General features: G+C 45.9%; 50 protein-coding genes and 1 other RNA gene (1 of these 51 cut by a window edge). 10 read left to right on the forward strand and 41 right to left on the reverse strand.

Annotated elements, in window-relative coordinates; translation table 11 throughout:
• Nucleotides 1–173 precede the first annotated feature (173 nt).
• Nucleotides 174–1058, reverse strand: coding sequence for a deoxyribonuclease IV (gene nfo / locus QMA41_RS14290; RefSeq protein WP_281630005.1), 885 nt, complete (start codon nucleotides 1056–1058; stop codon nucleotides 174–176).
• A 318-nt stretch (nucleotides 1059–1376) separates the two neighbouring features.
• Between nfo and grcA the strand changes: the two genes are divergently transcribed.
• Complete coding sequence (gene grcA, locus QMA41_RS14295; RefSeq protein ID WP_006957983.1) at nucleotides 1377–1754, forward strand: autonomous glycyl radical cofactor GrcA; 378 nt, start codon at nucleotides 1377–1379, stop codon at nucleotides 1752–1754.
• 132 nt (nucleotides 1755–1886) lie between these two features.
• A complete protein-coding gene (locus QMA41_RS14300; RefSeq protein WP_281630006.1) occupies nucleotides 1887–2732 on the forward strand; it encodes a LysR family transcriptional regulator in 846 nt (281 codons plus the stop codon).
• Here QMA41_RS14300 and QMA41_RS14305 read toward each other — a convergent pair.
• The 22 genes from QMA41_RS14305 to rsmI all read right to left on the reverse strand — a co-directional run bounded on the left by QMA41_RS14305 (nucleotide 2683) and on the right by rsmI (nucleotide 31223).
• Complete coding sequence (locus tag QMA41_RS14305; protein ID WP_281630007.1) at nucleotides 2683–3462, reverse strand: TSUP family transporter; 780 nt, start codon at nucleotides 3460–3462, stop codon at nucleotides 2683–2685. The genes QMA41_RS14300 and QMA41_RS14305 overlap by 50 nt on opposite strands.
• 188 nt (nucleotides 3463–3650) lie before the next feature.
• Nucleotides 3651–6881, reverse strand: coding sequence for a carbamoyl-phosphate synthase large subunit (gene carB, locus QMA41_RS14310; RefSeq protein WP_281630008.1), 3231 nt, complete (start codon nucleotides 6879–6881; stop codon nucleotides 3651–3653).
• Nucleotides 6882–6897: 16 nt separating this feature from the next.
• Nucleotides 6898–8037, reverse strand: a complete 1140-nt coding sequence (gene carA, locus QMA41_RS14315) for a glutamine-hydrolyzing carbamoyl-phosphate synthase small subunit (RefSeq protein WP_019274504.1) — start codon at nucleotides 8035–8037, stop codon at nucleotides 6898–6900.
• A 536-nt stretch (nucleotides 8038–8573) separates the two neighbouring features.
• Nucleotides 8574–9383, reverse strand: a complete 810-nt coding sequence (gene dapB, locus QMA41_RS14320; protein WP_006957988.1) for a 4-hydroxy-tetrahydrodipicolinate reductase — start codon at nucleotides 9381–9383, stop codon at nucleotides 8574–8576.
• Nucleotides 9384–9512: 129 nt separating this feature from the next.
• Nucleotides 9513–9911, reverse strand: coding sequence for an 8-oxo-dGTP diphosphatase MutT (gene mutT, locus QMA41_RS14325; RefSeq protein WP_065741243.1), 399 nt, complete (start codon nucleotides 9909–9911; stop codon nucleotides 9513–9515).
• Between the two features lie 63 nt (nucleotides 9912–9974).
• Entirely contained in the window at nucleotides 9975–12704 is a 2730-nt protein-coding gene (gene secA / locus QMA41_RS14330; protein ID WP_281630010.1) for a preprotein translocase subunit SecA, read from the reverse strand.
• 412 nt (nucleotides 12705–13116) lie between these two features.
• Nucleotides 13117–14034, reverse strand: a complete 918-nt coding sequence (lpxC, locus tag QMA41_RS14335; RefSeq protein WP_006957991.1) for a UDP-3-O-acyl-N-acetylglucosamine deacetylase — start codon at nucleotides 14032–14034, stop codon at nucleotides 13117–13119.
• Between the two features lie 100 nt (nucleotides 14035–14134).
• Entirely contained in the window at nucleotides 14135–15370 is a 1236-nt protein-coding gene (gene ftsZ, locus QMA41_RS14340) for a cell division protein FtsZ (protein ID WP_043009099.1), read from the reverse strand.
• 30 nt (nucleotides 15371–15400) lie between these two features.
• On the reverse strand, nucleotides 15401–16663 hold the full coding sequence (gene ftsA / locus QMA41_RS14345; protein WP_006957993.1) for a cell division protein FtsA: 1263 nt from the start codon (nucleotides 16661–16663) through the stop codon (nucleotides 15401–15403).
• Entirely contained in the window at nucleotides 16656–17438 is a 783-nt protein-coding gene (locus tag QMA41_RS14350; protein WP_043009100.1) for a cell division protein FtsQ/DivIB, read from the reverse strand. The genes ftsA and QMA41_RS14350 overlap by 8 nt, the downstream gene beginning before the upstream one ends.
• Nucleotides 17439–17622: 184 nt before the next feature.
• On the reverse strand, nucleotides 17623–19083 hold the full coding sequence (gene murC / locus QMA41_RS14355; protein ID WP_229630193.1) for a UDP-N-acetylmuramate--L-alanine ligase: 1461 nt from the start codon (nucleotides 19081–19083) through the stop codon (nucleotides 17623–17625).
• Nucleotides 19084–19095: 12 nt separating this feature from the next.
• Nucleotides 19096–20157, reverse strand: coding sequence for an undecaprenyldiphospho-muramoylpentapeptide beta-N-acetylglucosaminyltransferase (murG, locus tag QMA41_RS14360; RefSeq protein ID WP_281630011.1), 1062 nt, complete (start codon nucleotides 20155–20157; stop codon nucleotides 19096–19098).
• Nucleotides 20144–21343, reverse strand: coding sequence for a cell division protein FtsW (ftsW, locus tag QMA41_RS14365; protein ID WP_029235986.1), 1200 nt, complete (start codon nucleotides 21341–21343; stop codon nucleotides 20144–20146). The genes murG and ftsW overlap by 14 nt, the downstream gene beginning before the upstream one ends.
• 14 nt (nucleotides 21344–21357) lie before the next feature.
• Entirely contained in the window at nucleotides 21358–22677 is a 1320-nt protein-coding gene (murD, locus tag QMA41_RS14370; RefSeq protein ID WP_281630012.1) for a UDP-N-acetylmuramoyl-L-alanine--D-glutamate ligase, read from the reverse strand.
• An 18-nt stretch (nucleotides 22678–22695) separates the two neighbouring features.
• Nucleotides 22696–23778 carry a phospho-N-acetylmuramoyl-pentapeptide-transferase gene (gene mraY, locus QMA41_RS14375; RefSeq protein ID WP_006958000.1) on the reverse strand — a complete coding sequence of 361 codons (1083 nt, stop codon included), beginning with the start codon at nucleotides 23776–23778 and terminating at the stop codon, nucleotides 22696–22698.
• Nucleotides 23775–25133 (reverse strand): UDP-N-acetylmuramoyl-tripeptide--D-alanyl-D-alanine ligase, encoded by a 1359-nt coding sequence (gene murF, locus QMA41_RS14380; protein ID WP_281630013.1) that lies wholly within the window; start codon nucleotides 25131–25133, stop codon nucleotides 23775–23777. Before murF ends, mraY begins: the two co-directional genes overlap by 4 nt.
• The gene (gene murE / locus QMA41_RS14385; protein WP_281630014.1) at nucleotides 25130–26614 is read right to left on the reverse strand and encodes a UDP-N-acetylmuramoyl-L-alanyl-D-glutamate--2,6-diaminopimelate ligase; all 1485 of its coding nucleotides are present in this window, start codon (nucleotides 26612–26614) and stop codon (nucleotides 25130–25132) included. The genes murF and murE overlap by 4 nt, the downstream gene beginning before the upstream one ends.
• A gap of 12 nt (nucleotides 26615–26626) precedes the next feature.
• The gene (locus tag QMA41_RS14390; protein ID WP_038509808.1) at nucleotides 26627–28357 is read right to left on the reverse strand and encodes a penicillin-binding transpeptidase domain-containing protein; all 1731 of its coding nucleotides are present in this window, start codon (nucleotides 28355–28357) and stop codon (nucleotides 26627–26629) included.
• Nucleotides 28354–28671, reverse strand: coding sequence for a cell division protein FtsL (ftsL, locus tag QMA41_RS14395; RefSeq protein ID WP_006958010.1), 318 nt, complete (start codon nucleotides 28669–28671; stop codon nucleotides 28354–28356). Before ftsL ends, QMA41_RS14390 begins: the two co-directional genes overlap by 4 nt.
• A gap of 5 nt (nucleotides 28672–28676) precedes the next feature.
• A complete protein-coding gene (gene rsmH, locus QMA41_RS14400; protein WP_095664471.1) occupies nucleotides 28677–29627 on the reverse strand; it encodes a 16S rRNA (cytosine(1402)-N(4))-methyltransferase RsmH in 951 nt (316 codons plus the stop codon).
• A 185-nt stretch (nucleotides 29628–29812) separates the two neighbouring features.
• An RNA gene (gene rnpB / locus QMA41_RS14405) (RNase P RNA component class A) lies at nucleotides 29813–30206 on the reverse strand.
• 153 nt (nucleotides 30207–30359) lie between these two features.
• Nucleotides 30360–31223, reverse strand: a complete 864-nt coding sequence (gene rsmI / locus QMA41_RS14410; RefSeq protein WP_019274492.1) for a 16S rRNA (cytidine(1402)-2'-O)-methyltransferase — start codon at nucleotides 31221–31223, stop codon at nucleotides 30360–30362.
• A gap of 63 nt (nucleotides 31224–31286) precedes the next feature.
• Here rsmI and QMA41_RS14415 point away from each other — a divergent pair, with 63 nt between their 5' ends.
• From QMA41_RS14415 to QMA41_RS14430, 4 genes are read left to right on the forward strand one after another with little or no spacing between them, the layout of a single operon-like run.
• Nucleotides 31287–33101, forward strand: coding sequence for a penicillin-binding protein activator (locus QMA41_RS14415; RefSeq protein WP_281630015.1), 1815 nt, complete (start codon nucleotides 31287–31289; stop codon nucleotides 33099–33101).
• Nucleotides 33085–33453, forward strand: a complete 369-nt coding sequence (locus tag QMA41_RS14420; RefSeq protein WP_281630016.1) for a YraN family protein — start codon at nucleotides 33085–33087, stop codon at nucleotides 33451–33453. Before QMA41_RS14415 ends, QMA41_RS14420 begins: the two co-directional genes overlap by 17 nt.
• A gap of 3 nt (nucleotides 33454–33456) precedes the next feature.
• Nucleotides 33457–34047 (forward strand): phosphoheptose isomerase, encoded by a 591-nt coding sequence (locus tag QMA41_RS14425; RefSeq protein WP_006958019.1) that lies wholly within the window; start codon nucleotides 33457–33459, stop codon nucleotides 34045–34047.
• 3 nt (nucleotides 34048–34050) lie between these two features.
• A complete protein-coding gene (locus QMA41_RS14430; RefSeq protein WP_281630017.1) occupies nucleotides 34051–34620 on the forward strand; it encodes a BON domain-containing protein in 570 nt (189 codons plus the stop codon).
• 46 nt (nucleotides 34621–34666) lie between these two features.
• Here QMA41_RS14430 and sspB read toward each other — a convergent pair whose 3' ends face one another.
• From sspB to zapE, 8 genes are all read right to left on the reverse strand, one after another.
• The gene (gene sspB / locus QMA41_RS14435; protein WP_043009115.1) at nucleotides 34667–35155 is read right to left on the reverse strand and encodes a ClpXP protease specificity-enhancing factor; all 489 of its coding nucleotides are present in this window, start codon (nucleotides 35153–35155) and stop codon (nucleotides 34667–34669) included.
• 11 nt (nucleotides 35156–35166) lie between these two features.
• The gene (gene sspA / locus QMA41_RS14440) at nucleotides 35167–35802 is read right to left on the reverse strand and encodes a stringent starvation protein SspA (protein WP_006958022.1); all 636 of its coding nucleotides are present in this window, start codon (nucleotides 35800–35802) and stop codon (nucleotides 35167–35169) included.
• A 97-nt stretch (nucleotides 35803–35899) separates the two neighbouring features.
• Entirely contained in the window at nucleotides 35900–36637 is a 738-nt protein-coding gene (locus tag QMA41_RS14445) for a cytochrome c1 (RefSeq protein WP_006958023.1), read from the reverse strand.
• Nucleotides 36634–37899, reverse strand: coding sequence for a cytochrome bc complex cytochrome b subunit (locus tag QMA41_RS14450; RefSeq protein WP_006958024.1), 1266 nt, complete (start codon nucleotides 37897–37899; stop codon nucleotides 36634–36636). Before QMA41_RS14450 ends, QMA41_RS14445 begins: the two co-directional genes overlap by 4 nt.
• Nucleotides 37899–38492 carry a ubiquinol-cytochrome c reductase iron-sulfur subunit gene (gene petA, locus QMA41_RS14455; protein ID WP_006958025.1) on the reverse strand — a complete coding sequence of 198 codons (594 nt, stop codon included), beginning with the start codon at nucleotides 38490–38492 and terminating at the stop codon, nucleotides 37899–37901. The genes QMA41_RS14450 and petA overlap by 1 nt, the downstream gene beginning before the upstream one ends.
• 328 nt (nucleotides 38493–38820) lie before the next feature.
• Nucleotides 38821–39213: a 30S ribosomal protein S9 gene (gene rpsI, locus QMA41_RS14460; protein ID WP_005436094.1), complete on the reverse strand. Its 393-nt coding sequence runs from the start codon at nucleotides 39211–39213 to the stop codon at nucleotides 38821–38823.
• A 15-nt stretch (nucleotides 39214–39228) separates the two neighbouring features.
• On the reverse strand, nucleotides 39229–39657 hold the full coding sequence (rplM, locus tag QMA41_RS14465) for a 50S ribosomal protein L13 (protein ID WP_006877363.1): 429 nt from the start codon (nucleotides 39655–39657) through the stop codon (nucleotides 39229–39231).
• A 232-nt stretch (nucleotides 39658–39889) separates the two neighbouring features.
• The gene (gene zapE / locus QMA41_RS14470) at nucleotides 39890–40993 is read right to left on the reverse strand and encodes a cell division protein ZapE (protein ID WP_039951263.1); all 1104 of its coding nucleotides are present in this window, start codon (nucleotides 40991–40993) and stop codon (nucleotides 39890–39892) included.
• Nucleotides 40994–41145: 152 nt separating this feature from the next.
• Between zapE and zapG the strand changes: the two genes are divergently transcribed.
• The 3 genes from zapG to degS all read left to right on the forward strand — a co-directional run bounded on the left by zapG (nucleotide 41146) and on the right by degS (nucleotide 44279).
• Entirely contained in the window at nucleotides 41146–41604 is a 459-nt protein-coding gene (zapG, locus tag QMA41_RS14475) for a Z-ring associated protein ZapG (protein ID WP_281630018.1), read from the forward strand.
• A 126-nt stretch (nucleotides 41605–41730) separates the two neighbouring features.
• Nucleotides 41731–43098, forward strand: a complete 1368-nt coding sequence (locus QMA41_RS14480) for a DegQ family serine endoprotease (RefSeq protein ID WP_281630019.1) — start codon at nucleotides 41731–41733, stop codon at nucleotides 43096–43098.
• Between the two features lie 113 nt (nucleotides 43099–43211).
• Nucleotides 43212–44279 (forward strand): outer membrane-stress sensor serine endopeptidase DegS, encoded by a 1068-nt coding sequence (gene degS / locus QMA41_RS14485; RefSeq protein WP_281630020.1) that lies wholly within the window; start codon nucleotides 43212–43214, stop codon nucleotides 44277–44279.
• A gap of 49 nt (nucleotides 44280–44328) precedes the next feature.
• Here degS and parC read toward each other — a convergent pair whose 3' ends face one another.
• The 6 genes from parC to nudF all read right to left on the reverse strand — a co-directional run bounded on the left by parC (nucleotide 44329) and on the right by nudF (nucleotide 51196).
• Nucleotides 44329–46599, reverse strand: coding sequence for a DNA topoisomerase IV subunit A (gene parC, locus QMA41_RS14490; RefSeq protein WP_099607630.1), 2271 nt, complete (start codon nucleotides 46597–46599; stop codon nucleotides 44329–44331).
• A 3-nt stretch (nucleotides 46600–46602) separates the two neighbouring features.
• Nucleotides 46603–48483, reverse strand: coding sequence for a DNA topoisomerase IV subunit B (parE, locus tag QMA41_RS14495; RefSeq protein ID WP_082314389.1), 1881 nt, complete (start codon nucleotides 48481–48483; stop codon nucleotides 46603–46605).
• 214 nt (nucleotides 48484–48697) lie between these two features.
• Complete coding sequence (gene yqiA, locus QMA41_RS14500) at nucleotides 48698–49279, reverse strand: esterase YqiA (protein ID WP_281630021.1); 582 nt, start codon at nucleotides 49277–49279, stop codon at nucleotides 48698–48700.
• Between the two features lie 29 nt (nucleotides 49280–49308).
• The gene (gene cpdA, locus QMA41_RS14505; RefSeq protein WP_281630022.1) at nucleotides 49309–50127 is read right to left on the reverse strand and encodes a 3',5'-cyclic-AMP phosphodiesterase; all 819 of its coding nucleotides are present in this window, start codon (nucleotides 50125–50127) and stop codon (nucleotides 49309–49311) included.
• A gap of 11 nt (nucleotides 50128–50138) precedes the next feature.
• Complete coding sequence (locus QMA41_RS14510; RefSeq protein WP_281630023.1) at nucleotides 50139–50579, reverse strand: DUF1249 family protein; 441 nt, start codon at nucleotides 50577–50579, stop codon at nucleotides 50139–50141.
• A complete protein-coding gene (gene nudF, locus QMA41_RS14515; RefSeq protein WP_281630024.1) occupies nucleotides 50567–51196 on the reverse strand; it encodes an ADP-ribose diphosphatase in 630 nt (209 codons plus the stop codon). The genes QMA41_RS14510 and nudF overlap by 13 nt, the downstream gene beginning before the upstream one ends.
• A 233-nt stretch (nucleotides 51197–51429) precedes the next feature.
• Here nudF and tolC point away from each other — a divergent pair, with 233 nt between their 5' ends.
• Entirely contained in the window at nucleotides 51430–52755 is a 1326-nt protein-coding gene (tolC, locus tag QMA41_RS14520) for an outer membrane channel protein TolC (RefSeq protein ID WP_019274478.1), read from the forward strand.
• Between the two features lie 100 nt (nucleotides 52756–52855).
• Here tolC and QMA41_RS14525 read toward each other — a convergent pair whose 3' ends face one another.
• The 4 genes from QMA41_RS14525 to QMA41_RS14540 all read right to left on the reverse strand — a co-directional run.
• Nucleotides 52856–53302, reverse strand: coding sequence for a hypothetical protein (locus QMA41_RS14525; protein WP_038509788.1), 447 nt, complete (start codon nucleotides 53300–53302; stop codon nucleotides 52856–52858).
• 5 nt (nucleotides 53303–53307) lie between these two features.
• Nucleotides 53308–55647 (reverse strand): aerobic respiration two-component sensor histidine kinase ArcB, encoded by a 2340-nt coding sequence (arcB, locus tag QMA41_RS14530; RefSeq protein WP_281630025.1) that lies wholly within the window; start codon nucleotides 55645–55647, stop codon nucleotides 53308–53310.
• Between the two features lie 81 nt (nucleotides 55648–55728).
• The gene (locus QMA41_RS14535) at nucleotides 55729–57477 is read right to left on the reverse strand and encodes a GGDEF domain-containing protein (RefSeq protein ID WP_281630026.1); all 1749 of its coding nucleotides are present in this window, start codon (nucleotides 57475–57477) and stop codon (nucleotides 55729–55731) included.
• 47 nt (nucleotides 57478–57524) lie between these two features.
• Nucleotides 57525–57671, reverse strand: partial view of a TIGR01212 family radical SAM protein gene (locus QMA41_RS14540; RefSeq protein WP_281630027.1) — the 3' portion only. Its footprint extends 813 nt past the window's final position; the window shows 147 of its 960 coding nt (coding positions 814–960); the start codon falls outside the window, past its right edge; it ends in the stop codon at nucleotides 57525–57527.

Raw genomic sequence — 57671 nt, forward strand, 5'->3', positions numbered from 1 at the left:
GAACTAGCTTTTTTGTGGGATCCGATAATGCCCCTGCCCCGTCACATGGCGATTAGGAACAGGAAGGCGTGTCGAACGTGCGGTAGTATAAAAAGAAGTGTAAGGCATAATGGCATCCTTATTTGTCTGTGTACCTAAACTCACTATGAAAAATTAATGCCACTTTTAAATAGTTAGACCATTTCCTTGAGCTGAGTAACATGATGCTGACGTATAAACTCAATTTCGTCAGGCCAACTTTCCGGTTCTATTGTTTCTAGAATCAATGGGATATGGTCAAATCGAGGATCTTTGGCGATATACTCAAAACACGACCAACCAATTTCTCCTTTGCCTAATGCGTGGTGACGGTCGACCTTCCCACCTAGGGCGATCTTTGAATCATTAATGTGCATTGCCCTTAAGTAAGGCATACCAACAACACGCTCAAATTCAGAAAAAGTAGCCTCACAAGCATCAAAGCTGCTCAAGTCATACCCTGCTGCGAAGGTATGGCAGGTATCAATGCACACACCAACTCGAGATTTATCCTTAACTTGTTGAATGATTTCAGCTAAATGTTCAAATCGCCAACCTAGATTGGTACCCTGACCCGCGGTGTTTTCGATCACTGCGATCACGTTTGGTACCGCTTGGTGGGCAATATTGATCGATTCCGCGATTCGAGCTAAGCACTCCTTCTCAGAAATTTTCTTTAAATGACTCCCAGGATGAAAATTGAGCAAGATTAGTCCAAGCTGATGGCAACGATGCATTTCATCTATAAATGCAGCGCGAGATTTCTCAAGCTTTTCTTCTTCCGGAGCGCCAAGATTAATCAAATAGGAATCGTGAGGGAGTATTTTATCAGCGGTGAAGCCGTGCTTTATACAATTAGACTTAAATGCGGCGATGGTTGTTTCATCAAGCGGTTTGGCACTCCACTGGCGCTGATTTTTAGTAAATAGGGCAAACGCATTTGCTCCTATCTCTTTTGCCCTCAATGGTGCCTGATCAACACCACCTGCTGCGGAAACATGAGCACCGATAAACTTGTTACCGTACGACTTTTCTAACATGTTACTTTATCACTTTTTACTTTCAATATATGGCACGAATTACAGCAAGTTATTGGGCTCACCTCAACAACCACACCTCTTTTGTAGTAATATTACAACAAAACAAAAAATCCGAATCTATCGCCAAGACCACAAATCATTGCTATATATGATGTTATTGATTCAAATCAACATATTAACCACTAACTTAATAATGATATTAGTAGTTATTTGACTTAAATCAAAACCATCAAAGTAATTTCGGGTTATATAATACGCAGCTCGACGAGATTCGGAAATTAACACCAATAAAACCACTAATGTGGATAGGAGACTGTGATGATTCAAGGCATTCAAATTACTAAAGCGGCAAACGATGCACTACTGAACTCTATTTGGTTACTTGATAGTGAAAAAAATGAAGCACGCTGCGTGGCTGCAAACTCAGGTTTTGAAACTGACCAAGTTGTAGCAATCAACGAACTTGGCGAATACGAAAGCCGCGAAGTTGCGATCGAGAAAGCACCTCGCATCGAAGGTGGTCAACACCTGAACGTTAACGTTCTTAAACGTGAAACTCTAGAAGATGCGGTTGCAAACCCTGAGAAATACCCTCAGCTAACTATCCGCGTTTCTGGCTACGCTGTTCGTTTCAACTCACTAACGACTGAACAACAACGAGACGTGATTGCGCGTACTTTTACTGAATCTCTATAATTCAGTGAGTGGTAAAGAGCATGACGACGGCGCCTTAATGGCGTCGTTTTTTATGACCTTAGAAAGAAGCAGTGCAAGCGAGCTTTTTTTCCGTTACATTAATTCACCCATTCCTAGTTTTCATCAGTAGCTATGTTACTTGAAGGCATCGAAACTTTATTAGTTCTTAGTAAAGCGAAAACCATGAGCCGAACTGGTAGCTTACTGTATATCAGTCAATCAGCAGTCAGTAAACGAATCGCCAATCTGGAAAAAAAGCTCGGTAAGAAATTGATCGAACCTTCTGGCCGTTCAATCAAACTAACACCCGATGGGCAGGCTCTGATTGACAACATAGGTCCTTCTTTTAATGAGCTGCGAGGTCTGATCTATGAACAACAAGAGTTGGAAGATACCTCCCTCATCAAACTCGATAGCTCAAAGTCTTTGATTGCAGGGTACTTGGGCAAGACCATCGGCGACTACATTAAAAGCGATCAGTACATTACTATCACGACCAACCACACACCTCGTATTGTAGAACATGTTCAATCAGGTAAAGCAACGCTGGGCCTCTGCGCGGGTTTACTACCAGCCCACCATGGCTTGATGACCTTTCACTTATTTGATGAACCTTTCGCTGTCGTAAACGATGCACCTTTAAAGCGATTACCCGATAAGATCATCACCAACGATTTGACCAATCCCGCCAACAGCTATCAACTCATCACACTAGAAAAGCTCGGTATCAAGCCAATCATGGAAATGGATGCTTACACCGCTGCAGCCCAGCTGGCGTTAGGCGGAACAGCGCCAGCGTTGATCCCTCACTCAATCATTAAAGCGCTCAATATTCCCGATAAACATTGTTTTCATTTCAAACAATTACAACACCTAATCCGACCTATCCATATTTGCGTCAGACAGAGTGTGTATCAGTCGCCTCGGGTTAAAAAGCTGATAGAAACCATTGTTGATGCTGTTCCCAAAGCAGTTTAAATGCCATCGCCATCGACATCACGATCACTAGGGGACGGATCAATTTTTGGCCTTTGTTCACGACCACTTTTGCTCCCATACGAGCCCCAAAGAACCCACCGACCGCCATCACCAATCCTAATTCCCAGATCGGTAATCCTGCCAGCACAAAAAACAGTAATGCAGCGATGTTAGAAGTAAAGTTCAACACCTTGGTGCGAGCGGTCGCATCGACCAACGAAAAATGCCCAATGGCAACAAAACACACAGTAAAAATGGAGCCTGTTCCTGGGCCGAAGAAGCCATCATAAAACCCAACCCCACCGCCTACGGACAAAGCAAACATCGCTTCTGACAGCTTGGCTTGCCCCAAGTGTTGTTTCGTTTTTGGCATCAGCAAAAAGTAAAGCGAGATAGCGACAAGAAGAATGGGAATAAGACTGGTCAGGGTACTTGCGTCAATATACTGCACTGCTTCTGCGCCAATCGCCGAGCCGATGAAAGTACACAGGATGGCTAAGCGCATCTCTTTAATGCTAACAATACCGTTACGCACGAAATACCAGCTAGCAGAAAAACTCCCAAATGAGCTTTGCAACTTGTTTGTCGCTAAGGCTTGAGTCGGGGGAACACCGGCCGCTAGTAGCGCAGGTAGCGTTAATAAACCACCGCCACCAGCCATGGCATCGATAAAGCCTGCAGCAGTAGCAACAAAGAAAAGTATGGTCAGTATTTCGAGGGAGATTTCCATGACGTATGTCTAAACGGCGAAACAATGGCCATAACCATAACACTGAGCTTTCCAGTCGGATAAGGAAAGCATCGAAATTGACCTATTCCATTTTTTCATCATTCTAACACACTGCATAAAAAAGCCCGCTCAAAAGAGCGGGCAATGAGGTTGTCATATAGGCTCTGTTGCGAGCCTACTGGTTTTTATTACGCTTCGTTCTGTGCCACTTTAGCGTGCAGCTCTTGAACTGAAGTCACTGACGTTTTAGCGTCAGCCGTATGTGCCATACACACTGCAAACGCTGCATTCAGTGTCGTTGTGTAGTTCACTTTCTCAGCCAATGCGCCACGACGTAGTACTTTTGAATCCTCAATCGCTTGACGACCTGCCGCGGTGTTGACGATGTAGGTGTACTCGTTGTTCTTGATACGGTCAAGAATATGTGGACGACCTTCGTGTACCTTGTTCACCAGACGTGGGTTGATACCTGCTTCGCCTAGGATAACTGCTGTTCCGTGCGTTGCATCCAGTTGGTAACCAAGCTTAGTTAGCTTAGACGCCAGGTCTACCACACGCTGCTTATCGCCTTCACGAACTGACAGCAGTGCACGACCACCTTCTGGGTAAACTGCGCCACAACCAAGTTCTGCTTTCGCGTAAGCTTCTGCGAACGTTGCACCTACACCCATTACCTCACCAGTAGAGCGCATCTCTGGACCTAACAGTGGGTCAACACCAGGGAACTTGTTGAACGGAAGTACCACTTCTTTCACTGAGTAGTAAGGTGGGATAATTTCTTTAGTAAAGCCCTGAGACTCTAGAGATTGACCCGCCATAACACGTGCAGCGATTTTTGCTAGTGGAGCACCCGTTGCTTTAGATACGAATGGTACTGTACGAGCAGCACGAGGGTTTACTTCGATTAGGTAAACTTCGTTATCTTTAACAGCAAACTGAGTGTTCATCAGACCGCGTACACCAAGTTCGAAAGCTAGCTTCTCTACTTGCTCACGCATCTTATCCTGGATTTCCTGACTTAGCGTGTAAGCAGGTAATGAACATGCAGAGTCACCTGAGTGAACACCCGCTTGCTCGATATGCTCCATGATACCGCCGATTACTACGCGCTCACCGTCACAGATAGCATCGATATCTACTTCAGTTGCGTCGTCAAGGAAACGGTCGAGAAGCACTGGTGACTCGTTCGATACGCTAACTGCTTCGTTAAAGTAGCGACGTAGGTCTTGCTCGTCGTAGACGATTTCCATTGCGCGACCACCAAGTACGTATGAAGGGCGCACAACAAGTGGGAAGCCAATTTCTTTCGACTTTTCAACTGCTTGCTCAATAGTCGTTACTGTCGCATTTTCTGGTTGCAGAAGACCAAGACGGTCAACTGCTGCCTGGAAGCGCTCACGGTCTTCTGCACGGTCAATCGCATCAGGGCTAGTACCGATGATTGGCACTCCTGCCGCTTCTAGAGCTCGAGCCAGTTTAAGTGGAGTCTGACCACCGTACTGAACGATAACACCTTTCGGCTTCTCAACACGGACGATTGAAAGAACATCTTCAAGAGTTACAGGTTCAAAGTACAGACGGTCTGAAGTGTCGTAGTCAGTAGAAACTGTCTCAGGGTTACAGTTAACCATGATTGTTTCGTAACCATCTTCACGCAGTGCTAGTGAAGCGTGTACACAACAGTAGTCAAATTCAATACCTTGGCCGATACGGTTTGGGCCACCGCCAAGAACCATGATCTTGTCTTTGTCTGTCGGCTGCGCTTCACACTCTTCATCGTAAGATGAGTACATGTAAGCGGTGTCAGAAGAGAACTCAGCCGCACAAGTATCAACGCGTTTGTATACTGGGTGGATATCGTACTGGTCACGCAGGCGACGAATTTCGTTCTCAGATACACCAAGAATTGAAGAAAGACGAGCATCAGAGAAACCTTTACGCTTCATCTTGCGTAGCACATCTTCAGTCAAGCCAGCAAAACCGCCTGCCTTAACTTGGTTTTCCAGATTAACCAGTTCTTCAATCTGAACCAGGAACCAACGGTCAATTGCCGTTAGATTGAATACGCCGTCTACTGACATACCGGCACGGAATGCGTCTGCGATGTACCAGATACGCTCTGCGCCAGCTTCTTTTAGTTCATGACGAATTGTTGTTAGTGCGTCAGGCGCATCCAGATCAACCATTTCGTCAAAACCGTTGGCACCAACTTCAAGGCCACGAAGTGCTTTTTGTAGAGATTCTTGTTGGTTACGACCAATGGCCATAACCTCACCCACTGACTTCATCTGAGTTGTCAGACGGTCGTTAGCACCGGCAAATTTCTCGAAATTAAACCGAGGGATCTTAGTCACTACGTAGTCGATTGTTGGTTCGAATGATGCTGGAGTCGCACCACCAGTGATGTCGTTCTGTAGCTCATCAAGAGTGAAGCCAACTGCCAGTTTCGCTGCAATCTTAGCGATTGGGAAACCTGTTGCTTTAGAAGCAAGAGCAGAAGAGCGAGATACACGTGGGTTCATCTCGATGATAACCATGCGGCCATCTTTCGGATTAATACCAAACTGTACGTTTGAACCACCTGTCTCAACACCGATTTCGCGCAGTACTGCTAGAGATGCATTACGCATCAACTGGTACTCTTTGTCAGTCAGCGTTTGGGCTGGTGCCACTGTAATTGAGTCACCAGTGTGGATACCCATTGGGTCGAAGTTTTCGATAGAACATACGATGATACAGTTGTCCGCTTTGTCACGAACCACTTCCATCTCATACTCTTTCCAACCGATTAGTGATTCATCGATTAGAAGCTCGTTGGTTGGAGAAAGGTCCAAACCACGACGACAGATCTCTTCGAACTCTTCTTTGTTGTAAGCGATGCCACCACCAGTACCACCCATAGTGAATGAAGGACGAATGATACATGGGAAGCCAACCATATCGAGAACTTTGTAAGCTTCTTCCATCGTCTTAGCCGTATCCGCACGCGGACACTCTAGACCGATTGACTTCATCGCTTTATCAAAACGAGAACGGTCTTCTGCTTTGTCGATAGCATCAGCAGTTGCACCGATCATCTCTACGCCGAACTCTTCAAGTACGCCGTTCTTCTCAAGGTCTAGAGCACAGTTAAGTGCAGTCTGGCCACCCATAGTAGGTAGTACTGCATCTGGACGTTCTTTCTCAATGATCTTGCGAACCACTTCCCACTGGATTGGTTCGATGTAAGTCGCATCCGCCATGTCTGGGTCAGTCATGATGGTTGCAGGGTTAGAGTTTACAAGGATAACTCGATAACCCTCTTCGCGCAGTGCTTTACATGCTTGAGCACCAGAGTAGTCAAACTCACATGCCTGACCAATAACAATCGGGCCTGCACCTAGAATTAGAATACTTTTTAAGTCAGTACGTTTTGGCATTCTCTACTACTCCGAATTAAGCGCTGTGTTGTTTGATTAGTTCGATAAAGTGGTCAAATAGTGGTGCTGCGTCGTGTGGACCAGGACTTGCTTCAGGGTGACCTTGGAAGCTAAATGCTGGCTTATCTGTACGGTGGATACCTTGTAGAGAGCCATCAAATAGTGACACGTGAGTTGCACGTAGGTTCTCAGGCAATGTTGCTTCATCAGCAGCAAAACCGTGGTTCTGAGAAGTAATCATCACAACGTTACGATCTAGGTCTTTAACTGGGTGGTTAGCACCGTGGTGACCAAATTTCATCTTAACGGTTTGCGCACCAGACGCTAACGCAAGGATTTGGTGACCTAAACAGATACCAAAGATTGGCAAACCTTTATCCAAGAACACTTTGGTCGCTTCGATAGCGTAAGTACATGGTTCAGGGTCACCAGGGCCGTTTGACAAGAACACGCCGTCAGGGTTAAGCGCCAAAACTTCTTCTGCACTGGTTTCAGCAGGAACTACTGTTAAGCGGCAACCTCGGTCAACGAGCATACGCAGAATGTTTCGTTTTGCACCGAAGTCATAGGCAACAACGTGATATGGCAATTCGCTGTCGTCTTGCGCCTCAGGAAGTCCACCCTCGAGCGTCCACGAACCTTGTTTCCATTGATACGCTTCTTTTGTTGTAACTTCTTTCGCAAGGTCCATACCTTTTAGGCCAGGGAATTCTTTCGCTTTAGCCAGCGCTAGAGCCTCGTCTAAGTTGTTACCCGCAACGATACAACCGTTCTGTGCACCTTTTTCACGCAGAATGCGAGTCAGCTTGCGCGTATCAATATCAGCGATGCCAACGATGTTTTGCGATTTAAGGTAATCAGAAAGGGATTGTTCGTTACGGAAGTTAGAAGCGATTAGAGGGAGATCGCGAATCACAAGGCCTTGTGCATGAATGGAAGAGGATTCTTCGTCTTCGGAATTGGTTCCGGTATTGCCTATGTGAGGATAAGTAAGTGTTACGATTTGTTGGGAATAGGAAGGATCAGTGAGGATTTCTTGGTACCCCGTCATCGAGGTATTAAAAACAACTTCACCAACGGACGACCCATCTGCTCCAATGGAAACTCCGCGGAACACTGTCCCATCTTCTAGGACTAACAGTGCTGATTTACTCAAGACAACCTCCAGAATAAAAATGCAAAAATAATAAATTAAACTGCAAACTTGCCTTCCTTCACGCAATAAAAAAGCGCTTTCAGGTTATTTAGACAAATTGGCGGTATTCTAATGAGGTGATAAAGAAGTGTCAACAGAGACGCAAAAATAAATTTAATATTTAGAGCAGTTAAAACCAAAAATGTTTTTAGATGGCTAAAATATACAGTTTAGTCCCGCTAACAAGGAGATAAGGTGAACAAATTATGAAATGGAGTATTTTCAACATATCCGAGATCACAGTTTTTATTATTATTTTCGCGCAAACGTTGAACAACACATAGTTACCACAACTTTTAAGCAACTAAACAAAAATTCATACACAAGCAACCAAAACAAGCAACAAACTTAGATGCAGATATCGTACTTCAACTAGTTTATTGGATTACCAATTTAGGCCAGATACAAAAAGCGCCGGGCAAGCCCAGCGCATAATTATTTATTTTTCAGTTTCTAGCTTCACTTGAATACTAAGAAACCGGACAAATCCCTTCAAACTAAAGCTCGTTTAGACCCAATACATCTGTCATAGTGTAAAAGCCCGCTGGCTTCTCATTAAGCCAAACCGCTGCCTTAATTGCACCATTAGCAAAAGTCATACGATCTGTGGCTTTATGGGTCACTTCTACACGTTCGCCAATATCAGCAAACATTGCAGTATGCTCACCAATGATGTCACCGGCGCGGATGGTCGCGAAGCCAATTTCATCTTTAGTACGCTCACCTGTGATGCCTTCACGCGCGTAGACCGCCACATCACTTAGCTTATTGCCCATAGCATCGGCAATTGCTTCTCCCATACCAATTGCAGTGCCTGATGGAGCATCTACTTTATGACGATGGTGTGCTTCAACAATTTCAATATCGCAGTAATCGCCCATCACCTTGGCAGCTTTTTCGAGAAGCTTAAAGACTAGGTTTACACCCACAGAGTAGTTCGGGGCCATAACCACAGGCACATGCTGAGCAAACGCATCAATTTGTTCACGTTCTTGCTCGGTAAAGCCTGTCGTACCAATAATAATGCCCTTTGCGTGCTGCTTGCAGAGCTCTAGGTTGGCAAGCGTGCTTGAGGGTGCAGTAAAGTCTACGATCACATCAAAGTTCTCGATGTCTTTTGCTAGATCATCAGTAAGTACGATGTCAAACTTCCCTTCACCACACAGTTCACCAATATCCACACCGACTAAAGATGACTCTGGTCTCTCGGAGCCTGCACCTACCTGAGCCTGCTGGTTCAAATAAGTGGCTTTAACTAAGTTTCGGCCCATACGGCCCGCAGCTCCTGCAATTGCAATACGTACCATTGCATCTCTCCATTATTATCATTACTTGTGCTTAGTGGATTAAAACTACCAACATTAAGCACTGCTGGCTAGGGTCGGATGATCTTTCATGACTAAATTTTTCTCAAAAAGATCAACCATCAGCTCTCTCTATGAAAACTCATTCATCACGCGACGTAAAATAGGCATGTTAGCTTCTGGGAATGCATAGTCAGCAAGCTCAGGTACTGGGACCCAAACCCCTTGTTGCCCTTCTTTACCATAAGGGGCGTTTTCAAATCGGGTCACGCTGATGAAATCAAACTTGAGTGATTTTTCTGGGTAGTCATACTCAAGGTGCTCAAACAAACTCTGCTCTGTCACCTGAATTCCGACCTCTTCATCCAACTCACGAGCAATCGCTTGCTCTATGGTTTCACCCGACTCGACTTTGCCACCAGGAAACTCCCAAAAGCCACCTTTATGCTTGTCACCTGGCCTTTTGGTAATAAACACTTCCGATTGGTCGGAATTAAAAATGATGGCAGCAACAATATGAATACGTTTCATAATAATTTTCCTTAAAAAAAGAGCCGCCTAAGCGACTCTTTACTTTTCATTGACGGTTTCAAATTAGCTGTTAATTTGACCGTGGCATTGTTTGTACTTCTTACCGCTACCGCAAGGGCATGGCTCGTTTCGGCCAACTTTGCGTTCTTCACGAACCATTGGCTGATGTGCACTTTCATTGCTCTCTTCATCAGAAAGCTGATTCTCAGCTGATGCATGTTGAGCTTGAGCACGACGAGCTGCTTCTTCCGCTTGGGCACGGCGCTGCGCTTCCATACGTTCAACTTCTTCTTGCTGTTGAACTCGTACTTTCGACAGAATAGTAATGACATCTGACTTAAGCGCATCTAGAAGACCTTCAAACAGCTCAAACGACTCGCGCTTGTACTCTTGTTTCGGGTTCTTCTGCGCGTAGCCACGTAGGTGGATGCCTTGGCGCAAATGATCCATCGCCGCCAAGTGCTCTTTCCACAGCGTATCCAGCGTTTGTAGCATGACGGATTTTTCAAAGTTACGCAGAACCTGCTCACCCACCACTGCTTCTTTCTCTTTGTAAACAGCAACAGACGTATCAAGGATCTTCTCACGCAGTGCTTCTTCGTACAGCTTGTCGTCTTCTTCGAGCCACTGTTTAACTGGCGCATCCAAATCGAAGTCGTTTTTCAAACGTTCTTGAAGGCCTTCTACATCCCACATATCTTCCAGAGATTGTGGCGGAATGAACTCATCAATTACAGCGCTGATTACATCAGCACGGTTTTGCTCAATCATTTCGCTGATGTCTTCTACACTCATCAGCTCATCGCGAAGCTCATATACGACTTTACGTTGATCGTTCGCTACATCATCGTATTCAAGCAGTTGTTTACGGATATCGAAGTTACGGCCTTCCACCTTACGTTGTGCTTTTTCGATGGAGCGAGATAGCATCTTAGATTCAATCGCTTCCCCTTCTTCCATACCACTCTGGATAAGGCTAGCCATGCGATCAGACGTAAAGATGCGCAATAGTGAATCTTCCATTGATAGATAGAAACGCGAAGAACCTGCATCACCCTGACGACCAGAGCGGCCTCGTAACTGGTTATCAATACGACGAGATTCGTGACGTTCAGTACCGATGATGTGCAGACCACCTGCCTCAAGAACTTTGTCGTGTACTTCTTTCCAATCTGCTTTGATAGCTTCGATCTGCTCTTGCGTTGGATTCTGCATTGAATCCACTTTCGCCTGCCAGCTTCCGCCTAGCACAATATCAGTGCCACGACCTGCCATGTTCGTAGCGATTGTCACCGCACCCGGTGTACCCGCTTCAGCAACAATTTCCGCTTCACGTTCGTGGAATTTCGCGTTCAAGACGTTGTGTTTGATCTTCGCTTTTTTCAGTGCGTTGGATAGCAATTCAGACTTTTCGATCGAAACCGTACCCACTAGAGAAGGTTGACCTTTGGCTACACGCTCTTTGATATCTTCAATGATCGCATTAAATTTATCTGCTTCAGTACGATAAACCACATCTGGCATATCGTTACGAATCATTGGTTTGTTGGTTGGGATAACAACCGTTTCAAGACCATAAATAGATTGGAATTCAAACGCTTCCGTATCCGCAGTACCCGTCATACCAGATAATTTTTCATACAAACGGAAGAAATTCTGGAAGGTAATAGATGCGAGCGTTTGGTTTTCGTTCTGAATCTTCACGCCTTCTTTAGCTTCAACAGCTTGGTGAAGACCTTCTGACCAACGACGACCAGGCATAGTACGACCAGTATGTTCGTCAACGATCACCACTTCGCCATCTTCATTGACGATATAGTCAACGTTCTTTTCAAACAGAACATGCGCACGTAGAGCTGCATTTACGTGATGTAACAGGCTAATGTTTGCCGGAGAGTATAGCGTATCCCCTTCTTCCATTAGACCATTCTTGATCATCAGCTCTTCAACAAATTCTTGACCAGTCTCTGTCAGGTGGACCTGTTTCGACTTCTCATCAACCGTGTAATGACCATCACCACGATACTCTTCTGAGTCTTCCTGATCTTGTTTCTGAAGATGTGGAATAAGGGTATTGATGCGCGTGTATAGTTCAGAACTGTCTTCTGCTGGACCTGAGATAATCAAAGGTGTACGTGCTTCATCGATAAGAATCGAGTCAACTTCATCCACTACCGCAAAGAAGCGAGCACGCTGTACACGATCCTCAGGACGGAAGGCCATATTGTCGCGAAGGTAATCAAAACCAAACTCATTGTTGGTTCCGTATAGAATATCCGCTAGGTAAGCTTGCTTCTTCTCTGGTGGCGGCATATTTGGCACGTTTACGCCAACTGTCATGCCAAGGAATTCGAAAAGAGGACGGTTTGTCTCAGCGTCACGCTTTGCTAGGTAGTCGTTCACGGTAACAACATGTACACCCTTTCCTGCTAGAGCATTAAGATAAGCGGGCAGCGTCGCTGTCAGAGTCTTACCTTCACCAGTACGCATTTCAGCAATCTGACCTGCGTTGAGCACCATACCACCAATAAGCTGGACATCGAAGTGACGCATACCATAAACACGCTTTGATGCTTCACGTACTGTCGCAAACGCTTCTGGTAACAGTTTATCTAAGGTTTCACCCTGTTCAAGACGCTGGCGGAACTCAACCGTTTTGGCTTTCAATTCTTCATCAGAAAGCGCTTCGAAGGTTGGCTCATAATTATTAATTTCTTTTACAATTTTTCTAAGGCGACGTAACGTGCGGTCGTTGCGACTGCCAATTACCTTTGTCAGTAGCTTAGTTATCATTTGCTATGCATCTCTCTTTACTTAGATCAGGCCCGATCTACATTCTATGCCTTCAGTCTCTAACAGTTTTGAACTAAGAATACTGAGATAAATCACTTTACTCAGATATTGCGATGAGAACTATAGATTTCAAGGCTTAAGTGGCGGTTAGTTTAAGGAATTTTGCCTCTAACGACCAATAACAAGGTGATTTGTTTGAAGCATTCTTTATTTTTGTTCGTTATATGATGGATGTTTATCCGCTGAGAATAAAAATATACCCGCCAAACCGAATATATTTGTCGACTGGACCTAAAAACTCATTGTGATCGGCAAGATCTTTTGAAGCGCTCTGGGCAGATCTTTGCCACGCGGCAAACGGCGAGAACAAAAAAGCCAGGCTTTCGCCTGGCTTTTCAAATATTTTGCTTTTTTACGCTACAACCATACTTGGTTCTGCGAAAGCGACCGGTGAAACCGCTTCTTCTTCAAACGTTACCCACTCCCACGCTTCTTGATCTGCTAGAACAGAACGCAGCAATTGGTTGTTTAAACCATGGCCTGATTTAAACGCACGGAATTCACCAATGATTGGGTGCCCACACATGTAAAGGTCACCGATAGCATCCAATACTTTATGAGTCACAAATTCGTTTTCGAATCTCAAACCTTCTTCATTAAGAATACGGTATTCATCCAACACGATAGCGTTATCAAAACTACCGCCTAACACCAAATTCTGCGATTGTAGATATTCGATATCACGCATAAAGCCAAAGGTACGAGCTCGAGATATTTCCTTCACAAAGCCTTGCGAAGAGAAGTCAAACAATAAATGCTGCTCATCAGAATCAATCGCTGGGTGATTGAATTCGATTTCAAAGTCCATACGGAAGCCGTTGAATGGAACAAACTCCGCCCACTTATCGTCGTCTTCAAAACGTACAGGTTTTTTGATACGAATAAATCGCTTCGGCGCGTTTTGCTCTTCAATTCCTGCTTGTTGCAGAAGGAATACAAAAGGGCTAGCACTACCATCCATGATTGGAATTTCAGGGGCGTCTACTTCAACAATAATGTTGTCCACACCCATACCAGCAAGTGCGGCATTTAAGTGTTCAACCGTTGAAATACGCACACCTTCGTCGTTAACCAATGCGGTACAAAGCATAGTGTCACGAACGGATTCAGGATCTGCTGGAAAGTCGACAGGTGGATTTACATCCGTACGGCGGTAAATAATACCTGTGTTTGCAGCCGCTGGGCGAAGAGTAAGTGTAACTTTACGACCAGAGTGGAGACCCACACCAGTTGTTTTCACCATTTCTTTCAGAGTACGTTGTCTGATCATCTGCTTGCCTCAGTACTAATTGCTACAAAACACGGTCAATAAGCAATATTGACCGCGAATCGTACCATAATTTTGAACAGTGTCAAATTATGATTTAATTTTAGTCAGCCTGACGACGTAAGAATGCTGGAATATCCAGATACCCAGTATCCTTATCAGCTTTTGGTGCAGCACTTTGTTGACTAGCACCAGAGCTCGAAGGAGCAGAACTTGTCGGCTGAGGAGTCACCTGAGGTTTCTCTTGCAAGCTTGGTGCCGGCTTTTCTTCCACTTTATTGACAGCTGGCTGCTGAGTAGGTGCTGCTGGCTGAGTTTGTGGTTGAGCAACAGAGGCAACTTTCGTTTTTCCACCAGCCACCAATGTGATGTCAGGCTTCTTCTCTGTACCAATACCAGTAGCAACAACAGTCACACGAATTTCATCAGCCATATCAGGGTCTAACGAAGTACCAATAACAACTGTAGCATTATCTGAAGCAAATGCTTTCACTGTGTTGCCGACTGTTTCAAACTCATCCAGACGCATATCAAGACCAGCTGTAATGTTAACCAGAACACCACGAGCACCAGCGAGATCGATATCTTCTAGAAGTGGGCTTGAGATAGCCATCTCAGCTGCTTCTTCAGCACGGTCTTCGCCTTTGGCAACGCCGCTACCCATCATTGCATGACCCATTTCCGACATCACGGTACGAACATCCGCAAAGTCGACGTTAATCATACCAGGACGAGTAATAAGCTCTGCAATACCTTGTACTGCATTCTTAAGTACGTCATTCGCGCTAGCAAAAGCTTCAAGTAGAGTGATACCACGACCCAGTACTTTCAGTAGCTTTTCGTTTGGAATCGTAATTAATGAGTCTACATGTTTAGACAGCTCTTCGATTCCTTGCTCAGCAAAAGCCAAACGCTTTTTGCCTTCAAAGCTAAATGGCTTAGTGACAACAGCGACAGTTAGAATGCCCAGCTCTTTTGCGACTTCTGCAATAACTGGAGCAGCTCCTGTACCTGTACCACCACCCATGCCAGCTGCGATAAATACCATATCGGCACCATCGAGCTCTTCTTTAATTCTATCTCGATCTTCGAGAGCAGCGTCACGCCCAACCTGAGGGTTAGCGCCTGCACCCAGACCTTTGGTCATGTCACCACCAATCTGGATTACGCTATTAACGCTTGTTTTACGAAGCGCTTGCGCATCAGTGTTGATGCTAATGAACTCCACGCCTTCGATGGATTCACGTACCATGTGTTCAACGGCATTACCACCACCGCCACCAACCCCAACGACTTTAATTACTGCGTCGTCAGACATTTCCATCATCGGTTCAAACATGTGTTATCTCCGTTTATCCTGCTGCTCAGGTTAAAATTCTTTTTGTATCCAGTTACGCAAGCGTCCAAATAATGTCGTTACAGATTGGCGTTTCGGCTCATTGTATTCTGCATCGTCATTGATTTGGCTGTCTCTTGCATAATGAAGTAAACCCACCGCCGTCGAGTGATACGGCTCTTTTACATAATCTGTTAGCCCACTAACCTCAAGAGGCTTGCCGACTCGCACTTGATTGCGGAATACGCGTTCCGCACACTCTACCAATCCTTCAATCTGTGCAGCACCACCAGTCAGTACCACACCAGCTGCAAGGTGATGTTTAATCCCTTCTTCACGCAACTTTCCCTGAACGGTATCGATAGTTTGGTTAACTAGTCCCATCAACTCAGTATAACGAGGTTCAATCACCTCAGACAAAGTTTGTCTTTGTAAACTGCGCGATGGTCGACCTCCCACACTAGGAACGTTAACCGTGTCATCCTTGCTGACTAGCTCACTGAGAGCACAGCCGTATTTAACTTTTATTTCTTCAGCATCACTGACTGGCGTACCAAAAGCAAAGGCAATATCACTTGTTACAGCATTGCCTGCATAGGAAAAGACTTCCGTATGCCTCAGTGCACCACCAGTCCAAATCGATACATCCATAGTGCCAGCACCGATATCAACAACGCAAACACCCAGTTCACGTTCATCTTCAGTGATCACAGCATTACTCGCCGCTAAACCAGAATAAACCAGATGCTCAACCTTCAAACCGCAACGTTCAACAGCTTTGATGATGTTTCTTGCCATATCATTGTGGCAAGAGATCAAGTGAACGCTAACTTCCATTCTTACTCCTGATAAACCTAGCGGATTTTTAATCCCTTCTTGGTAATCAATCGTAAATTCTTGTGGAATTACATGCAGAATGCGCTGTTCGTCACCTATTTTGATAGATTTAGCAGTATGAATCGCACGGTCCATATCTTCTTGAGAAACTTCTTCGTCAGAAATAGTTCCCATGCCTTTTTCTATACGGCTAGCAATATGTCTACCAGAGATAGAAATAAATACATTACTGATTTGGCACTCTGCCATCAGTTCGGCTTGGTCAACGGCTCGTTGGACCGATTTCACTACCGACTCAAGGTCGTTAACACCACCTTTGTCCATGCCACGAGAAGGACTACTTCCAGCGCCAATAATATTTATCTGACCATCAGGCAATACTTCTCCAACCAGAGCCGATACGGTTGCAGTGCCTATATCAAGACCAACAATAATGTTGTCATCAGCGGTCTTAGTCATCTGTACTCTCTTGTTCTAACTCTTGCTCAGGGAACCAACCAACTGAGGCTCCCGTATCATACCTGAGGTCAATATAGCTGACTCTTTGCGAGTCACTACCTAAGTTTTTGTATAAAGAGAGGAATCTTTCCACCCTCTCTTCTAAAGATTCTTTGCCCAGCTCAAGTCGGATACCGTTATCAAGAATGATTTGCCAAGCTCGGCGATCATTCAGCAGCAGCGAGGAAATCTTCAGATTCAGCGCCGCAAACTCCGGGCTAATTTTTCGCCAAACCGCCAGAACTTCCTGACTTGTTTCAGCAGGGCCATAGAGCTTTACGCGCTCTTCTGCCAACTTGCCAATATCACCGTTAAACACTTGTCCCTGACTATTAAGCAACTCGTTTCCATTCCAGATAGCGACAGCTTTATATTCAGTCAGGAATACTTTCACAGTATCGGGCCATTGCTTGCGAATTGAAGCATGAGAAACCCAAGGGATCGCTTCGACTGTATCTTGGAGCACCTTTACATCCTGAGACATAAAGGTCCCAACATGCTGCAATGTAGCAAAGGCACGTTGCACATCCAGAGCTGAAACGTACTTCAACTCTCCTTCAAGGACGATTTTAGAAAGCGGTAAACGCTGATCATCCCACATCCAAGACAAAGTAGAGTGAAGGATTGAGCCTATTAACAGCAAAACCACCAGCAAAAATGCACCACCCAAGGTATGCTTTTTAACTAGTGGTGAATCAGTAAAACGACGGCTTTCATTTAATGCGCTTTCAATCAAGTCCGTTGTCCCTGCTAGTCGCTCGCAACTCTAATCCCTATCTCATTTTTCGTAAAAAAGGCAAAAGCAATTACTTTAACCTTCGGATTATACTGGCGTCATTGAAAGTATCAAACACTGAAATTGAGAAATCGCACTTTAATTGCATTAATTCGTTCAAATAATCGAAATCTCACGTTTTCAGTCACGCCTTATGCATCTTATCGACATTTAACTCAAAAGCCGCCAATTGTTTTGCTACTTTGCCAATATCACCAGCACCTTGAGTTAGAACTAAGTCACCATCTTGCAAAACATTCGCTAAAACAGAGGGTAAGGTCGTGCTATCTGAAACAAAAATAGGATCAATTTTGCCTCGACTACGAATGGTTCGGCATAGTGCCCGTCCATCAGCACCAGCTATTGGCTTTTCACCCGCGGAGTAGACATCAAGCATTAACAACACATCCACTTGCTCTAGTACATTGGCGAAATCATCGTATAAATCACGAGTTCGGCTGTAGCGGTGTGGCTGAAATATCATTACGAGTCGTTTGTCTTGCCATCCGTTGCGAGCAGCATGAATGGTCACATCCACTTCGGTAGGATGATGACCGTAGTCATCAACCAACATGGCACTGCCATTACCGGTATCAAACTCGCCTAGGTGATCAAAACGACGTCCTGTGCCTTGCGTGCCTGCCATCGCACGTAAGATAGACTCATCGTCAATATCATCTTCTGTCGCAACCGCAATGGCTGCGGCAGCATTCAGCGCGTTGTGTCGGCCAGGGATATTCAAGGTGATATCGAGATTCGCACGCCCCTGACGTACCACAGTAAATTTGCCTTGCTGCCCCTCTTGGCGATAATTTTCAATTCGCACATCAGCATCTTCAGCAAAGCCATAAGTAATCACTTGGCGGCTGATACGAGGAATGAGCTCACGAACCACCGGGTCGTCAATACACACAATCGCCTGTCCATAAAACGGCAAGTTATGCAGAAAATCGATAAAGGTTTGCTTCAGCGTTTCAAAGTCACCACCATAGGTATCCATATGATCCGCTTCGATGTTGGTCACAATGCTGACCATCGGCTGTAAGTGAAGGAAAGAAGCATCACTTTCATCAGCTTCAGCAATCAGAATACGGCTAGAGCCTAAGCGAGCATTGGTTCCTGCACTTTTAACCAGGCCGCCATTGACAAACGTTGGGTCAAGCTCCGCTTCTGAGTAAATCTGTGTCACAAGAGCCGTTGTAGTGGTTTTGCCATGTGTACCCGCAACCGCAATTCCATGCCTGAAACGCATCAGCTCCGCCAACATTTCCGCTCGGCGGACAACAGGAACTCGCGCCGCTCTTGCCGCTTTAATCTCAGGGTTTTCTTCATTGATGGCCGTCGAGACAACCACAACACTGGCTTGCTGCACATTGCTTTCGGCATGGCCAATAAAGATGGTCGCGCCTTTTTTAGCTAACCGCTCTGTGACAGGGTTTTCTGCTAAGTCAGAACCGGTAATTTGGTAACCTTCATTAAGTAGGACCTCGGCAATCCCACTCATTCCTGCGCCACCGATGCCGATGAAATGGATACATTTAACTCGGCGCATTTCTGGCACCATGGCGCGAATTTGCGCTAAGTCTTGAGTATGTTGAATTGTCATTAATCTTTCTCGTTATTTCGTTAGCGCTATGATGGCATCAGCAACTTTAGTATCCGCGTCTAATTTTGCTGCCGCTCGTGCTTTGTTCGCCATTTCAAGCAGCTTAGTTCGATCTAATTGCTGAATCTGATCCACCAACTTATCGACGGTCAAATCTGGCTGCTCGATCATTTTCGCTGCGCCACACTCCACTAAATGATCAGCGTTCAACGCTTGTTGCCTGTCTTTGTGCATAAAGGGGATAAATACCGCGCCGATACCTGCAGCAGACACTTCAGAGACGGTTAAAGCACCGGAACGACAAACGATGAGATCTGCCCATGCGTAAGCCTCTGCGACATTATCGATAAACTCTGTTGTGTCAGCCTTATCTACACCAGCCGTTTGATATGCCGCTGACACGTCAATCTGATTATTTTTGCCTGCCTGATGGCGCACTTGGTAACCTTCACCAAGTTTCGACATTGCTTCTGGCATAGTGCGGTTGAGAATTTGCGCGCCTTGACTCCCCCCCATCACTAGGATGCGGATTGTATCTTTGCGCTCGGCCATTCTTAGTTCTGGTTCAGGCAAAGCGACGACATCTTCACGAACAGGGTTTCCGACCACCTCTGCGTTGGGAAAAGCACCAGGAAACGCTTGAAAAACCTTCGATGCGATACGGGATAGCCACTGGTTGGTTAATCCTGCCACCGCATTCTGCTCATGCAGAACAACTGGAACCCCCAGCATCTTAGCCGCGATACCGCCAGGGCCACTAACGTACCCGCCCATACCGAGTACGGCATCAGGTTGCCATTTCTGCATATGTTTCTTTGCTTGCAGTATAGCATTCGCAATTTGAAACGGTGCTTTGATAAGGCGACTTAGCCCTTGACCACGTAATCCTTTGACTTTAATAAAGTCAATGTCGATACCATGCTTAGGTACCAGTTCCGCTTCCATACGATCAGCAGTACCTAGCCAACGGATTTCCCATCCTTGTTGCTGAAGCTTCTTGGCAACCGCCAAACCCGGAAATACGTGACCACCGGTACCTCCGGCCATCACCATTAATCTCTTATTCTTTTTCATCTTCATCTTTCTGTTGCAGCTCACTATGCGATGCGATCAATCGACATTCATGATCGATCCGGAGCAATATCGCAACGGCGGTCGACATTATAATCAGACTCGAACCACCGTAGCTAATCAAAGGTAACGTTAGGCCTTTTGTCGGCACCATACCGGCCGCCGCGCCTACGTTGACCAAGGTCTGAAAAGCAAACCAAATACCAATGCCAAATGCCAGGTACCCACCGAACAACAAATCATGATCAAACGCTTTTCGCCCAATCAAAATCGCTTTAACCACCAGACTAAATATCAGTATTAACACCAATACCACGCCGACAAAGCCAAGCTCTTCAGCTAATACGGCAAAAACGAAGTCTGTATGCGCTTCCGGCAAGTATTCTAGTTTTTGAATGGAGTTACCCAGCCCCTGACCAAACCACTCACCGCGACCAAAAGCCATCAGTGACTGAGTTAACTGGTAACCACTACCAAACGGGTCTTCCCAAGGGTCAAGAAATGACGTCACACGGCGCATTCGGTAAGGTTCGACCAAGATAAGGCCGACAACCGAGGCAATCCCGACCACCATCAATGCCAAGAATTGGGTGAGCTTGGCTCCAGCAATAAACAACATACCGAATAAGGTCACCAACATAACGATGACAGTACCTAGATCGGGTTGAAGCAGTAGCAAGCTTGCTAAGGTTCCAAATACAATAATGGGCTTAATAAAACCGCCAAAGAAGCTAGAGCGCACTTCTTCATGCTTACGCACTAAATAGCCCGACATGAAAATGAATAGTGACAGTTTTGCGACTTCAGCAGGCTGAAGGTTAAACAGACCGAGAGGTATCCAGCGCGAAGCACCGTTCACCGATTTACCCGCAACAAGTACCACGACAAGCAGGAAAAACGACAGCCCAAGTAATAAAGTGCTGTACTGCGACCATTTCTTCAGTGGCACCTGGAGGATCACACTTGCCGTCGATAACGCTAACACTAAAAATATCGCGTGGCGGAACATAAAGTGGAAAGGTTGATCAGTTAAGCGAGAACTGATTGGAAACGAAGCGGATGTCACCATGACTAAGCCCGTCAACATCAATCCTAAAGAGATCCACACCAGTTGACGGTCGAATAAAGCCTCTGGTGACGAAGTGGTCATCCAGTGTTTAGTATTCGCTAGCAAGTGTCGTATCTGCATTCCCGTTGGCTTATCTACGCATAATATTTGGCTAAAGCAGTGAAAGCATCGCCGCGCGCCATAAAGTTCTTAAATTGGTCAAAGCTGGCACAAGCTGGAGATAACATAATCATATCACCGGCTTCCACTCTTGGGCTGGCCCATTTCACTATATCTTCCATAGTCTCGAAACGTTTTGCATTGCGATGCAAAGGAAGAAACTTGTCACCATCAGCGCCAAAGCAGCATAGCTGAACATCCAATTGGTCCAAAGCGGGCTGTAACTCTGAAAAATCAGCGCCTTTACCATCTCCGCCAACCAACAAGTAGAGTTTACCGGAGAGTGATAAGCCTGACAGCGCAGCTAAAGTGCTCGCAACATTGGTTGCTTTCGAGTCATTGACCCATTTAACGCCGTTATTATCCGCAACGACCTGACATCGATGTGTCAGACCGTTGTAAGACTTAAGTGCATCTATTCCATGAGAAATATCAACACCTGCTTGTTCGAGTAGGGCAAGTACGACCAGCGCGTTAGCAATATTGTGTCTTCCTACTAGGCTTAGCTCGTCAGACGCCAGTATTTTTGCATCTTGGTGACACAAATACTCTCTTCCTTCCACTACTTTGACATGAAACTCGCAACTTTTTTCAAGGCTAAATTCGACTAGAGACGCATCTGTGTTATCTGGGTAGGTCGCAGGATCATCTGCATTGACAATGCACGCCTGTGCTTGCTCAAAAATGCGAAGCTTTGCCTGACGGTATCCTTCCATATCGTCATAACGATCCATATGGTCTTCCGATAAATTCAGGAATGCCGCGGCTTTTAGAGAAAGGCTAGAAGTGGTTTCTAATTGGAAGCTGGAGAGTTCGAGCACATATAAGTCGGCATCTTGATCTAATAGATCCAACGCAGGCACTCCGATATTGCCGCCAATCGCTGTCTTCACGCCAGCAGCATTGGCGACGACACCCGTCAGGTCCGTAACAGTGCTTTTCCCATTCGAACCAGTAATGGCTACAACTGGCTTATCCACCTGCCAAGCAAACAGCTCGATGTCTCCAACCACTTGTACACCTGCGTTCAGCGCCTGTTGAATTTCAGCAGTGGCAAGCGCGATCCCTGGGTTCGCCACCACTAAATCCGCATTTAGCAACCAGTCGCTGTTCCAGCCGCCAGCATGTAGCTCAACACCTTGAGGAAGAGCTTCGCTTCCCGGTGGATTTTCACGGGTATCGATGACGCGAATTGTGAGGTTGTAAGGCAATTTTGCTAAGTATTTAACGACTGAGAGCCCGGTAATACCGAGCCCTACAACGACAACACTCTCTATGTTCTGCCAACGATCCATAGTCAAATTCCGTTTTCCTTAACGTACTTTCAGTGTTGCTAAACCAACTAACACCAGAACAATGGAAATGATCCAAAAACGCACAATCACACGAGGCTCAGGCCAACCTTTTAGCTCGTAGTGGTGATGAATAGGCGCCATACGGAAAATACGTTGACCACGTAGCTTGTAGGAACCAACCTGAAGAATCACCGACAGGGTTTCCATCACAAATACACCGCCCATGATCACCAACACAAACTCTTGACGAACAAGAACTGCAATTGTGCCCAGTGCACCGCCTAGGGCAAGTGAACCAACATCGCCCATGAAGACTTGGGCTGGATAGGTGTTAAACCATAAGAATCCTAAACCCGCACCGACTATTGCCGTACAGACGACCACCAGCTCGGAAGCATGAGGAACATAAGGAATGTGCAGGTAGTTAGCGAAGTTAACGTTACCGGTTGCCCAAGCAATCGCTGCAAAACCCGCCGCCACCAAGACTGTTGGCATAATGGCCAAGCCATCAAGACCATCGGTCAAGTTAACCGCATTACTGGTACCGACAATAACGAAGTAAGTTAATACAATGTACATCAGACCAAGCTGAGGCATGATGTCTTTAAAGAAAGGCACTACCAGTTGAGTCGCCGAGGTGTCTTTACCATGTGCATACAAAGCAAAGGCCACAACCAGAGCGATCGCCGATTGCCAGAAGTACTTCCATCGCGCGATCAGGCCATCGGTATTTTTGCGCACGACTTTTCGATAATCATCAACAAAGCCCACAGCACCATAGCCGATCAGGACCGCAAGCACCGCCCAAACGTAAGGATTGGAAAGATCGGTCCAAAGTAAAACGGTCGTCACAATTGCAGTCAGGATCATGATCCCCCCCATTGTCGGGGTACCACGTTTACTAAAGTGTGACTCTGGACCTTCGTTACGTACGACCTGACCAATTTGCAACATCTGCAAACGGCGGATCATGCGCGGTCCCATCCACAAAGATATGCCTAATGCGGTCAAAACACTTACGATGGCACGAAACGATAGGTACTCGAACAAACGGAAGAATGAAAAGTATGGCTGTAGAAGCTCTGCAAGCCAAATGATCATGTATACATCTCCTTCAAAGCAGCGGCGATCTTGCTCATTCCTGCACTGTTCGCCCCTTTTACAAGTAATGTATGAGGGCCAGTTTGCTGGCTGAGCTGCTGCTCAATAAACTCAATCATATGGTCATGAGTATCAAAGTGCCTTCCCTGACAAACGTCGCTGATCGCTTTAGTATCAGCGCCAAAGGTAAGCACATGTTCAAATTTAAATGGGGCAGCATGTTCACCGACTTGGCGATGAAGTGCAAGACTTTCTTCCCCCAACTCAGCCATATTGCCTAAAACAAGCCAGCGCACTCCATCAAAGCTATTGAGCAAATCTGCAGCCGCTTTCATAGCAGGAACACTGGCATTATAACTGTCGTCAATCAGTCTAATGCTATCGGTTAGATCGACAGTTTCAACTCGACCTTTCACTTTTGATAAGTTGGCAAGGCCTGAGGCGATCATTTCTGGTGTTGCACCCAATTCCAGTGACAACGCCGTCGCCGCCAATGCATTCGATACATTATGTTGACCAATAATGCCAAGTTTGACATCGAAAGACGTCTCTGGTGTCTGAATAGTAAAAGAAGCTTCACCATTCACATTCATTGTTACATTACGCGCTTTATATTCCGCACTGTTATCAGACAGTGAAAATGTCTTCACTGTTTTGTCAGACAGCACTTCTCGCCAGTAATCTCCACCATTGCTATCTAGGTTTACAATCGCGACAGAACCAGGTTTAAGCCCCTGATAAATTTCACCTTTAGCACGTTTTACTCCATCCATTGAGCCGAAGCCTTCCAAGTGCGCTGCTGCAACGTTATTAACCATTGCGACATCCGGCCTAACCAGTTGCGTCGTATAAGCGATCTCTCCAACATGATTGGCGCCGAGCTCAATAACTGCAAAGTCATCTTCCGGTTGAGAACGCAACAGAGTCAGTGGAACACCGATATCATTGTTAAAGTTGCCAGCGGTATACAGCACTTGGCCTTTCTGAGTCATAATACTAGCGACCATCTCTTTGACTGTGGTTTTGCCGCAGCTCCCCGTAATCGCAACAGTTGGTGTTTGACACACTTGATGAACGAACTGGCCCAGCTTGCCCAGTGCGACTTTGGTGTCTTCGACTAATAGCTGAGGCACCTGAACGTCAACCGCTTTACTGACCAACAAAGCGCTCGCTCCAGCCGCGGCAGCTTGTTCTGCAAAGTCATGGGCATCAAATCGTTCACCCACCAATGCGACAAACAGAGACCCCGATTCAATCGTTCTCGTGTCCGTTGAGACAGATTGAATAGCGGTATCATCACCGATGAGTTGAGCATCAAGTACATCAACAAGCTGAGACAGCATCAGAGTAATCATAATGTTAGCTCCAGAAGTCGTTGGGCGGACTCTCGATCAGAATAGTGGACTGTTTCATTAGCCAGTACTTGGTAATCTTCATGGCCTTTACCAGCGAGCAAAATAATATCTTCACCACTACTGTGCTTTAGTGCATGCGCCAAAGCTTTATAGCGGTCATGTTCAACAATGGCATTTTCAGGTGAAGCCATACCCACCAGCATATCTTTTACTATCGCTGACGACGATTCGCTGCGTGGGTTGTCATCGGTCAAGATCACCACATCAGCTAACCTTTCGCCGATAGAAGCCATCATCGGGCGCTTGCCTGTATCTCTATCCCCACCGCAACCAAATATGACCCAAAGTCGTCCATTACAATGCACTTTTAGAGCTAACAGTGCTTTTTCCAATGCATCTGGTGTATGGGCATAATCCACCACGACCTTGGCTTTACCTTTTGCATGAAACAATTCCATACGACCTAAAACAGGTTTAAGTTGGTTAGCACTTTCAATCAATATCTGCTTATCGATACCCAGTGACAACAAGGCAGCAAAAGCCACCAGCACATTGCTAGCGTTGAACTCTCCAATCAAAGGAACAGTAAAGCGACCATCACCATACTGACCAGAAAAATTCAGGGTAATACCCGCTTCAGAATATTGAACTTGTGTAGCGAAGACCCCTTTGCTCGTTTGAATCGGGGACAAAGAAACAGGAATACAGTCATCAAGCAGTTCTACCCACGACGCGCCGACCGTATCATCAATATTGATCACCGCTTTAGCGCAATCATGCGCAGTAAACAGCGACAGTTTAGCTCGGGCGTATTCTTCCATCGTGCCATGATAATCAAGATGATCACGACTCAGGTTTGAGAACACCCCTACCGAAAAGCTGAGAGCCTTGACTCTATTTTGCACGAGGCCATGAGAGGAAATTTCCATCGCCGTGTATTGTGCGCCTTGGTCTTCTAATTCAGACAAGGTTTGCTGAATTTCAAGCGCATTACCTGTGGTGTTCAATGCAGGCGTCAACGACTCAAGAAAGCCATTGCCTGTTGTACCTAATACTGCTGCGCGCTGGCCGGATAACTCCAACCACTGAGCAATTAGCTGTGTGATGGTGGTTTTGCCATTGGTTCCAGTCACTGCGATCAACTGGTTATGGCTGAGTGGTTGCAAACGACTCGCCAATTGAGACAAGTACTGGTTCAGACCCGCAATATAAACCACAGGAACGCCTTCTAACTGCTCAACTTTGCCATGCACGTTTTGATCATCTGCTTCAGCGATAATTGCGTTCGCACCTTGCTGGATTGCAGCATGAATAAACTGTCGACCATCTACCGTATGGCCTTTAATCGCAACAAACGTCGAGCCCGTCTTTATTTTACGGCTATCGAGCTCTAGCCTTTGAATAGCAACATCATTGCCAACTTGGTGTGAAAGAGATACCCAAGGTGCAAGCAGATGAGTCAGTGTGAGTTCTTTGGACATTTAACGTCTCACTTATTCTTCTTTAAATCGGTTTTCATCAGGCGCTACATTTAATATCTGTAGTGTGCCTTTTAAAATCTCGGAAAACACAGGGCCAGCAACCGAACCACCGTAATAGTTATCCCCTTGTGGCTCGTTGACTACCACCACTACAGCAACTCGCGGATTGCTCACAGGAGCAACTCCTGCTGTATAGGCGAAGTATTCGTCGCCATAGCCACCCGCAATTGCTTTACGAGATGTACCTGTTTTTGCCGCCACGCGATAACCGGGAACGGCAGCCTTGGTCGCGGTGCCTCCGGGCTGGGTCACGGTTTCCAACATGTTCAGCACCATATGGGCATTATTTTCGTCAATCACCTGACGTGACAAGTCTTGCTGATTGTTTTCGATAATGTGAATAGGTTGGTATTTACCGTAGTTGCCTAGCGTCGCATAAGCATGTGCCAGTTGAAGAGGCGTAATTGTCAGACCATAACCGAACGCTAAAGTCGCAATCTCAAACTTAGACCAGCGACGTCGGTTGGGGAATATCCCTGGAGTTTCACCTACTAAGTTAAGCCCGGACATTTCACCGAACCCAACCGAACTGTACATACCAAGTAAGGCTTCTAAAGGCATGTCGAGCGCCAGTTTAGCGACACCAATATTACTCGATTTCTTCAAAATCGTAGTTAGATCCGCTTTCCCTACTTTGGATGTATCACGTACTCTCTGACCACCGATTGGCATAATGCCATTGCCAGTATCAATGACGGTGTCTTTATCAGCGACACCGTTATCCAATGCAGCTAAGACCACAAAAGGTTTCACCGTTGAACCAGGTTCAAACGCATCGGTGATGGCTCGGTTTCTCATTTTTGCCGATTGAAGGTCAGAACGGTTATTTGGGTTGTAAGACGGCGCGTTAACCATAGCTAGCACAGCGCCGGTTTTCACATCCAATATTACCGCAGTGCCCGAGGTAGCTCGGTAATCAGCTACGGCTTGCTTGATAGAACGATAGGCAATGGCCTGAATACGCTGATCAATTGTCAGCTCGAGCGGTTTGCCTTCTTCTCGCTCTTCCAATGAAATGTTTTCAACAACTCGACCATATCTGTCTTTACGGATAATGCGTTTACCTGCTTCACCCGTCAGCCATTTATCATAGCTGCGTTCAACACCTTCTAATCCGTGCCCATCAATCCCTGTCACACCGACTAAGTGAGCACTAACCTCACCTGTCGGGTAATAGCGGCGAGATTCCGCTTTCAACCCCACACCTGCAAGCTTAAGCTCGCGGATATAGTTGGCCATTGCAGGGCTAACTTGGCGCTGAAGATAGACAAAACGGCGGGATTTATTACTGCGGATTTTGTCGACCATTTCTTTACGGTCGAGACCAAGTACATCAGCCAGCGCATACCAGCGATCCATATTAGCAAAGCCATTGCGTTTAAAGATGGTCGCAGGGTCTGCCCACACCGCTTCTACGGGCACACTGACCGCCAACGGCTCACCATTGCGATCGGAAACAATCCCTCGTGCAGAGTGAATAGTTTTGGCACGGACGGAGCGCAAATCCCCTTGCTGGATCAGGTTATCGGGCTCAACAATCTGGATGTAGGCAATACGGGTGACCAGCGCAGCGAAGGCACTGAAGACAAAAAATAACACCAGATAAAAGCGCCAACGGATCAAGCTCGGCGGCTCAACAACGGTTTTTTTCTTAGGCGCAGAGGAGGCTTTGTTTTTACTCATGGAAGATCAATCACCACTTCTTTATCTGAGTCCGGGCGCTTCATTTGCAGTTCGTCTTTAGCAATTTCTTGCACTCGGCTATGCTCAGCCAATGCCGTTTCCTCAATCAACAAGTTGCGCCACTCGTTATCCAGCCGTTCACGTTCCTGCAAGGCTTGATCTTTTTCGGTAATGGCCTGTCGCGTGTGGTGTGTGGTGAAAACTACTCCCATGGCTGATGCAAAGATCAAAATCAGCACCAGCAAAGGCACTCGCCCCACAGTAAGTAGGTCGAGAGCGATCAATTTGGCGAGATTAGGAGTGGGTTTGCTCATTACTATTAAAGTTTTTCCGCAATTCGTAGCACAGAGCTGCGAGAGCGAGTATTAATGTCAACTTCTTGCTTGGAAGGCTTAATCGCTTTACCGATCGGTTTTAAGTTAGCGCTGCCCAGTGCTTTAATTTGCGCTTCCGTCATTGGAATACCATGAGGCACTTCAGGGCCTTTGCTCTCTTTGCGAATAAAACGCTTCACCATGCGATCTTCAAGGGAGTGGAAACTGATTACGGATAAACGACCTTCCGGAGCCAAAATACTGGCTGCGCCTTTTAACGCGGTGTCGATTTCTTCCAACTCACTGTTGATGTAAATACGGAACGCCTGGAATGAACGCGTGGCTGGGTGCTTTTTCTCTTTAAAACTCTTTGGCGCCGCGTCAGAAATAAGTTTTGCAAGTTGACCTGTACGCGTCAGCGGCTCGTTTTCTTCATTTTCACGGTAAGCAACGATCGCTTTAGCAATGCGACGAGCATGCTTATCTTCACCAAACTCACGGATAACCCATGTGATGTCATCAAGATCGGCTTCCATCAACCACTGCGAGACAGGAATGCCCGATGTTGGGTCCATACGCATATCCAGTGGACCATCTTTCATAAAACTGAAACCACGCTCGGCATCATCAAGCTGAGGAGAGGAAACACCAAGATCAAGCAAGACACCATCGACTTGGCCAACTAAACCTCGCTCTTCTGCATACTTAGCCATGCCTGAGAAAGGGCCGTGAATAATGGTAAATCTAGGGTCATCGATCGTTTGAGCTTCAGCAATAGCTTGCGGATCGCGATCAATACTGAAAAGGCGACCATGTTCACCTAGCTGGGAAAGAATTTGGCGACTGTGACCACCACGACCAAAGGTTCCGTCAATGTAGGTACCATCAGGCTTAATCGCTAAGCCATCGATAGACTCATGCAGTAATACAGAAATGTGCTTAAATTCTTCGGTCATGATTTTTTATCTCGCTCTCGCACCGACGCGCTCAAACTCTCCAGTGTACTGATTTAGAAGGTGATCGCCACCCATAGCGGACTGGAACACGTGATATTGCGCTAAGTTTAGTGCTTGCAGAATTAATTTCGTCAATAAAAAGCAAAAAACCCATCATAACGCTGAGGTTACGATGGGTCTCGAATAGGTGGAGCCGACATGTAAGCCGGGTTCTGTTCCGCTTGCGCGGTGGTAGCCATTCGTCTAGGCCAGCAATCGCTCACTGGCTCGAGCAACCTACCCGCTTCCTTACGCGAGCAACGCAATGTGGAAGCCTATTTGGTCTTGCTCCGGGTGGAGTTTACCCTGCAACGAACTGTTGCCAGTCGTCCGGTGCGCTCTTACCGCACCCTTTCACCCTTACCTGTGCTCTTACGAGCCATCGGCGGTCTTCTCTCTGCTGCACTTGTCGTAGGCTTGCGCCCCCCAGGCGTTACCTGGCACCCTGCTCTATGGAGCCCGGACTTTCCTCCCCTTCATCAGTCTCCCCAGCACAAGGCTAAAGGACATCAATGAAGCAGCGACTACCCAGTCAACTCCGAGGCGGATTGTATAGAGATTGAATCAAAGTGTCTAGCGAGATCACAGATTTGCTGTAAACGAGAGACTGAGTGATGAAGAAATGCACAGAAGAGCAACAAAACACAGAGTCGAGGTTACTTTCTCCCGACTCTGTCATCTAGATTCACCTTCTTAATCAAGGTTATCTAGTCCCCATTTATACAGTGCATTTTTTTTGAGGTTGTAGATTTCAGCAGCCATGGCAGCGGCTTTCTTTAATGGTAACTCTTTCGTCAAAATAGCCAGCGTGCGAGTCGCTTCTTCAGGTAGAGTGTCTATTGCTGCCGCGCGGTAACCATGAATCAGCAATGCCATTTCACCCCTTTGCTGATTTTCGTCTGCTTTTACCCACTCTATCAATTCGCCAAGCGGTAAGCCCTGAATGGTTTCAAAGGTTTTCGTCAGCTCACGAGCGAGTACAACTTCACGCTCTGGGCCGAGAATATCCAGCATATCTTCGAGAGAGTCGACGATACGATGCGGAGATTCATAAAAAATACAAGTACGTTCTGCCTTTGCAATCTCAAGAAATTTATCTTTTCGACCCTTACTTTTCGCTGGCAGAAACCCTTCAAAGCTGAATCGGTCAGAAGGCAAACCAGACGCACTTAACGCAGTAATCACAGCACACGCGCCAGGAAGTGGCACAACTTTAACCCCAGCCTGACGACATTTTGTGACCAGATGATACCCTGGGTCACTGATTAATGGCGTTCCTGCATCTGAAACTAGGGCAATTGAGTGCCCAGCTAACAGTTTCTCAACCAAAACTTGCGCTTTTTGCTGCTCATTATGATCATGTAGTGCAAAAGTTTTGGTCGGAATACCAAAATGAGACAACAATTTGCCAGTATGGCGCGTATCTTCGGCAGCTATCAGATCAACATTTGTTAAAACGTCGAGCGCTCGTTGAGTGATATCACCTAAATTGCCAATTGGAGTCGGGACAATATATAGAGTTGGGACCTCAGTTGGTAAGGTTTTGTTATCTGTCATTTGTTTACCATCACTTCAACGATTAATATAGACACAATTTTATACGGAATTAGTTAATAACTCATGGCCATGAAAAACCAAAAGCGACTCAGTGTAACACGCTTACTGACTCCTGTAGCCCTTGCTGTCACACTGGCGGCCTGTTCTACTGCACCTTCAACACCGACTAATGTTGATATAACGCTTGATCCTAACCAGTCCATGCAGACTTACCTAATGCGTGCAGACAGCAGTGAAGGCAGTATTCAGAGTGATTGGTTAATCATGGCTTTAAAAGCCGCCATTGAATCAAACGATATCACTCAGGCTGAATTGTTAATAAAGCGCCTCGGCCGACAAAACTTAACCCAGCTGCAGCAAGCAGAATGGCAACTGGCGCGTGCTGATGTTTTGATGAAGCAAGAGAAATACGAAGAGGCGCTCAGCAAACTTAACTTCAAGCCATCTTGGAATTTGGCCGATGAACAGTGGAAAGACTACTACCAAACACGAGCAAAACTCCTGACTCAACAAGGCCAATATTTCGAAGCAGCTCGCGAACTGACTAAGTCATCAGAGTATGTTGACAAAGCGGAACAAGAAGTTATCACCCAGGGCGTGTGGAGCAACCTCAATCAATACAGTCAGTACCAGATTACCCAATTTTCAGCTGAGCCGAATGAGGCCATCCTTGATGGTTGGTTGCAGTTAGCGATATACACAAAAACCTTATCTAGCAACATTCCTCAGCTAAAAAACACCCTAGAAAAATGGCTAGAAGAAAATCCGGATCACCCAGCAGCGGCTCATACTCCGCAAGCGATCAGCGATATTCTCGCTCTCGAAATTGTCAAACCCGTCAGTACGGCTTTACTCCTGCCTTTATCCGGTAAGTTCGCCAAACAAGCTCAGTTGATTCGTGACGGCTTCATCTTAGAAATGATGAACGATACGCAGCGTGATGAGAATGCCAACCTGACTGTGATCGATACCAACACTGTGACACCAGAGCAGTTAGAACAGACTTTAGTAGAGAAAAACATCGACTTTGTTGTTGGTCCACTGATTAAAAGCAACATTGAAAAGCTACAGCAAGCACAAGCCAGCTTTTCGCGCCCACTACCTACCTTAGCGCTAAACATTCCAGATGACCTAGAAGCGGGCAATAACACTTGCTATTTGGCACTCTCACCAGAGCAAGAAGTCGCTCAAGCGGCAAAACACCTATTTGCTCAAGGATATCGCTACCCGTTAATTCTCGCCCCTCAAGGCAGGCTTGGTACTCGTGTTGTCGAAGCCTTCGAAGGGGAATGGAAAAAATACAGTAAAGATAAAGTCGCGGTGAATCTATTTGGCGACAAACGCCAGCTTCAACGTGATATCAATAAAGTCTTCGGCTTACAAGAAAGCCAGCAGCATATCGCCCAGATGGAATCACTACTTGATATACCTCTCGAAAGCCAACCACGCAGCCGTCGTGATATTGATGCGGTATACATAGTAGCAGGCAGTTCAGAGCTAACACTGATCAAGCCATTTATAGAAGTGGCGGTGAACCCAGATACCGCACCACCTAAACTGTTTTCAAACTCACGCAGTAACAGTGGCCGCCAGCAATATGAAGACCTCACAGGCGTGATGTACAGTGACATCCCGCTATTAATACAGCCAAATGCAGCATTGGAAGCGCAAATGGAGCAATTGTGGCCGAAAGATTCTAATGCAGAGAAACGCCTTCAAGCGCTTGGTATGGATGCGTACCTGTTAATGGAACAATTGCCACAAATGAAAGTTGTTCAAGGCCATACTTTGCAGGGCAATACCGGTGTACTGAGCATCAACGAAGACTGCGTAGTACAACGAGAAATCAGCTGGGCTGAACATGGTGTGGCTAAGTAAACGCCAAAGTGGTGAACACTACGAAGCCTTGGCGGAGCAATACCTCATCCGCCAAGGCTTGTCACCGATTGAGCGAAACTTCCATTCCAAAGGCGGTGAACTCGATCTTATAATGCAGGAAGGCTCGACCATAGTTTTTGTTGAAGTACGTTACCGCTCAAACCAACACTATGGTCACGCTGCAGAAACGGTTACCCAAAGCAAAATGCACAAGCTCATCAAAACAGCCAACGTCTGGTTGATGAAACAGGGTAAGTCCGCTCACACAACCGATTTTCGATTTGACTTGGTGGCCATGCATCAGCAAGGTAAGCAAATCGAGTGGATAAAAAACGCAATAACTCAAGGATAATCAATGCTAGACAGCATTAAAGACAGCTTTACAGAAAGTATTCAGATTCAAATTGCCGCCGCAGAAGCTCTACCAGATGCAATTACCCATGCCGCACAGGCCATGGTCGCCAGCCTACTCAATGGGAATAAGATCTTATGCTGCGGTAACGGTGGCTCTTCCTCTAATGCACAACAGTTTGTCTCGTGTCTGCTCAACCGCTTTGAAACCGAACGTCCAAGCCTACCTGCAATGGCGTTAACGGCCGACAATACCACTCTGACTGCGGTGGCCAATGATTACCATTATGAGGAAATCTTCTCAAAACAGGTCAGAGCTTTTGGCCAAACAGGAGATATCTTGCTGGCTATATCGACCAGTGGTAACAGTAAAAACATCATCAAAGCCATGGAAGCAGCCGTGACGCGTGATATGACGATCATTGCCTTCACAGGTAAGGATGGCGGCGAGATGGCGGGTTTACTGGGAGAAAACGATGTGGAAATTCGGATACCATCTCACAGAACGGCTAGAATTCATGAAGTGCATATGGTGACACTGCACTGCTTATGCGATCTTATCGATCAAGTACTGTTCCCAGCTCACGAAGAGTAAGTTATGAAACACCTTAAAGCTTTTGTCATAGCCTGCATGCTACTCAGCACAACTGGCTGCGCAGGTTTGTTTGTTGCTGGTGCAGCAACGACCGTCAATGTTGTCACTGACACTCGCACGACACAAGAAATGTGGGATGACAACAATATCGAGTTTGAAGTGGCAGGCTTAGCGAATAAGCCACCTTTTCAGCGTGAGGTCAGAATTACCGCCAGTTCCTACGACGGCACCGTAGTACTGATGGGCCAAGCTAGTAATCAGGACCTGCTCAACCAGTTTGTTGCCAAAACCCAAGAGCTGAAAGGCGTAAAGAAAATTCATAACCAAGTCCGCATCAAAGCCCCACTTTCTGTTGGCCAAATCAGTCATGACAGTTGGATCACAACCAAAGTGAAATCCGCACTGCTGACAAATGGCGAACTCAATGGCATTAAAGTGAAAGTGATTACAGAAGACAAAGAAGTCTTCTTGCTGGGCTATGTATCTCCTGAACAAGCGGATATTGCCGTGGATGTTGCACGTAACATATCCGGAGTCAAACAAGTCATCAAAGCATTCCAAACTGGAAGCTAGTCACTGCTCAAGGCACAAAAAAAGCAGCGAATTTGCTGCTTTTTGTTTATTTGACTACTCGCAAACTTGGGCGACCTTTCGGCCTTGGCGGCTCATCATCTGGAGTCGATTCGTCATCATCGGACTCTGTCGCCAATGACAGGCCAGATTCTTCTTCAACCAACTCTTCAACATCCGTCATGTCTTCTTCTTCGAAGTCATCCATGTAAGCATCTTCTGGCTCAAACATCGTACCTGCACCGTTCTCACGGGCGTAGATGGCTTGCACGGCATACAATGGAACAATGACAGAGTGAGGACGACCTGAGAAGCGAGCACTAAATGTAATCGCTTCATTGCCTAACTCTAAATTCCCCACCGCTCGAGGAGCAATATTCAGAATGATCTGGCCATCCTGAACAAACTCAACCGGCACACGAACGCCTGGAAGAGTAGCAGCCACGACTAAATGTGGGGTCAAGTCGTTGTCCACCAACCAATCATAAAATGCACGAAGCATATATGGTCGGCGTGGTGTCATTTTTTCTATGTCCATTTCGCTTCCAATTAGCGACTCAGACGCATTTCACGTTCTGCTTCAGTCAAAGAAGCTAGGAATGAATCACGCTCAAATACGCGGTTCATGTAAACCTTCAGCTCTTTAGAACCAGGACCAACAAGCTCGATACCTAGCTGAGGCAAACGCCACAATAGCGGAGCTAAATAACAGTCGATAAGACTGAATTCTTCGCTCATGAAGTATTCAAATTCAGCAAAAACCGGACCTAGAGTAAGAAGGTCGTTACGTAACTTGTTGCGTGCAGCTTCTGCTTCTTCAGCATTGCCTTTGACAACTTTCTCTGCCAGTGAATACCAGTTTTTCTCAATACGGTAAATCATCAGACGGCTGTTACCACGAGCAACTGGGTATACAGGCATCAAAGGTGGATGTGGGAAACGCTCATCCAAGTATTCCATGATGATTTTTGAGTCGTAAAGGGCAAGCTCGCGATCTACCAAAGTAGGTACTGATTTATATGGGTTCAGTTCAATCAGTTCAGCAGGAAGATTTGCTTCGTCGACCAATTCAACTTCAACACTTACGCCTTTCTCAGCCAGAACAATACGTACCTGATGGCTATACATATCAGATGCACTTGAAAATAGAGTCATCACAGAACGTTTATTGGCAGCTACAGCCATGGAGCCCTCCAGCACACTTACAGATATAAAAAATAATGGAGGCTAAGCCTCCATTATCAACAATAAAATTGGGAATTAGCACAGCATGATAGCACAATTAGTGCACATCACGCCAATACTCTTTCTTGAGCAAAACAACCACGATAGTGAAGATAACGAGGAATGCCATTACCCACCAACCTAGTGCATGACGCTCTAGTTTCACTGGGTCACCCGAGTATTCTAGGAAGTTCACCAAGTCACGAACTGCATCGTCATACTCTTCTTGGTTCAACTCACCAGTGCCATCACTTTCAACACCAACCACAACTTTATGCTCTTCGCCTTCTACGACTTGAGTCTCGTAAACCGGCTTAGGAATGCCCTGAAGCTCTTCCAATACGTGCGGCATACCAACACTTGGGAAAACAACATTGTTCACTCCAAACGGGCGAGATGGGTCCTCATAGAAAGAACGCAAGTATGTGTATAGCCAGTCAGAACCACGAACACGGGCAACTAGTGTTAGATCTGGTGGTGTTGCACCAAACCATTTCGCTGCTGATTTGTCCGGGATGGCATTTTCCATCAGATCACCAACTTTCGCATTAGGATCGAAAATCAGGTTTTCTTTTAGCAACTCAACTGGAATACCGATATCACGAGCAACACGCTCGTAACGTTGGTACTGCGCTGAGTGACAGCCGAAACAGTAGTTCATGAACAACTTGGCACCATTTTGCAGTGAAGCTTGGTCACTTAGGTCGTTGTTTGCTTTATCAAGCGGTACATTTGCGCCCGCTGCCATTGCCAGAGAAGGCAGCATTGCAAACAAAATTACAATCCATTTTTTCATTTGAATGTCACCCTTTCTGGTAGTGGCTTAGTCGCTTCGTTCTTGCTGTAGAAGTACAGAAGTACGAAGAACATGAAGTAAGCTAAGCTGAAGATCTGAGCTAATAGCGTATATGTTGGCGTCGCTGGAAGCGCACCAAGAACACCTAGCGCAATAAAGCTGATCGTAAACTGGATGATATTGAATAAATGGAACTTACTGCGGTAGCGGTAAGAACGGACCTTACAACGGTCTAGCCATGGTAGAACAAACAACACGACAATAGACGCGCCCATCGCGATAACACCTAGTAACTTATCAGGAACGGCACGTAGAATCGCGTAGAACGGTGTGAAGTACCATACTGGAGCAATGTGCTCTGGTGTTTTCAATGGGTTAGCGGCTTCAAAGTTAGGCGGCTCAAGGAAGTATCCTCCCATTTCTGGGTTGAAGAACAACACATAACAGAACAGGAATAGGAAACCTGCTACACCAACCATATCCTTCACCGTACCGTAAGGGTGGAAAGGAATAGAATCAATGATGTCGTACTTCTTAGTGTAATCCTTGTGGAATGGGAACTGAGTTTTGTAGTCGTCGCCCATCGAACCTTTAGGTAGCTTAGTTTCGATACCGTCTGGGTTGTTAGAACCTACTTCATGCAGTGCCAAGACGTGCAAAACGATAAGCAGCAGAAGTACGATAGGAAGTGCGATAACGTGCAGTGCAAAGAAACGGTTCAGGGTAGCACCTGAGATCACGTAGTCACCACGAATCCATAGCGTTAGGTCATCACCAATAACAGGAATTGCACCAAACAATGAAATGATTACCTGTGCACCCCAGTAAGACATCTGACCCCATGGAAGTAGGTAGCCCATGAAAGCTTCAGCCATCAACACAAGGAAGATAAGCATACCAAAGATCCACAGCAGCTCACGAGGCTTCTGATAAGAGCCGTAGATCAAGCCACGGAACATGTGCAGGTAAACCACAACGAAGAACGCAGACGCGCCCGTTGAGTGCATATAACGGAGTAGCCAACCGTACTCTACGTCGCGCATGATGTATTCGATTGAAGCAAACGCGCCATCGCCAGATGGAACGTAGTTCATTGTCAGCCAGATACCTGTCAGGATCTGGTTAACCAACACAAGCATTGCTAGTGAGCCAAACAGATACCAAAAGTTAAAGTTCTTCGGCATCGGATATTCAGAAAGGTGCTTCTTGTACGCATTCATTGCGGGTATGCGTTTTTCTACCCAATCAAGTAGAGCTTGCATTATGCCTCCCCTTCTTCGTCAACACCGATGATAATCTTAGTATCACTGAGATACATGTGCTTTGGAACAACCAGGTTTAGTGGAGCAGGTACACCTTGGAACACACGACCAGCCATATCAAACTTAGAGCCGTGACAAGGACAGAAGAAACCTGATTTAACACCCTGAACCTGTTCACTAAAACTGTCTGGTAAATAAGTCGGTGAACAACCAAGGTGGGTACAGATACCTACAGCAACAAAGTACTCAGGCTTGATGGAACGGTAGGCATTTTGAGCATATGCTGGTTGCTGCTCTTCGCCTGATGCTGGGTCACGAAGCTGACCGTCGATATTTTTCAGCGCGTCTACGATCGATTGTGCACGACGGACAACCCATACAGGTTTACCACGCCATTCGACACGAACCATCTGCCCTTCTTCAAGTTTACCGATGTCAACTTCAACAGGGGCACCCGCAGCTTTTGCTTTCTCACTTGGGTTCCAAGATTTAATAAAAGGAACGGCGACAGCAGCTGCTCCGAGACCACCCACAACCGCAGTTGTAGCTGTCAAGAAACGTCTGCGACCGTTATTTAAAGGCGCATTGCTCATCCAAACATTCTCCCATTTGCTCCTTTTGGATTATTGTTATTCCGCTTAAAGAGCATGGCTAACAAAATACGAATTTAGTTGTATTTATTTGATGGCAAATGATAAATAAAACCCTACTTTTTGACAAGATAAAGCTACCTTTTTGTAACAATCGTGAAGTAAATCGCCTATGAGGTCACAAAAGGGGAATAAGTAATATAAAAGTTCGCGAAACTGGTCTGGGAGAAGGGATTTTTTTGCTTAGAAAAACAAAAAGCCTGGCATGAAGCCAGGCTTTTGGGACCACATTCCGGTGAAAACACCGAAGGCCAATCTTTTCGAAAAAAGATTAACGCTTAGAGAACTGTGGACGACGACGTGCTTTACGTAGACCAACTTTCTTACGTTCAACGCAACGAGCGTCACGTGTAACGTAACCAGCTGCACGTAGAGTAGGACGTAGAGACTCATCGTATTCCATTAGAGCGCGAGTGATACCGTGACGGATAGCACCAGCTTGACCAGAAATACCGCCACCTTTAACAGTAACGTATAGGTCTAGTTTCTCAGTTAGTTCAACTAGCTCTAGAGGCTGTTTAACAACCATGCGAGAAGTTGGACGACCGAAGTACTCATCAAGGCTACGCTTGTTGATTACAATGTTGCCGCTGCCTGGTTTGATGAAAACACGTGCAGCTGAGCTTTTGCGACGGCCAGTGCCGTAGTATTGATTCTCTGCCATTTTCGAAATCCCCGATTAGATGTCTAGTACTTGTGGTTGTTGAGCAACATGGTTGTGCTCAGCACCAGCGTAAACTTTCAGCTTACGGTACATAGCACGGCCTAGAGGACCACGTGGTAGCATACCTTTAACTGCTAGCTCAAGCGCCATCTCTGGCTTACGATCAATTAGCTTCTCGAAGCTGATTGATTTTAGGCCGCCAGGGAATTCAGTGTGACGGTAGTAAATCTTACCTTTAGCTTTGTTACCAGTTACAGTAACTTTCTCCGCGTTTACAACGATGATGTAATCACCAGTGTCAACGTGTGGAGTGTACTCAGCTTTATGTTTGCCACGTAGGCGAGATGCAATTTCACTTGCTAGACGACCAAGAGTTTTACCTTCAGCGTCTACAACGTACCAGTCGCGTTTTACAGTTTCTGGTTTAGCAACGAAAGTTTTCATGCTAATAATAACCCGTTAATTTAAATTTACACTTCAGGAGCATTGCTCCCACTGACTAAGAGCCCAGTCATCACCCCTTCGAGTGGTTGGCACTCTCGACCCTAGATCCGCTATGGATTTGGTCTGCAGTAACGGTGGGTCGCAGGATTATAGAGAAGTCAGTTGAAAAAATCACCTCTTTTTGGGTAAAAAGTTTAATTTTTTTTCACTCCTCATAGAAACACCCAAACCCTTATGCCAAATGCTCTTTCGCCAGATAATCATGGCTTTGCATTTCTATCAATCGAGACTGGCAACGTTTAAATTCAAACTCAAGCTGTCCTTGTGTGTACAACTCTTCTAGCGCTACTTCCGCTGAGATAATTAATTTGACGTTTCGCTCATAGAATTCATCCACCAGCGCAATAAAACGACGAGCCGCATCATCGATTGTCCGCCCCATTTGCTGGACGTCTGCAAGCAACACCGTATTGTAGATCCGTGATAGCTCTATATAGTCATTCTGACTTCTGGCAGATTGGCATAACTGTGCAAAGGTGGCGTGTAATACCCCTTCGTAAGAATTGACGACCTCTACCTGGCGATGATTAATTTCAATGCTTTTTTCACCTTGTTTGTTTTCACCGACCAGTTGTTCGAAGTAGTGACACAAATTGGTATTAGCCTGTTTATCCAGAGGGAAATGGTAAATTTCTGCTTGTTCCAACGTTCTGAGTCGGTAATCGATGCCACTATCAACATTCAATATCAGGCAATTAGCGTTAATCAAGTCAATCGCAGGCAAGAAGCGCGCTCTTTGTAAACCATTTCGGTAAAGATCTTGAGGTGGGATATTAGACGTCGCAACCAACACCACGCCACGCTTGAACAACGCTTGGAACAAGGTGCCTAAAATCATTGCATCAGTGATATCTGATACAAAAAACTCATCAAAGCAGATAATTTCCGCTTCCGATTTAAATTTATCCGCCACTAACTCGAGAGGATCATTCACATCCCCCAGCGCATTCAATTCATCATGCACCCGATACATAAATCGGTGGAAGTGTACGCGCATCTTTTTGTCGCTAGGCAAGGCTTCAAAAAAGGTATCCATTAAATACGTTTTTCCACGCCCTACCCCGCCCCAAAAGTACAGCCCTTTGGGCGCAGCGGGCAACGAGGCTTTTTTACCAAACCAACTCTTCCATCCGGTGACAGGCTCGACCGAGGTGTTTATGTATTGAATAAATTCATGGTAGAGATTATCCAAGGCTTCCACCGCTTGAAGCTGCGCTTCATCTTGTTGAAAGCCATGTTCTTTTACATCTTTTGTATAGATCTCTAAGGGTGTCATCACTTCACTCACGTGCTATAGAAGGATTGAAACTGCTATGCAGAGCACACGCATTTTTCTTTATCGTCTCGAATTCTCATAGTAACATGTCCGATGAGCATGTGTAACCGACCGGTAAAAAACATGTTAAATAACAATGATAAGGAGCGAATATGCCTTGGATTTATGCCCTCGTAGGTTTGCTTGTTGGCGCTGTTTTAGGAATCATCATCTCGCGCATTACCACTCCGGGATATAAAAAACAGAAGACCATCCAGAAAGACTTGGAAACCGCCAAATTCGAGCTTGAGCAACAAAAACAAGATCTTGCTGATCATTTTGCTCAGACAGCCGAAATGTTAGATTCACTGGGTAAGGAATACACTAAGCTTTACCAACACATGACGAAAACGTCTGCAGAATTGTTGCCAAACATTCCTGAACAAGACAATCCGTTCAATAAAAAAGTCGCTGAGCAATCTCAAACAGAGGAGTCTGCTGAGACTGAACAACCATCAGCGGTACTAAGCGAAGCGCCTAAAGATTACGCGTCAGGTGCAACAGGCATGTTAGCTGAAGAGAAAAAAGAAGTACTCAACTCAGCACAAGCAGTGACCGCTAAAGCGTCGTAACTCTATTTTACCTATTGGTGAACTTTGCAAAGGTTTTTGAGTCATAACTCCCATAAGCGTCGATTGATTTCTTATTTTTCAAACAAATATTGAATCTCAGGCCTTAACTTAACTAGGAGTTATCAGATGAAAAAACCTTTGCTTGCTTTAACCGTCCTGTCCTTAAGCTTAAGTTCAATCATCACCCCCATACAAGCCACAGCGGCCCTTCCTCTGTCTGTAGATGGAGAGCAGTTGCCTAGCCTCGCCCCTATGCTAGAAAAAGTCACCCCTGCGGTAGTGAGTATTTCTGTAGAAGGCACTCAGGTATCAAAGCAACGTATTCCTGAGCAGTTTCGTTTCTTCTTCGGTCCTGAATTTCCGACCGAACAGCTACAAGAACGTCCATTCAGAGGCCTCGGTTCTGGCGTCATCGTCAATGCTGATAAAGGCTATATAGTCACTAACTATCACGTCATCAATGGCGCGGAAAAAATTCGCGTGAAACTGCATGATGGCCGAGAGTATGATGCTGAGCTAGTTGGCGGAGACCAGATGTCGGATGTGGCTCTGTTGAAGCTGGAGAAAGCCAAAAACTTAACGGAAATTAAGATTGCAGATTCTGATGCATTAAGTGTCGGCGACTTTGCTGTCGCGATTGGTAACCCATTCGGTTTAGGCCAAACGGTGACTTCAGGGATTGTCTCTGCGTTAGGTCGAAGTGGTTTGAATATCGAAAACTTCGAGAACTTTATCCAGACCGATGCTGCGATTAACAGCGGTAACTCAGGCGGTGCTCTAGTTAACCTAAAAGGTGAACTGATTGGTATTAATACTGCGATTCTAGGGCCAAATGGCGGTAACGTTGGCATCGGTTTCGCGATTCCATCCAATATGATGACTAACCTAACCGCACAAATCTTAGAGTTTGGTGAAGTTAAACGCGGCATGCTGGGTGTGCAAGGCGGTGAAATCACTTCTGAGCTTGCAGAAGCGCTCGGCTATGAGTCAAGTAAGGGAGCTTTTGTTAGCCAAGTGGTTCCGGACAGTGCGGCAGACAAAGCTGGTCTTAAAGCTGGTGACGTGATTGTATCAGTTAACGGCAAAGATATTCACTCGTTCAGTGAGCTGCGTGCCAAGGTTGCGACACTCGGTGCTGGCAAGAAGGTCTCACTCGGCATTATCCGTGATGGTAAGAAAGAGAGCTTTGATGTCACTTTGGGCGAGCAGCAAAACGTGAAAGCGTCAGCGGATAAACTGCATGAAGGTCTCTCGGGTGCAGAACTGACCAACACCACTTCAAGTGATTCCGTGCAAGGCGTGAAAGTCGCTTCCGTTGAGAAAGGGTCGAAAGCCGAAGCTTATCAACTGGCAAAAGGCGATATCATCATTGGTGTGAACCGCAAGCGAGTCAAGAACCTTGCAGAGTTTAGAAAAGTGCTTGAGAAACAACCTGGCGTACTTGCTCTGAATATTCAACGTGGTGAACGTACCATTTATCTAGTCGTGCGTTAAAAACGCGAGGTCAATGTCAAAGGATGGTAGGATCTCCTGCCGTCCTTTTGTTATTTTCTCATCTAATGCTATTCTTTCGCCACTTGTCTGAATTTTGAAGTGGTTAGGAAGATATGCTGCAATTCTTATTGCGTTCAATAGGTTTAGGGTTGGCGACAGCTGCGTTGTTGCTATTAGCTGTCCCCTCTCTGCGTTCCACTATTCTTCCTCAGAATTTCCGCGACGAAATCAACATTACTTCCGCACAAGAAATCTCATTTAATAGTGCCGTCCGTAAAGCCGCCCCTGCGGTAGTGAACATTTACAGCCGAAAGTACAAAGAAGATGACCGTTCAAAGCTACTGACTCAAGGATTAGGCTCAGGTGTCATCGTCAGTGATAAAGGCTATATCATTACCAACTACCACGTTGTCGCTCAAGCCGATCAAATTGTCGTCGCACTGCAGGATGGTCGCGTCGCCGCAGCGCAATTAGTTGGGACAGACAGACGTACGGATATCGCCATTCTGCGTGTTGAAGGCAACAACCTTCCCGTGATCCCGCTCAACCCTAACTACTCACCAACTGTCGGCGATGTGGTACTGGCGATCGGCAACCCATACAACTTAGGTCAAACAACCACTTTCGGTATCGTGTCCGCAACAGGCCGCTCTTCAATCAGTGCCGGCGGCCGACAAGCCTTTATTCAGACAGATGCTGCCATCAATGAAGGAAACTCTGGCGGAGCATTGGTGAATACACGAGGTGAACTGGTTGGTATCAACACTGCGTCTTTCCAGCAAGCGACAGAGCTTGAAACTTACGGTATTTCTTTCGCGATCCCTTACACTCTCGCCAATAAAATCATGCAGAAGATCATTGCCGACGGTCGTGTTATCCGAGGCTATATAGGTATCGACGGCCAAGATATTAATTCGGTAACTTCTCGTTTATTGGGTAATGAGCATTTAGGCGGCATTGTTGTACTGGGCGTTGATCCTAACGGACCGGGTGCTGAAGCAGGATTTCAGGCTCAGGATATTATTCTTAAAATCGATGGGCAAAAAATCAATGGTCGTCAAAGTGTAATGGATATTGTCACTGAATTGAGACCGGGAACAACCGTCGATGTGCTCATCCTACGTAAGGGCAAAGAACAAACCCTTAGCGTCACGATCGCAGAAGATACCCGAGAAATTTAACCACTGAATGATAAAAAAATCCCATGCTCTTTGGCATGGGATTTTTGTTTTATTCGCTTTCTTGCTCTGTCGCAGAGCTTTCTATTTCTATACGCGTCACTCGCTGCAACCCTCTCGGTAGTAAACTGCCTCGACGGCCACGCTCACCACGGAAATTGTCCAGATCTGCCGGTTTCAAACCTAGCTTACGCTTACCTGCATAAAGGGTTACTGAAGCCCCCTGAGGCAACGACATCAGATGTGATACCACTTCTTCGCGTTCTTTCGCTTTGGCTGCTGGGATATTGATAATCTTATTACCCTTACCTTTACCCAATTGAGGAAGATCCTTAATCGGGAACAGCAGCATTCGGCCTTGGTTGGTAATCGCTAAGATTTCATCATTATCTAGGTTACTAATGGTGTCAGGAGTCATCACTTCCGAATTTTGTGGGAGTGTGACCAATGCTTTACCACTGCGGTTTTTCGATAAAAGATCACTGCCTTTACAAACGAAACCATAGCCCGCGTCAGAACCCACTAGCCATAATTGATCTTCTTCGCCCATTACCACATGACGAATGTTAGTCCCTGCATTAATGTTCAGACGTCCAGTGATCGGCTCCCCCTGACTACGCGCAGACGGCAGAGAATGCGACTCAAGCGAGTAACTTCGACCATCACTGCCGAGGAACACCGCTTGCTGGTTACTCTTACCGCGAGCATGGGCCAGATATTTATCACCAGACTTATAGTTAAGTCCTTCGGCGTCGACATCATGACCTTTAGCGTGACGAATCCAGCCTTTGTCTGAAAGCACAACGGTAATTGGTTCACTCGGGACAAGGTCTCGTTCAGTCAAGGCTTTCGCTTCAGCACGCTCAACAAGAGGGGAGCGGCGATCATCGCCATATTTCTCTGCATCCGCTTTGATTTCTTTCTTCAATAGCGTATTCAGACGGCGCTCGGAGCCCAGTAACTGTTCAAGCTTTTCACGTTCTTTTTCTAGCTCTTCCTGCTCACCGCGGATCTTCATCTCTTCCAACTTGGCAAGATGACGAAGTTTGGTATCCAGAATCGCGTCAGCCTGAATATCCGTAATGCCGAAACGAGCCATCAGTACGGCTTTTGGATCGTCCTCAGTTCGAATGATCTCAATCACTTCATCCAAGTTGAGGTAAGCAACCAACAAACCTTCAAGAATATGCAGACGTGCAAGAACTTTATCTAAACGATGCTGCAAACGGCGGCGCACGGTTGCACGACGGAACTCAATCCACTCAGATAAGATCTGAACCAAACCTTTCACTTGTGGACGGTTATCGAGACCGATCATGTTGAGGTTAACGCGGAAGTTTTTCTCCAGATCTGTCGAAGCAAACAGATGGTTCATCAGCTGATCACAATCGATACGATTTGAACGAGGAACAACAACAATACGCGTCGGGTTTTCATGATCCGATTCGTCACGCAGGTCATCGACCATTGGCAGTTTCTTCGCTCGCATCTGGCTGGCAATCTGCTCGAGCAGTTTAGCGCCTGAAACCTGATGTGGCAGTGCCGTGATAACAATATCACCGCCCTCTTTATGCCAGACCGCGCGCATTTTAATACTGCCACGCCCCGTGCGATAGATCTTCTCCAGCTCAGCTTTCGGCGAGATAATCTCTGCTTCTGTCGGGTAATCTGGCCCCTGAACAAAGTTCATCACATCGGCTAATTCTGACTTTGGATTGTCGATCAGATGAATGGTTGCATCAGCAATTTCACGCACATTGTGTGGTGGAATATCAGTCGCCATACCAACCGCAATACCCGTCACACCGTTAAGTAAAATGTGAGGAAGGCGAGCAGGCAGCATTTGAGGCTCTTTCATTGTGCCATCAAAGTTCGGCTGCCATTCAACCGTGCCCTGACCAAGTTCACCAAGCAAAACCTCTGCGAACTTTGACAATTTCGCTTCGGTATAACGCATCGCGGCGAAAGACTTAGGATCGTCCGGCGCCCCCCAGTTACCCTGACCGTCAACCAATGGGTAACGATAAGAGAACGGCTGAGCCATTAACACCATAGCTTCGTAACACGCCGAGTCTCCATGTGGGTGGTATTTACCCAACACATCACCAACTGTACGTGCCGATTTCTTATACTTTGCTGCTGCCGAAAGACCAAGCTCCGACATCGCATAAATGATTCGTCGTTGAACCGGTTTTAAGCCATCGCCAATGTATGGCAAGGCGCGGTCCATGATGACGTACATTGAGTAATTAAGATAAGCGTCTTCAGTGAACTTGCGCATTGGCAACTGTTCAACGCCATCGTATGTAATTTCCGTAGACATTCGTTAAACCTCTGCCAAATCACCGTTGTTCTGTAACCACGAGCGTCGGTCATCCGCACGTTTCTTACCGAGCAGCATATCCATCATTTCCATGGTCGCTTGAGAATCGTCAATGGTTAACTGAACCAGTCGACGTGTATTCGGATCCATCGTGGTTTCACGCAGCTGAAGTGGGTTCATTTCACCCAGACCTTTAAATCGCTGAACGTTGATCTTGGCTTTCTTCTTCGATAAGCGCTCTAGAACGCCCTCTTTCTCATCATCATCAAGCGCGTAAAAAACTTCTTTGCCGCAATCGATTCGATACAGAGGCGGCATCGCCACGTAAATATGGCCTGCTTCGACTAACGCTTTAAAGTGACGGGTAAACAGCGCGCACAGGAGTGTCGCAATGTGCAAACCATCCGAGTCCGCATCAGCTAAAATACAGATCTTGCCGTAGCGTAGGCTCTCAAGGTTGTCGCTGTCAGGGTCAATACCCAAAGCAACGGAAATATCATGAACTTCTTGGGACGCAAGCACCTGATCTGCAGACACTTCCCAGGTGTTAAGGATCTTACCACGCAGTGGCATTACCGCCTGAAACTCGCGATCACGGGCCTGTTTTGCCGAGCCACCTGCCGAGTCACCCTCGACAAAGAAGATTTCAGTGCGATTCAAATCTTGTACCGAACAGTCCGTCAGCTTACCTGGCAGTGCTGGGCCTGAAGCTACTTTCTTACGAACAACCTTTTTGCTTGCACGCATGCGGCGGTGAGCATTGGCAATACACACTTCCGCAAGGAGTTCAGCAAGCTGTGGTTTTTCATTCAACCATAGGCTGAATGCATCTTTCACCACACCAGAAACGAACGCTGCAGTTTGGCGAGAAGAAAGGCGCTCTTTTGTCTGACCTGCAAATTGAGGATCTTGCATCTTTACCGACAAAACGTAAGAACAGCGATCGAAAACATCGTCGCCAGTCAGCTTAACACCACGAGGCAACAGGTTACGGAACTCACAGAACTCACGCATTGCATCAAGCAGGCCCTGACGCAGACCATTCACGTGCGTACCGCCCTGTGCAGTAGGAATGAGGTTAACGTAGCTTTCGGTGATCATCTCACCGCCTTCCGGCTGCCAAATCACGGCCCAATTTGCGGCTTCCGTTTCAGCAGAAAACTCGCCAGTAAATGGGTCTTCAGGTAAGACGGTATAGCCTTTCACGCCTTCTGCAAGGTAGTCTTTAAGACCATCTTCGTACAGCCACTTATGCTCGTTACCATTGACCTTATCGGAGAAGGTGATTTCCAATCCCGGGCAAAGTACAGCTTTAGCACGAAGGTTGTTGATCAGACGGGTTACTGAGAAATTGGCCGAATCAAAATACTTAGCATCAGGCCAAAAATGGACGCTGGTACCTTTGTTACGACGCCCACAAGTGCCCGTCACCGTTAAGTCAGATACCTTGTCGCCATGCTCAAAGGCAATTTCATATACCTGACCATCTCGGCGCACCGTTACTTCAACACGTTTTGATAAGGCGTTTACAACCGAAATACCTACACCGTGAAGACCACCAGAGAATTGGTAGTTTTTATTGGAAAACTTACCACCGGCGTGGAGTTTACAAAGAATAAGTTCAACACCGGAGACTTTCTCTTCCGGGTGAATATCAACAGGCATACCTCGACCATCATCGATCACTTCCAGAGATTGATCGGCATGCAGAATTACTTGAACTTTTGAAGCGTGTCCGGCTAGCGCTTCATCGACACTGTTATCGATGACTTCTTGTCCCAAGTGGTTAGGACGCGCTGTATCCGTATACATCCCTGGTCGGCGACGTACTGGCTCCAAACCATTAAGAACCTCAATGGCCCCTGCATTATATTGTTCAGTCATAATACGGAATATCGTTATATAGAATAAATGGGTTACTGAGCTGGCAAGCTTTTGTTCTTTTTATTAATTAGTCTAAAAAGTAGCAAAAACGACCAAACTCTCGTCGTTCTGAATCCAGCTCAGTACAGGTGAAACATAGTCTGGAAGAGAGGGAATGATGTCAAGCGAGATAACTAAGTAACCGCTAAAATTATGACTCTTCCCTCAATGAATACTAGAGCTGAAGGAATTCGATAATTTGTTGAGGGTAACGCTCGAAGTTAACAAAACTATGGTCGCCTCCCTCTTCAACAGTCTGCTTAGCACCTGAAAATTTATCAACCGCCTGACGATAATCAAGTACTTCATCTTCAGTTTGTTGCAACAGCCAAAAGTCTTTAGCTTGTTTAATGATGGGCGTATCTAACGCTTTCAACTCATCAATATGGACGCTTTCCAGCACATAGCGCTGATGTGTATAAGGGTTTTTCTGCTCACCTAGGTAATCAGCTAACAATTCATATGGCTTAACTGCAGGGTTGACCACAACCGCTTTAAAACCAAATTGCCTATTGAGCCACATTGACAAATAGCCGCCTAAAGAGCTGCCTATCAAGCCAATTTGATAGTCATCTTTATGTTGTTCGATTATGTTGAGCAAATATTCAGCGGCTTGCTGTGGAAAACAGGGAAGTTGTGGGACTACAACTTTGATATCCGGCCTATGCTGTTGGCAGTACTCTTTCATAACATTGGCTTTGTGAGACAAGGGGGAGCTGTTAAAGCCATGGATATAAAGAAGCAAAGAAGGTCGCATAGCAATCCTTAATGTAGGTGAATTCGAAATCAATAACCCGCAGAGTTAAAGTCTGGTTGGAAACAACCAGCCGGTAAACGTTTTACCTGTGTTTCTACCTCTCCGTTATCTCTTAGCAGCAACTCACGCCAACCTGGTGACTGATAATCTAGCGCAAAATCATCAGAGTTAGGTTTGAACTGCACGCAAGTAGAAGGTGTCGCCATCACACGTACGTCATTTCTCATGACATTCATGTCTTGGTGCACGTGACCACACAGCACCGCTTTAACATTATTATGCTGGTCAACCACCTGCCAAAAATCATCTGAATCTTTCAAGGTATGCTGATCCAACCATGCACTACCTACCAGCAACGGATGGTGATGCAACAAAATCAAGGTATATCGCTCAGGGTACTGCGATAATTTTTCTTCCAGTAAGTTCAGCTGCTTATCACTTAACCTACCATGTGGGACGCCCACAACTTGGGAGTCCAACATGACCATTTGCCATGTATCACCCAATAAGACATGGTCAATTTGCTGAATTTGCTGAGAAGGGATCACCGAATTCATACTCGGTTTAAAATCATGATTGCCTGGTAACCAGAAGCATTTTTTCTTAAGAGGCACGATCCCCTGCTCAAAACGCTGGTAGGAGACTTCGCTATGATCTTGGGAGATATCCCCCGTAGCCAACACTGCATCATAAACGGGATTCTCTTCGACAATAGCGTCTACCACCGCATTAAAGCTGTCAGCAGTATTTACACTCAACAAGCTGCCATCTGTTGCTTCAAACAGGTGCGTATCTGTGATCTGTAGCAGTCTTATGCTGCCATCGGATGAGCATGACGTTACTTTCAAAACTAAAAAACCTAAATATTGATTGGCGTCCGGCTGATACCATGCCTTAAACAAAAAGATAACCAATCCCCTAAAAAGCGGTTCAGTTGCACTTTTTCATCTTGTTGAACCATCTTATCGTTGGGGTACTCGTATCGAGCGTTGACTCTTTTTAAGTGCTCACATTCACACACTTCTGCAACACGAGCATCGTGGTAGAGCCTGACAGACATTTTTGGTAATGGAAATACCGGGATATCATCACTTTGACAAATATCGACCAAAGTTGTGTACTTTGTGACTTCGACCACTTGAATTTGATAGGTCATATTGGCGGCTTGATAGCAGCGCACATCGCCCACCTTTGCCCGATGAGGAAGCAAAGCATTGAGCTTGGCGTAATTGGTTTCATAAGTCCGCATCAAATCTGACAAATCAACGTGATACGGCTTTTTTACTGCTACTTGTACCATTGTTCTCTTAACGATTGGTGGTTTAGCTGCAACCATTGCAGTGCAATAATCGAAGCGCCATTTTCAAATTTACCTTCAACAATCCATTGATAAGCGGTCTCACGGCTCACCACATGAACTCGAATGTCCTCACCTTCATAGTCTAAACCATGAATTCCGTGAGCGGTTGAAGCATCCACTTTTCCGACGTACACATCCAGCTTTTCTGAGCACCCGCCTGAGGACGGATAATAAGATGTAACTTTAGTTAACTCCTCAACCGAGATCCCTGCCTCTTCAGAGGCTTCACGGCGAACTACTTGCTCTGGCGATTCATCGGTATCAATGATACCTGCAACAATTTCAAGCTGCCATGGATGAGCGTGCTCCAAAGCACCAACACGAATTTGCTCAATCAGCACGACCTGATCACTCACCGGGTCATACGGTAGCAACGCAGCAGCATGACCACGCTCAAACATCTCCCGCTCAATCACCTCACTCCAACCGCCTTCGAACAATTTATGTCTGAAGCGATACTTAATCATCCTAAAAAAGCCCTTAAATAGAATTTCTTTTGAGATAATTTCTACATCTTGTGGAGTAAATTCACTTTGTTGATTGTCAGATAGTTGCATTTGGCACCTCAGTGAGTGAATCTTATAGTTTACTCAGACAAAAGCTTAACTTCCAAGGACATGGCTCAACTTTTTATACAAATTTTGTATTCTGAGTTAAATTGATGAATAAAATATATTGCACAAGTGGATAGTTAAGTGTAAAAATTTGCAAAGTTTTGCGTGAATTAGCATCAGTATGAGTTAAACTCTCGATGAGTCACCTTTTTCATATTTTGGCAGGAATAGGACCTATGAAAAAACTGCTTCCACTATTTATCAGTGCAGCATTAGGCAGCTTAAGCACCAACGCTTTTGCTGACACACTGACGGAAATTTATAACCAAGCAAAAGAAAACGACCCAACATTACTTAGCGCAGCAGCTACCCGCGATTCTGCATTTGAAGCGGTGACTTCTAGCCGTGCCACCTTGCTACCTCAAATCAGCTTAACCGCAGCTTATGACATAAACCGAGGTGAGCGTAACAGCGAGACAAACGATTCTGACGCGTGGAATGCGGCTGTTGGCTTTACCCAAGAGCTATATAAACGTTCCAGTTGGATCACGCTAGATACCGCAGAAAAAACCGCTCGTAGAGCTGACGCCACTTATGCAGCAGCGCAGCAAGCACTTATCTTGCGAGTAGCGACAGCCTACTTTGATGTACTAAAGGCGCAAGATAACCTAGTGTTTGTTCAAGCAGAAAAAGCCGCGGTAGGCCGCCAATTAGAACAAACTAAGCAACGTTTTGAAGTTGGTTTGTCAGCCATCACTGACGTACATGATGCACAAGCACAGTACGACTCAGTGTTAGCAGATGAAGTACTAGCACAGAATGATTTGATCAACAGCTACGAAGGCCTACGTGAAATTACTGGTCTAGAGCACACGAATCTGAATATATTAGATATTGCACGTTTCTCAGCAAGCAAGACAGATGCCCCTGTTGACGCTTTGGTGGAAGAAGCGCAACAGAAGAACTTAAGCCTACTTTCATCGCGCATCGCGCAGGATATTGCTAAAGATAATATTTCTCTGCAGAGTTCAGGGCACCTACCTTCACTGACCTTAGATGGCAACTATACGCTCGCAGAGCAAATGAATAGTACACCTAGCTCTGGGGATTTTGATTCAGACGGCTTCAATGTCGGCCTAAACCTTTCGGTGCCTCTTTACACAGGTGGTTCAACAACCTCCCTGACTAAACAAGCAGAGTTTGACTATGTCGCTGCAAGCCAAGATTTAGAAGCTACTTACCGTAGTGTCGTTAAAGACGTGCGAGCCTTTAACAACAACATCAGTGCTTCGATTGGCGCACTACGCGCTTATGAGCAAACTGTGGTTTCAGCTAAATCTGCTTTAGAAGCAACAGAAGCAGGCTTTGATGTAGGTACCCGTACTATCGTAGACGTTCTTGACTCAACTCGTAACTTGTACGATGCAAACAAGAACCTATCTAACGCACGTTACGATTACATCCTAAGTGTGTTGCAGCTTCGTCAAGCTGTCGGCACGTTGAGTGAGCAAGATATCCTAGATATCAACGCAGGCCTCAAAGAAGCCCCAGCTAACAGCTAACAGCTAACAGCTAACAGCTAACAGCTAACAGCTAACACAGAAAAGTAAAAAGGTTGATGCTTTCGCATCAACCTTTTTTCATTCTTGTCTAACTCATTAACTAGTATACGGTGTCTATCACCACATCTTTTTCTACTAGCCACTCTACTTTGTCGCCGTTCTTAAGCATCAAGGCGACATCAACTGGCTTGTCTGCATCCACCGCGAATTGCCACACAAAGGCAACTTCCCAATGGCTTTGATTATGAGTGCGTAAGTCGAGTAAATCACCATCAATAATCCAGCTATCTTCTCCCTGCTTAATTGAGATGCTCTCCACTTCCAGAGTCGCTGGCAACACTTTGTCTGACTGCAGATACAGGGCACCATGGAGCGTTTGATCTTGCACTTCACCTAAGGTCGGCATTTTATTCAGCCAAAGATTACTCTTTAAACTAACCGTCGCGTCTTCAACCTTGGTCTGGTTGTCTTGCTCCCAACCGACTGGCGCGGTTGAACACCCTGCTAAAAGCGCTGCGCCCAGCGCTACTAATGCTATTTTTTTCATTGTTATCACCTTTGAGCCAACCACTCTTTCAGAGTCTGAATATCATTCTGATATTCATTCTTTATTTCTTCAACCCAGTCATCGATGTTTTCCCACCAAGCGGGTAAGTCCGGTGACTGCGCTTTCTGAGCAACTTTCTGAATGTGCTTAAGGCCAATAGAACCCGCTGCACCTTTAATCTTGTGCGCTTCAGAAACAATGCCTTCTTGATGTTTTGCCGTCATATTGGAATTCAGCACTTCGACGTATTCAGGCATCATATTTTCAAACATTTCAATGCTATCCAGCACAGGCTGTGAGCCGACGATCCCTACGTAGGACTCCAACATATCCAGATCTAGAACTCGACTAAACAAGTCATTGCCTTCTGAACTTTCCACCACAGTGACAGGCTCTGGCTGTTGGTAATCTTCATCCGAAGTAAACTTGGCAATCACTTCCTGAACCGCGGTCACCGATAGTGGTTTGCTAATCGCATCGTCCATGCCTTTTTCAAGATACTCATTTTTATTCTTCAGTACATTGGCTGTAAGGGCGACCAAAGGCGGCAAATCTTTATAAGTTTTTCGATAAAATTCAGCAACATCAAAACCTGTCATATCTGGAAGCTGTATATCGAGGAAAGCCAGATCATAGATCTCTGGATCAAACATTTCGATAGCATCTTGCCCCGTCATTGCCACGCTAACTTCATGCCCCATACTCTCAAGTAACGAGCGAGCGACAGTAATATTCAGCTCAATATCTTCAACCATGAAGATATTGAGTTCCTTACGCTCAGCCGAAGACACTTCAGGCTCTTCCTCGACCAAAGAGAGTGGGACATGAATGGTCACGGTAAAGGTACTGCCAAAGCCTTCTTCACTACTGACCGTAATATCCCCATCCATCATCTTGATCAGCTGCTTAGACACCGCAAGACCAATCCCAGTACCAACGGCATGTAGGTTATCTTTACCCGATTTAACCTGATAATACATCGCAAAGATCTTATCTAATTCCGCTTCTGGGATCCCAATACCACTGTCTTCGATTTCCATCGTGATGTTGGCATATTCTTCGTCGACTTCAGCTTCTACAGTCATCACGACGCCACCTTCTTTGGTGAACTTCATCGCATTACTGATCAGATTCCATAGTACCTGACGTAGCCTTGTTGCATCGACATCGATAGCAGTAGGCAGATCGCTTAATCGCTCCAGATCAAATCGCAGCCCCTTCTGAGAAGCCATCAAGGCAGAGATACTTTCCATTTCCGCTACAAACTCTTCAAAATTCAGTGAAGAAGGGAACAGCTCCAGTTTGCGGCGATCAAACTTGTCCATATCAATAATATCGTTGAAGATATTACCTAGGGTAATCGCGCTGACATTAATAGTTTGCATGTGATTACGCTGCTCATCCGTCATCTGAGTATCCAACAGCATGCGGCTCAATCCGACAATTCCATTAAGCGGTGTGCGCAGTTCGTGGCTAATGGTTGAAATAAAGGTGGTCTTATCGCGACTGGCTTTTTTCAACGATTCTTCGTGGCGTTTGCGCTCAGTGATATCGCGGCCGAAGCCCACCAGCCCAAGGTGGCGGCCATCTTTGCTATAGAAAGGCACTTTGCGTAACTCAAAATAATTTTTGTGCCCATCTGGATATTCAAGCCACTGTTCGTATGTTAATGCTTGATTATCGGCAAAGACTTTTTCATCCGTATCGACAATCTGTTGAGCGACTTCTTTACTGTAAACATCCCATGGTGTCAGACCGACAAGCTGGTTCTCTTTTTTACCAGTCAACTCTTCCATTGCGCGGTTACAGCCTGAGAAAACGCCATCTGCGTTACGGTAATAAATAAGATCCGGAGAGGCATCAATGAAAGATCGTAGTAAAGCCGTTCGCTCAGCTAACTCTAGCTGAGTTCGCTCACGCTGATAAACCTCATTCTCGAGATCTTTCATCGCTTCTTCACGGGCTTCTTCTGCCTTAATCCGTTCTTCAATCTCTTGGTTCAGCTTTGAGATGTTCTGCTGCAGTTTATGGTTCAGCTCTTGATCTCGTGAGCGCATATCTTTGAGCTTGGAGACTAACTTGGATAATCGCTGACGGGACTCCTCAAGCTGATCAACCACGACAGAAAGGAAGTACACAGCCCATGGCGTAATCAATAGACCGAAAAACACTGAGCGAACAATGTCTATATCATCGACATGGCCACTTAGCACCAAGGTAATACCAACCTGAACTACAACGGCCAGTGCGACAAGAGCCAAAGCAAGAAGAATAGAAAAACGCAAAATGCCAAGCTTGACCAAAAGATCGACATAATACTGAGCGAGGTTTTTTATAGGTTTCATTAGGCGCTCCGTGCGATAAGAATAGGTAAATATTACCTGTTTTCGATACGCGCGGCTAAGAGAACCGAAAGTCTTGGCAGGTTAATTCTCGGATGTGTGATGAACACAAGTCTGATTGCGCCCGTTGGCCTTAGCTTGATACAACGCACTGTCTGCTAGAGCAATGAGACTCTCACTATTGTCATAAGGCTGCGGGATCATAGTCACTAGGCCAATACTTACAGTTAAGACCGTTGAGACTTCAGAAGCTTTGTGCTCCAGAGCCAAACTAGCAATTTCATCATGAATCTTATCCGCCACTTGCTGCGCGCCTTCAGCCGTTGTGTTCGGCAAAATAAAACCAAATTCTTCGCCGCCATACCGAGCGACACAGTCACTGGTGCGTGACAAAACCGCTTTAAAGACACCTGCGACTTTCATCAACGCTTCATCGCCCTCCTGATGACCATAGAAGTCATTGAAGCCTTTAAAGTAATCGATATCGCAGAGCATAATACTCAGAGGCTGGCGTTCACGGACATGCAAAGGCCACAGAGTAGAGAGTTGTTCGTCAAAACGGCGCCGATTAGAAATTTGCGTCAAGCTGTCAATAAAGCTCAGGCGCTCTAGCTCTAGGTTTGCCTCTTCCAGTTTTTGTGCGGCAAGATAGCGCTCAGAGACATCCCTCGCCATAATTAACACGCCATTAGTTCCTGAAGCAGGATCGCGAAAAGGAGATTTAACAACGTCATACCAAGTAAATTCGCCATTGCTGTTAATTGCTTTATCGATATAGCGCAATGACTTTCCTTCGTATAGCACCTTTTGATCCGTTTCCGACAAACGGCTATATACATCATCGGGGATGACATCTTGCAGTCGTTTACCAATAAGCTCATCAACATCGGAGATACCGAGCGCTCGGACAAAAGGCTGGTTACACGCTTGATACACCATGTTTTCATTGAAGATACCGATAGAATCAGGGCTCGACTCGAGGATATTCTGCAAAATAGTATCGCGCTGAGCCAAAGCGACTTCAGTATCACGGCGCTTTTCCATCTCATCGCGCAAGTTTTGCTGCATGTTGTGCCAATCCGTCACATCATGACTGATGCCGATACTACCTATTGTTTCCCCAGTAGAGGAAATCAATATATTCTGATAGGTTTCAAGTAAACAGCTACGGCCATCGGCGTCCGTTGTCCAACGGCGTTTGTTTGCCCGTCCTTTCACAACACCTTTGATATCGGCACTCCCCTCTTGCGCACGCTCCCCCCAAAAACGTTCGAAGGCTCGGTTTGTCGAAATCAGTTCGCCTTCATTATTTTTGATGAAAACCAGCTCAGCTAAGTTATCCAAAGCACTGCGCACTACAGAAAGTGATTGAATTTCACGTACCATTTCATCGTGAGATGCTTGGTGAGAAGAAACATACAGTAGCCAGGAAATGCGCCCTCGATAAACGGTTTTACGCCCACTAATATCCACTTTTATTCGGGTATTTTTAGAGATGCTCCACTCTATCGGGAAACGATTGAAGCCTTCCCCTGCAAACTGACTAATAGTGGACAACAAAAACTCTCGCGAAACAGTATCTGGCAAAAGAAAGGACTTACCTACTCGTCGGATAGCCAACAACTGCATTGCGTTCTTGTTAGAAAGAAGGAGTTTCCCGGACTGCGCTTCAACCAGAATCAAAGCTGTAGGTGCATCTTGAACCAACAACTCTATGTGTTTTTGCAATTGTGAGTAAACAAGCGCAGACAGCACGACAAAGAGTAAAATGACTACAAGGTCAAAACCATGTCCATGGGATGTATCCCATAACCAGTAAAACACCTGCTCCATTTTAATGCTCTATATCTATTAACCTAATACTAAGGTTACAAAAGATATCAGCTTATTGATGAGTTTTCTGTATTTATTGTTGGTTTTACATACACAAAAGGACGACCAATGGATGAACCTTGTGCACCTTCATGCTTAAGCGCATCGCCAATTTTCGTCATTGCTAACCAACGATTTTCACACCATAAAGGGGC

The organism is Vibrio sp. St2, assembly GCF_947311885.1.
In the GTDB taxonomy this organism is placed as follows: domain Bacteria; phylum Pseudomonadota; class Gammaproteobacteria; order Enterobacterales; family Vibrionaceae; genus Vibrio; species Vibrio coralliilyticus.

Coding starts and splice junctions, on each gene's coding strand:
- nfo (WP_281630005.1), bottom strand. CDS start 1,058: ATGTTAGAAAAGTCGTACGGTAACAAGTTTATCGGTGCTCATGTTTCC.
- grcA (WP_006957983.1), top strand. CDS start 1,377: ATGATTCAAGGCATTCAAATTACTAAAGCGGCAAACGATGCACTACTG.
- QMA41_RS14300 (WP_281630006.1), top strand. CDS start 1,887: ATGTTACTTGAAGGCATCGAAACTTTATTAGTTCTTAGTAAAGCGAAA.
- QMA41_RS14305 (WP_281630007.1), bottom strand. CDS start 3,462: ATGGAAATCTCCCTCGAAATACTGACCATACTTTTCTTTGTTGCTACT.
- carB (WP_281630008.1), bottom strand. CDS start 6,881: ATGCCAAAACGTACTGACTTAAAAAGTATTCTAATTCTAGGTGCAGGC.
- dapB (WP_006957988.1), bottom strand. CDS start 9,383: ATGGTACGTATTGCAATTGCAGGAGCTGCGGGCCGTATGGGCCGAAAC.
- mutT (WP_065741243.1), bottom strand. CDS start 9,911: ATGAAACGTATTCATATTGTTGCTGCCATCATTTTTAATTCCGACCAA.
- secA (WP_281630010.1), bottom strand. CDS start 12,704: ATGATAACTAAGCTACTGACAAAGGTAATTGGCAGTCGCAACGACCGC.
- lpxC (WP_006957991.1), bottom strand. CDS start 14,034: ATGATCAGACAACGTACTCTGAAAGAAATGGTGAAAACAACTGGTGTG.
- ftsZ (WP_043009099.1), bottom strand. CDS start 15,370: ATGTTTGAACCGATGATGGAAATGTCTGACGACGCAGTAATTAAAGTC.
- ftsA (WP_006957993.1), bottom strand. CDS start 16,663: ATGACTAAGACCGCTGATGACAACATTATTGTTGGTCTTGATATAGGC.
- murC (WP_229630193.1), bottom strand. CDS start 19,083: ATGACAATTCAACATACTCAAGACTTAGCGCAAATTCGCGCCATGGTG.
- murG (WP_281630011.1), bottom strand. CDS start 20,157: ATGAAAAAGAATAAGAGATTAATGGTGATGGCCGGAGGTACCGGTGGT.
- ftsW (WP_029235986.1), bottom strand. CDS start 21,343: ATGCAGATACGACACTTGCTAGCGAATACTAAACACTGGATGACCACT.
- murD (WP_281630012.1), bottom strand. CDS start 22,677: ATGGATCGTTGGCAGAACATAGAGAGTGTTGTCGTTGTAGGGCTCGGT.
- mraY (WP_006958000.1), bottom strand. CDS start 23,778: ATGATCATTTGGCTTGCAGAGCTTCTACAGCCATACTTTTCATTCTTC.
- murF (WP_281630013.1), bottom strand. CDS start 25,133: ATGATTACTCTGATGCTGTCTCAGCTTGTTGATGTACTTGATGCTCAA.
- murE (WP_281630014.1), bottom strand. CDS start 26,614: ATGTCCAAAGAACTCACACTGACTCATCTGCTTGCACCTTGGGTATCT.
- QMA41_RS14390 (WP_038509808.1), bottom strand. CDS start 28,357: ATGAGTAAAAACAAAGCCTCCTCTGCGCCTAAGAAAAAAACCGTTGTT.
- ftsL (WP_006958010.1), bottom strand. CDS start 28,671: ATGAGCAAACCCACTCCTAATCTCGCCAAATTGATCGCTCTCGACCTA.
- rsmH (WP_095664471.1), bottom strand. CDS start 29,627: ATGACCGAAGAATTTAAGCACATTTCTGTATTACTGCATGAGTCTATC.
- rsmI (WP_019274492.1), bottom strand. CDS start 31,223: ATGACAGATAACAAAACCTTACCAACTGAGGTCCCAACTCTATATATT.
- QMA41_RS14415 (WP_281630015.1), top strand. CDS start 31,287: ATGGCCATGAAAAACCAAAAGCGACTCAGTGTAACACGCTTACTGACT.
- QMA41_RS14420 (WP_281630016.1), top strand. CDS start 33,085: ATGGTGTGGCTAAGTAAACGCCAAAGTGGTGAACACTACGAAGCCTTG.
- QMA41_RS14425 (WP_006958019.1), top strand. CDS start 33,457: ATGCTAGACAGCATTAAAGACAGCTTTACAGAAAGTATTCAGATTCAA.
- QMA41_RS14430 (WP_281630017.1), top strand. CDS start 34,051: ATGAAACACCTTAAAGCTTTTGTCATAGCCTGCATGCTACTCAGCACA.
- sspB (WP_043009115.1), bottom strand. CDS start 35,155: ATGGACATAGAAAAAATGACACCACGCCGACCATATATGCTTCGTGCA.
- sspA (WP_006958022.1), bottom strand. CDS start 35,802: ATGGCTGTAGCTGCCAATAAACGTTCTGTGATGACTCTATTTTCAAGT.
- QMA41_RS14445 (WP_006958023.1), bottom strand. CDS start 36,637: ATGAAAAAATGGATTGTAATTTTGTTTGCAATGCTGCCTTCTCTGGCA.
- QMA41_RS14450 (WP_006958024.1), bottom strand. CDS start 37,899: ATGCAAGCTCTACTTGATTGGGTAGAAAAACGCATACCCGCAATGAAT.
- petA (WP_006958025.1), bottom strand. CDS start 38,492: ATGAGCAATGCGCCTTTAAATAACGGTCGCAGACGTTTCTTGACAGCT.
- rpsI (WP_005436094.1), bottom strand. CDS start 39,213: ATGGCAGAGAATCAATACTACGGCACTGGCCGTCGCAAAAGCTCAGCT.
- rplM (WP_006877363.1), bottom strand. CDS start 39,657: ATGAAAACTTTCGTTGCTAAACCAGAAACTGTAAAACGCGACTGGTAC.
- zapE (WP_039951263.1), bottom strand. CDS start 40,993: ATGACACCCTTAGAGATCTATACAAAAGATGTAAAAGAACATGGCTTT.
- zapG (WP_281630018.1), top strand. CDS start 41,146: ATGCCTTGGATTTATGCCCTCGTAGGTTTGCTTGTTGGCGCTGTTTTA.
- QMA41_RS14480 (WP_281630019.1), top strand. CDS start 41,731: ATGAAAAAACCTTTGCTTGCTTTAACCGTCCTGTCCTTAAGCTTAAGT.
- degS (WP_281630020.1), top strand. CDS start 43,212: ATGCTGCAATTCTTATTGCGTTCAATAGGTTTAGGGTTGGCGACAGCT.
- parC (WP_099607630.1), bottom strand. CDS start 46,599: ATGTCTACGGAAATTACATACGATGGCGTTGAACAGTTGCCAATGCGC.
- parE (WP_082314389.1), bottom strand. CDS start 48,483: ATGACTGAACAATATAATGCAGGGGCCATTGAGGTTCTTAATGGTTTG.
- yqiA (WP_281630021.1), bottom strand. CDS start 49,279: ATGCGACCTTCTTTGCTTCTTTATATCCATGGCTTTAACAGCTCCCCC.
- QMA41_RS14510 (WP_281630023.1), bottom strand. CDS start 50,579: ATGGTACAAGTAGCAGTAAAAAAGCCGTATCACGTTGATTTGTCAGAT.
- nudF (WP_281630024.1), bottom strand. CDS start 51,196: ATGCAACTATCTGACAATCAACAAAGTGAATTTACTCCACAAGATGTA.
- tolC (WP_019274478.1), top strand. CDS start 51,430: ATGAAAAAACTGCTTCCACTATTTATCAGTGCAGCATTAGGCAGCTTA.
- QMA41_RS14525 (WP_038509788.1), bottom strand. CDS start 53,302: ATGAAAAAAATAGCATTAGTAGCGCTGGGCGCAGCGCTTTTAGCAGGG.
- arcB (WP_281630025.1), bottom strand. CDS start 55,647: ATGAAACCTATAAAAAACCTCGCTCAGTATTATGTCGATCTTTTGGTC.
- QMA41_RS14535 (WP_281630026.1), bottom strand. CDS start 57,477: ATGGAGCAGGTGTTTTACTGGTTATGGGATACATCCCATGGACATGGT.